Source organism: Bacillus sp. ISL-41 (assembly GCF_018613235.1).
In the GTDB taxonomy this organism is placed as follows: Bacteria; Bacillota; Bacilli; order Bacillales; family Cytobacillaceae; genus Mesobacillus.
On the sequence record NZ_JAGGQP010000001.1, the window covers coordinates 1 to 57,671 of the forward strand.

Below are 57,671 nucleotides of genomic sequence, written 5' to 3' on the forward strand. Positions count from 1 at the left end.
TACGATTAGCCCTTAATTGTACCCTTATAGGAAGCGATGCTGCTACATAAGGGTACTATTATCTCGCAAACATTAATAATTAAAAACTCCCGGCTGGAATGTTGAATTCCAGCCGGGAGTTTTTTTATTTTCCAATTTGGGTGATGAACCGGGTTGCCCTTTTAATAGGATAGAATCTTTGAATTAATATGGGTGATGACTTCCTCAGTATTTGAAGAACCGCCGATATCTCGCGTTTTTACTCCTTCAGAGATTGATTCTTCGATTGCACGCAGCAATACCGCACCGAGCTCTTTCAGTCCAAGGTGATCGAGCATCATTTTTGCGGTCCAGAGCTGCCCGATCGGATTTGCTATTCCGCGGCCTACAATATCCGGCGCAGAACCATGCACAGGTTCAAACATGGATGGATATTGTCCAGTCAGATTGATATTCGCTGCCGGTGCGATGCCTATGCTCCCCATGATTGCTGCTCCCAGATCAGTAAGGATATCGCCAAAAAGGTTGCTGGCAACGATGACATCAAAATGGTGGGCCTTTGATACTAAAAAGGCACATAAAGCATCAATATGATTGCTCTCTGTTTCAACCCCCGGGAATTCAGAGCTGATTTCTTTGAAGACTCCATCCCAGAATGGCATGCTGTGGACAATTCCATTTGATTTGGTTGCACTCGTGACCCTGCCCTTTCTTCCCTGCGCCAGCTCAAAGGCATAGCGAATTGTCCTTTCCGTCGCTTTACGGGTAAAAATGGCATTTTGGATCGCGATTTCATCTTGACCGCTATGAATTCTCCCTCCGGATTCACTATACTCTCCTTCACTATTTTCACGGACGACAATAAAGTCAAAATGATTAGGTTCTGCAAGCGGGGATTTGATTCCCTCAATATATTTCGCAGGCCTGAAATTGATCACCTGCTCGCATTCACGGCGGATTTTAATCAGCAGGCCCCATAAAGAAATATGGTCAGGAACAAGTTGGGGATTACCGACCGCGCCAAGATAAATGGCATTTGTTTGTTTAAGCTGCTCCATTCCGTCTTCGGACATCATCCGGCCATGTTCAAGATAATACTCACAGCTCCATGGATGTGTTTGGTAACGGAACTTCACCCCGCCATGAAGGTCGGCGAGTGTGTCTAAGACTTGCAGAGTCGCAGGAACGATTTCCTTGCCGATTCCATCACCTGGTATTACGGATATATCTAATTGGTTCATCTTATATCTCTCCCTGCTATTCTTAATATGTAACTGTTATTTTTAACATAGATGCTAAAGAGGCAGTGCAGCAGTTTTCGCTACAGAACCCTCGCTACCTGTTGGAAATATGATTAGTAAGAAAAAAAGGATCAAGGATTCCATCGGTCTCCTTGATCCCTCCTTCCCCAATTTGCTATAACACTTGGACTTAGACTGCCAGTGTTTTATCTGCCTCTTTTTTCACGATGATCAGCTGGACAGCAACAGCCGACGCAATGATCACAAGCGCGATTAAATCTGTCTTTAAGCCAGAATCAATTGATAGAAGGGAAGCAATGACTAGCAAAACCCTCGTGACCCAAATGGCACGCCGTCCCGCAAACCAGCCTTGGACACTGGCTGACAGCAGATAAATACCGATGGCTGCAGTGGTTACAGCAATGGAAATCTCCATAAAGCTTCCTACCATCAATAATTGCGGGCTGTAGATAAACATGAAAGGCACGATGAATGCTGCAATTCCTAGTCTGAATGCTTCCACTCCCGTTTTCATCGGATCAGTGCCTGCAATTCCAGCTGCCGCATAGGCTGCCAAAGCGACTGGCGGTGTGATGGCTGACATAACAGCATAGTAGAAGACGAACATATGCGCAAACAGTGGTTCAATTCCCAGGTTAACCAATCCAGGTGCAACAACGGAAGCACCCACGGCATAGGCTGCTGTTGTCGGCATGCCCATTCCGAGGAAAATCGCAATGAACATAGCGAACAAGAGAGCGAGGAATTCACTGTTTCCGGCCACTGAAAAGAGCATGGAGCTGAATCTTAGGCCAACACCTGTCAAGGCGATTACCCCGACGATAATACCGGCGGTTGCACAAACTGCTAAGAGTTGAATTGTGTTTTTCATCCCAAGTTCTAAAGCTTCCAGCACCTTCTTTATTCCCATTCTCGTTTCCTTGCCAACCCAGCTGATAGCGAGACATGCCAGAATGCTGTATGTTCCCGACATGATGACAGAGTATCCTTTTAGCAGCATTCCGATTAACAGGATGATTGGCACAAACAAGTAGGCCTTTTTCAAAATGCTTTTCAGACTTGGCAGATCTTTTCTTGCTATTCCCTTCATGCCCTTTTTGATTGCTTCAAAATCGACCATGAAATAGACAGACAGAAAGTATAATATCGCCGGAATGGTCGCTGCAATAACAATTTCGCTATAGCGGATCCCAGTAATTTCGGCCATCAGGAAAGCCCCCGCTCCCATGATTGGGATCATGATCTGACCCCCAGCCGAAGCAGTTGCCTCTGTTGCTGCAGCAAATCGGCCATTATAGCCTACTCGCTTCATCAAAGGTATCGTCAACGAACCGGTTGCAACCGCATTTCCTGCTGATGTACCATTCATCATTCCCATCAATCCGCTGGAAATGACGGCTACTTTAGCAGGGCCTCCGCGCATGCCTCCTGCAAGCGTAAAAGAAAAATCAATAAAGTAGCGTCCTACACCCGACATCTGTAAAAACGCTCCAAAAATAATAAAAAGCAAAATATATTTGGACGAAACGTCGAGCGTGACTCCGAATACACCGTCAAGACCATAAATATAGGTAGTAAAGCGTTCAATACTATAGCCGCTATGGTTAAGGATGCTTGGAAGGTACGGACCGACGAAGGCATAAAGAATAAATATGCCTGCCAGGATCGGAAGCGTCCACCCACTTGTCCTCCTTGTAAGCTCAAGGACCAGCAATATTCCTGCCAATGCCACAATAAAGTCCATTGTTGTCGGCAGGACACCAAATCGGAAAAGCAATAGTTTTAAATTCATATATATATAGATAAAGATACCGATGCTTGCCAGGATAAGCACCCAATCGACAATATGAATCTTTCCATTCGCTTTCTTCCACCCCGGGAAGAGCATAAAGCCAAGAACCGCTCCAAACAGTAAATGGGCGCTTCGGAATAGCCATGGATCAATCGGGTGAAAGTTTAAAATATACAAATGGAACAGCGCTCCGATTACAGCAATCGTGGTGAAAAGGATCTTAGTCCAGCCAGTGAACCTTCGTGCCTCGGTGGCACTTTCAACCTGTTCCTCCTCTTCAGCTTCTTCAAGCATCTCGAGGACAGGCTTATTGATCAATTCAGTTTGCTCTGTTTTTTCCTTGCTCATTTTTTATACCTACCTTCTTAAATACACCTATCCCCATAAAAGGGGATAGGCTAGTATTTTACTTTTTATTCATTTCTGGCGGATAGACTGATTCCGGCAGTTCAATTCCTTTTTCCTCGTAATACTTAATTGCCCCTGGATGAAGCGGAACATCTTTATTAATCTTTATCGCTTCTTCTACAGCTTCTTCCATTGATACATGGGTTTTTACCAGCATGTCATGATTTTCATGATAAGCTTTCACCAGGTCATAAACAAAGTCCTGATTTGCATCCTTACGCACAATTCCAAAGTTGAACATGGCAATTGTTTCGATGTCTTTATCCAGGGTCGTGTATGTGTCGGCAGGGATCGTGAACGGGAAGAAGTATGGGAACTTTTCGGTGACCTTATCCCTCATTTCCCCATCGATTCCAAAGAAATTGATTTTCCTTTGAACCTCGATTTCAGATACGGCAGAAATAGGAATACCTGCAGCATATCCGATGATGTCAAGCTGCCCATCCATCTGCTGGGAAGCCATGTCACTTGCGCCAGCCTGGACATTATCAGTATCTAATCCCAAAACTTCATGAATTAATGGAACGTAGGTACCAGAAGTTCCTCCTGCCGGTCCAACACCAACACGTTGGCCTTTAATATCTTCAAGTTTCTTAACCCCTGATTCTTCTAAAGCCCACCAATGAATCGGTGTCGTATACATTGGGAAAACAATTCGGACATCCTCCATCTTGTTTCCGCCAGTCCATTCGCCGGTTCCTGTATATCCTTCATAAGCGGGACCTAGTGTTACCATACCGATATCCTGTTCGCCCGCCTGGGTTAATTGCATATTATGGACAGGTCCCCCTGTTACTTCAACATTAGCTGTAATATCCAGCTTTTGTTCTAATAATGAGGCTAAACCTCCACCAACAATGAAATAAGTGCCTCCCTGTGAAGCAGTTCCAATCTTAACGGTTTTTGGATAATCCTGATATTTGATTTCAGCTGCTTCACCGCTCGTCTCGCTGCCTCCCCCATTTCCGCAGGCAGATGTCAAAACTATTGACAATCCAGCAACTGCAGCGATCGCTTTCTTTTTCCAATTGAAATTCATTGTATTTCCCCCTAAATTTTTTTAGCTATTTGGCTCTAAAGACATTTTGCTGGCAAAATCAGCATTACCCTAGCCTATAACAGAGCCTGGTGTTAGTGTTCTACCCCTTTGTTCCTCGGAAGCTGTTTTATAAATTCTGCTCCAAACCGATTGGTGAATCTCTGGTATATCGGCTTGAGAGCTTCTTCCCATACTTCTTTTTCTTCTTCTGATAAATAGTGGATTTCAACACATCCACAATTCTTCAACTCTTTTAAACTCTCATCATTCAACTTCCTGGCCATCTTCTTTTCCCAGGCAGTAACCTCCCTAATGGATTCCTGAAGGATTTGCTGCACATCTTCAGGCAACTGGTCCCAGAATTCTTTCTTTAACAATACGACATACCCGAGATAGCCATGATTGCTGACTGTCATATACTTCTGCTGGGAATGGATTCCTTTGCTGACGATGTTGGAGTATGTATTTTCCTGGCCATCGATCTCGTTTTTCTCCAGTAATTGATACACCTCATTGAAAGAATTGGTTTGCAATTCTGCTTTCAGTTCCAGAAATTGCTGCCTGATTATCTCACTTGGCATGATTCGGAACCTTAATCCCCGGAAATCTTCAGGCTGGACGAGCGGTTTTGATATATTGGTCATTTGCTTGAATCCATTTTCCCACATGCCCAATGGATAAAAACCTTCCCTCTCGAGCCCTTTCAATAGTTCGTCTCCGACATCCCCTTCAAGATAGTCATGTACCTCATCGGTGTCCTGGAATGCGAAAGGCAAGTCAAGGACTTGCAACTCAGGCACAGATGAGCTGATTTTTGCTGTGGCAGGAGCAATCATCTGGATGTCACCCCTCAGCAGCGCCTCGATTTCCTCTCCATCCTTATAAAGATAACCATTCGGGAATACTTGGACCTCGACAAACCCGTTTGACTTCTCTTTGACCAGGCTGGCAAACTTCCTGGCAGCCATTCCTTTTGGAGTTTTTTCTCCGACGATATGAGAAAATCGAATGACGATTCTCTCTTCCCTGCTAAGCTGCTCGTGATCAACCGCCACTTTCTGCGTTTGGCAAGAGGACAAAGTTAAAAAAAGCAGTGGGAATACCATAATTAAAATCATTCTTGACTTTGTCCGGAAAAGGTAATGAATCACTGGTTCAACTTGCCCCTTCCTGCATTCTTGGCAAAATATTGACATTTTGATGAAAACTTTTTGTCCATATTTTGATAATTCAAATTATAAAGCGCTTCCATTGCTTCAACAAGAAAAAGACCATAATGGTCTTTTTGGTCTTTTTGGTCTTAAAATATGAAAGATTTTAATTAAATAAAATAATAATGACTTGGCCGTCCGACACTTCCATATTGGATATGTACTCTGATTTTCTTCGATTGTACGAGATACTCCAAGTATCGCCTTACCGTTACCCGTGCCATCCCCAAAACGTTTGCAAGGCTTTCGGACGTAACGGGTTCGTTCTGTTCCATCAATGCTAATAAAATCTGCTTCAGTGTTTTTTCACTCAGACCTTTTGGCAAGTATTCTGCCTGTCCCTGCAATTGTTTGAATTCATCGATGTCTTCCTGCTTCAAGCTGGGTGAGGCATTTAATTTGTTCCACATTTTCTCGTATGCCTCAAGCGCCGATTTGAATCGGTCAAAACGGAAGGGCTTCACAAGATAATCTACCGCACCTAACCGAAAAAAATCGTGGATGGTCTGGGCATCCCTTGCTGCAGTGATCATGATGACATCCGTAGGGATATCCCGTTCTCTTATCGATTTCATTACTTCCATGCCGGATAAATCCGGCAAAAACATATCGAGCAGTACCAGATCCGGCTTTAGCTCTTGAATCTCTTTGACTGCTTCTGCTCCCAAGGCAGTTGAACCGCATAATTGGAATAAGGGTAGCCTTTTCAGGAATCCAATATTCACATCGAGAACCATTGGATCGTCTTCAACTATAAAAACTTTTATCATTCTCTCCCCTTCTTTCCACTTCAATGGTTATTTCTGTCCCTTTGTTGATTTCGGATACTATGTCGACCTTTCCACCCTGAGTCTCGACAATTTGCTTGACAAGCGCGAGACCAATCCCTCTGCCTTCCTTCGCCTTAGTGCTGAAACCATATGTGAATATATTGTTCCAGTCTTCAGGCCTGATGCCTCTCCCTTTGTCCCGTACCATAATCATCAAATGACTTTCATCACCCTGAAGAAAGCATTCGACGATTTTATTCTTTTCTTTTGGCGAATATGCCTCAAAGGCATTTTCAATCAAATTTCCCAGGACTGTGATTATATCGCCTGGACTGAAACCATCCAAAAGGTGATGCAGATAACTCTGCTTGTCAAAATGAAACTGGATTCCAAGCTCCCGTGCCCTTGCTCTTTTTCCTAAAAGCAAGCCCGAAATAGAATAGTCCGATATTGAATCCTTCAGAAATTGGATCATATCCTCTTCATCAGTTGTTTCGTCTATTATAATATTGAGGGCTTCTTCGGTCCTTTCCAATTGAATTAACCCCGCAATGCTATGCAGCTTATTCATATATTCGTGATTCTGCGCCCTTAAGGCATCCACCAGCGTTTTCACTCCTGTAAGCTCTTCAGCCAGAAGGTTGGCTTCAGTCTTGTCCACCATTGTAATGAACGAGCCAGCCGGCCGGCCCTTAACAGAAATTGGATAGAGAGATACAAGGTAAATTTTATTAAATATATTCATGCTCCTATTTACAATTTCCAGGGACTGAGTGTTATGAAGGGCCTTTGATATACTGTCATTTAAATTAGGAAGAAGCTCTGCCAGGCCATTGTCCCTGGTTATTTCTTTTTTTGAGTCATTGAACATGTATTCTTTAGCCAGACGATTCATAAAAGTAATTTTCCCGTTTTCATCAGCGGCGATAATCCCCATATCCATTGCCTGCATGACTGCAGAACGTTCCTCGACCAGCCTGGCAATTTCATAGGGTTCCAGATTAAAAGTTTGTTTCTTAATATTATTTGCCAGAAACAAAGAACCGAACAGTCCAATCATCATTCCCCATATGAGAGAAAGGAAGAGATCATTCTGATACTGGGCTACAAGAGATTGGAAAGTTGGAGTAAGGATCCCGACAACGGCTACCCCGACCTGGACAACTCCTTCCTCATCCATAATCGGGACAAAAGCCCTCACCGAATTGCCCAATGTCCCTTTCGCTTTTGACACATATTCATGTTCTGACAACGATGCCTTCTCATCCCCACCGACAAACTCCTTGCCAATAAGGCTTTCTGATGGATGTGAGTACCGGATGCGGTGCATATCCATAATCACAATATAGTCCACATTTGTAGCCAGCCTTGTCCGTTCCGCAAACGGCTGGATAATAGTTTCTCCTCCTGGTTTTCCGACATTATTTCGGATACTGGGCATTTGTGCAACTGTTCTAGCTATGGCTGTCGCCCGCTCACCAAGCTCTTTCTCGAAAGCATCCGAAATACTATAAACCATGATTAATCCGCTGGTAAAAATAGAGCCTGAAACCACAAGAAAAGACATAATTAACATTTTAGTCCTTAAACTCATTCTCATATAAAGCCATCCTTTAGATGAACTGAATTGATATACATCCTGGACGATGGGTGCAAATAAAGGCCACCTTGTCCATTACTTAGCTGGTAATCTTAATCTATATAAGTTGAACTAGAAAGTTTAGCTTTTCATTTCGCTCCAGGTGCTTCGCTTTCCGCGGGCGGCCTGGGAGCCTCCTCGGCGCTAGCGCCTGTGGGGTCTCCCACTGACCTTTCATCCCGCAGGACATTGAATTACATCCTCGAACCTGCCCACGCACGATGGAAATGCGTTAGCATTTTCAGAGGAGTCTACGCACCTTCCGCTTCATTCAATGTGTAATTATAAGTTCAACTTATATATTAACCTTAGAACATATCATTCTTATGATGACCCGGGCGATTTACCTGTTACTCAAAATGATGCCTTTATTTCTTCAGCTTGAGTTACAATATCTCTGAACAGCTCTTTAACGGTTTGGTTCTTTGCCAGTCCTAGGCTTTGCCCCGACCAAAGAGACATGAACCGGCTGTCATTCCGTGAGGCTGCCGCCTTCCTTATTTGAGTGGTCAGTTTATTTTGAACTGGATAATCAGGAATGTGAACCTGACTTTCCTCCATATCTTTGATGAATTGATTCTTGATTCCTCTGGCCCATTTCCCTGAAAAAGCGCGGGTCAGGACAGTATCTGAATCGGATGCCTGGAGAACCGCTTCTTTGTATACTTTATGGGCACCGCTCTCTTTGCAGGTCAGGAAAGCTGTTCCCATTTGCACTCCATCTGCCCCCAAACAGAGCGAGGCTATAACCCCTTTTCCATTCATGATCCCTCCTGCAGCAATAACTGGTATTGATACTCTCTCTGTTATCTGGGGAATCAGCGACATTACTCCTAATAAATGATCTCCGCCATTTTCTGAAAAAGTACCGCGATGCCCGCCCGCTTCACTTCCCTGTCCGACGACGATATCCATTCCGGCTTTTTCATTCATCTCCGCTTCATTTACACTTGTGGCAGTTCCAACGAGGATAACCCCCTCACTTTTTAACTTTGAGATGACTTCTTCCGCAGGAATGCCAAAGGTAAAGGAGCAGACAGTGACTTTTTCTCCGATGATGACGTCCAGCAGCTGAGCGAATTTGACATGATCCTCCAGGGGATCCGGAAGGACTGGGACTTCTTCCTTTATATACAACTCATCACGAAAAGGCTGGAGCCTGTTGTAGGCCAAGTCGAAATCAAATTTTGAAACTCGAAAATCGCCTGGAATAAACACATTCACTCCATATGGCTTGTCCGTCAGCTTCTTGATCTCCCTTATTTGACTCCTCAACTGTCCTGGTTCCATATATCCTGCACCGACCATGCCAAGACCGCCAGCGTTTGATACTGATGCCACCAGTTCCGGGGTTGTTACCCCTCCTGCCATTGGTGCTTGTATGATTGGGTATTCAATATTCAATAATTCCGTCACCCTGTTATCCCACATGTTAAAGAACCCTCCTTTTTTCTTGTTCTTCCATCCAGCCTTAAATCTATGTATTCCAATCCGTAAACGCTTTCACTATCATTTCACAAACAAATCCTATGGGCTCATCCCGCTCAGTTCCGCTGCAGCTATCTCTTTTATTTTACAGAATTTTTCGATACATAAAAGCTAATTTTATCGTTTTATAAAATAGATCATCATTTCATCTGGAAAAAGCCACATATCCGAACAGGGGACGGGCGCATCAGTCAGAGGCCTAAAAATATAAAAAATTCAAGCAAGCCCAATTTTCGGGCTTGCTTTTTTAGTCTGCTATATTGATATTGTAGTCCCTGAACCAGATATGAATTTGTGCTAACTGAGCCAACAGCTGCGGACCTGTCATCAGTTGGCCGAACCATGGCACTTTGAAGGATGCACCCTCGGACTCTATCATTTTTTGCAGTGTGGCCCTGTCGAAGAATTCATGCAGCGCGCTGTTCGAATCAGCCATAAAATCTGACAGCATCCCCTGCACTGCCTGCGTATATGCCGGGTGGTGAGTCTTCGGGTATGGACTCTTTTTCCGGTACAAAACTTCATCAGGCAATGTTCCCTCCAATGCTTTGCGCAGGATTCCTTTTTCCCTGTTGCCGTGCATCTTCATTTCCCATGGAATGTTCCAGACATATTCGACAAGGCGGTGGTCGGCGAAAGGCACCCTCACTTCCAGGCTCGCCCCCATGCTCATCCGGTCCTTGCGGTCAAGCAGCGTTGTCATGAACCAGATAATATTTAGATAGAATAATTGTCTCCGTTTAGCATCGCTATGATTCTCGCCATCAAGCACTGGAACCTCTGCAATTGTATCGTTGTATTTTGCCATCATATATTCTTCGAGACTCAATTTCTTCCGCCAGTGGTCCCTCAGCATGTTTTGACGCTCATTAATCGACCGCATCCACGGGAACCCTGGTCTATTCAAATCTTCCTCTCTGTGGAACCATGGATAGCCCCCAAAGATTTCGTCTGCACATTCTCCAGAAAGTCCTACTGTAAAATCCTGTTTGATTTCACGGCAGAACCAGAGGAGCGAGGAGTCGATGTCTGCCATTCCCGGCAGGTCCCGGACATGAACAGCTTCTGTCAGAAAGTCTGCCAGATCATGCTGTGAAATAATACTGTCATGATGAATGGTGCCATATGTTTCTGTCATTTTATTGATCCAGAAGGCATCTGCATTTGGCTGGAATTCATTTTCCTTGAAATACTTGTCATTGCCTTCGTAATCGATGGAATAGGTATGAAGGCTTCCTTTTCCCTCTGACTTGTAATGGTTAGCAGCAATTGCGGTAATGGCGCTTGAATCCAAGCCCCCTGAGAGAAATGTGCACAGCGGCACATCTGAAACGAGCTGTCTTGTGACAGCATCCGTGAACAAATCCCGGACCTTTTCAGCTGTTTCTTCAAGGCTATCAGTGTGTTCCTCGCTCTTCACATTCCAATATCTCCAGATTTTCAGCCCATTTTTTGAAAAAATCAGTCCGTGACCCGGCCGAAGCTCCTTCATGTTCTTAAAGATACCAGCCCCCGGAGAACGGGATGGCCCAAGCCCAAACACCTCACAAAGTCCTTCCCTGCCTACCTCAGTCTTCACATCTGGATGCGCTAGCAGCGCCTTTTGTTCAGAAGCAAACATAAGACCAGATGCTGTTTCAAGGAAAAATAACGGCTTCACGCCAAGCCTGTCGCGGCCGATGAACAGCTGTTCCTGCTGGTGATCCCATACAGCAAAGGCAAAAATCCCATTTAAATGTTCCAGGCAGTTTTCTTTCCATTCCATGAAAGAAGTAAGCAAAACCTCTGTATCAGAATGACCGCTAAAAGAATATCCTTTTAATAGCAGTGCTTTTCTGAGGTCTTCCGTATTATAAAGTTCTCCGTTATAACAAATGGTATAACGGTTATCTCCTTGTGTTCTGGTCATTGGCTGTTTGCCGCCCTCAGGATCGACAACTACCAGCCTTTTATGACCCAGCCCAGCATGCCCCGAAGTCCATATATTTGTATCGTCGGGACCTCTTTTACTTAAAGTTTCCGCCATCTTTGCCATGGTCTCACGTTCATGATCCAAATTTTTACGATAATCTACCCAGCCAGTTATTCCACACATTTTTTGATCATTCCTTTCAGCGGAACTTTTTGATGACAATAAGCACTTTCAGAATATTGACCATTGCTTAAGCATTACTCATCTTATGCAAATACATCTCAACTGGTTAATTGCCTATCTTTTAGATTATGTTATAAATTCGCCAAAATCTGTCTACAAAGAAGGTGAGCGATAATTAACGGAGGATCCAAATGAATCGACAACAACGAAGCAATCTAATTGAATTCCAGCCCCGGGCATTTAATGCCGGCTCAGTAGAATATATTAATTCACAATGGGTTTTCTTTGATGAAGAAACAGAAGAGGCTGCACTTATCGATGAATTCATCCATCAAGAGGTTGAAGTGCAGCGAAACAATAAATGGTGCAAGGGTTTTTTGCTGGATAACGGCAGCATTCAGACCGGCAACGAAAAAATCACTTTGCAGGATCAGGAAATGATCAGAATCAGGAAACAGCTGATCTATTCGTTCGAGCGTTTGCTTGATGAGCTTAATGATGAAGCGTTTGTCCAATTTATCAATACATTGAATTCGCTCAATTTTTCAATCTATGATTGCATTTATTGCTATAACCACCTGACCTTCCTTGATCACGAAAAAGGGGTTTCAGGAGTCAATTTTTTAATTCTTGATAATGAAGAATACATCTGCAGTGTCCAGCACCACTTTGATTACTTTGAAACTCAAAATGACAGATTCGAATTGACCTTGAACAACGGGAAACGGACCGTTATCGAGAGGATTTCATAAGAAAAGCGCAAGGGCCTTGGTAAGCCCCGACAAGCGTTGGAGGGCTTGACAGTGAAGTCGCTCTTTGACTTCATTGGCAGGACCGAAACGTCTCGAGGGGCTAGGCGCTGGAGCTAGACACTAATCTAAGTGAAAATTTTATACTTTCTCATCCAATAAGCAAAGAGCCCGCACAGTTGTGCAGGCTCTGATTTTTATCTTATCGTATATTCCACTTTCTCCATCGTCCTGAATCCTTTTTCAAAGGCCGCAATGTCCATGGGTTTTTGAATGTAATAGCCTTGTGCGTAATGGCAGTCCAAATCCCTCAAAAGATTCAGCTGTTCATATGTTTCTACGCCCTCTGCGACAATTTTAACGGAAAGACCCTGGCCCATAGTGATGATTGCCTTGACGATCGCAATATCAGATGGGTCGTCATGAAGGTTATTGATGAATGATTGATCGATTTTAAGCGTATCAATCGGCAAATTGCGCAAATAACTTAAAGAGGAATATCCTGTCCCGAAGTCATCAATCGAAACCTTTACCCCAAGTTCCTGTAACGATTTCATAACCGAAATGCTATAGGCTATATCCTTCAGCATTGCACTCTCTGTCAGTTCCAGGGAAAGGAATACCGGTTCAAGCTGTGAAGTCTCCAAAGCTTTAATCACCTGTCCAATAAAAGCATGCTGCTGGAACTGATAGGCGGATACATTTACCGAGATACCGAGATTCGGGAATCCATTCTGCTGCCATTCTTTCGTCTGGACACATGCTGTGGTCAGCACCCATTCCCCGATTTCCTCAATCAATCCGGTTTCCTCAGCAAGAGGAATGAACTGTGCCGGCGATACCAATCCAAGATGCGGATGCTGCCAGCGGATAAGTGCTTCTGTACAGGTAATCTCCCCGGATTTCAAGTCCATGAGCGGCTGGTAGCAAAGATGGAATTCATTTTTTTGAAGCGCTTTCCTTAAATAGCTTTCAAGCTCAAGCCGGACCATTGCCTGATCGTTCATTCCGGTTGAGAAGTAAGTAATTTTATTCCCGCCTTGATTTTTCGAACGGTTCATCGCAATATCAGCATTTTTCAGCAATACTTGCTCATCAAGGCCATCCCCCGGAAAGGAACTGATCCCAATGCTGGCCGTGACGATGAACTCTTGGTTCTCGTAAAACAAGGGCATTGATATAAGATTCTGCAATTCCCTAGCAGTTCTTGTCGTTTGATCGATGCTGACATTCTCTGTCAGCATCAGCGTAAACTTATCGCCGCTGAACCTGCCAAGATAAGCTCCTGCCGGTAGTCGATCCTGAATTCTTTCCGCCAGCTCTTTTAACACAATATCGCCGGCATAATGCCCCAGACTGTCATTAATGATTTTGAAGCGGTCAATATCAATGACAAGTACGGCAAGCAGTTCTTTTTTATGCCTGGCACGTTGAATCATTTCCTCGAGCTGTTCGGTGAACCTCATCCTGTTCGGCAATCCCGTATCCTGGTCATAATATGCAAGCTGGATAATCTTTTCCTCTGTTTTTTTCTGGATGGTAATATTCCGGCCAATTCCATACGTTCCGACACATGTACCATTTATCGTAATCGGAATATTTTTGATCTGAAAAATCTGGGTTTCTCCGCTCTTGATTGGAATTTCGATTGTATAAGTCTGACCGTCTCCTTTAAGCGCCTGAATGAAATGCATTTTGGCTCGGTGCACATCTTCCTTGTTGATAAAGTCGAGCGCGGACCTGCCGATAAGCTCCTTTTCGCTGTAGCCAAAGGTTTTCATGAATGCCTGATTAATACTTGTAAAATTGCCTGCCAAATCTGTCGAATAGACAAAATCTCCATTGTTGTCAAACAGCGAACGGTAGTATTGCTCGGAAACTTTGAGGCTTTCGTTAAGGTGAAGGATGTCTTGTTGTGAGGTCTCTACAAGGCTGTTCAATGTGTTGATGGTGTACTGATCTTGCAGAATAGGATTGAGTTCTTGTTTATCGAAAACAGTAAAAGATACGATACACTGTTTCTCTTCTGTAAAGCAGTCCCCTGCTTCACAATTCAACACAGCAGAAACGGGAAGCTGGTTTTTAAGCAGCTGCTCAAGGTGTTGAAGCCTTCTTTTTTCTTTATGACTGTAAAAAATCTGAACCAATAGATTGCGGTGGCCCTTGAATGAATTGCCCTCTATAAAGCTATTAAGTTGTCGGTCATTTTCGTAAACGCAGCTTTTTGTCGTAGCCATTGCATTCTCCAATTAATTATATTTCTCCAATATCCCTATCTCTTAAATTATCACATTTGATAGGGTTAAGATATGACAAAAAAAGAAAAAACTGCCTATAAAGACAGCTTTCTTTCGACAATTTCGATATTAAAACAAATACGTTCCAAGCGGAAGTGAAAAACCTAGATACAGTACAAGAAGAACTGCGACAATGAATTGAATCCACAATACAGACGCTTTTTCGTTCTTTTTTGTACGGATTAAGATCATTTCCAGCATTGCGATTACCCACAAGCCTACTGCTGCTTTCAGCACATACATCAGGCCGATATTGATGCTGAAAAGAAGCCAGAAGCCAGTCAATAGAATCAGCACGTAAAACAATCTAAGGACCATCTGGACAATTTTCGCGCCCTTTTCCTTACCGCTTTTATGTAGACCAAGTGCTACAAAGAATAAAACCAAAGCCAAAAACCAGGCTGTCATATGGGCATGGATCATGTACCCGTCCTCCTAATAGTAAATTCTAAAATATCATATCATAACGGCGCCAAAAAAACTAAAATAATCTGGCCAGGCTATGATTAACTCTCCACTTTGTTACGCAATTTTCCAATCCCTTCAACAGTAATTTCAATTGTATCTCCAGCCTTTAGGAACCTTGGCGGCTTGAAGCCTTTGCCTACGCCTGCTGGTGTTCCGGTAGCAATGATATCTCCTGGCTCTAGGGTCATTCCCTGGGAGAGTACTGCAATGATTTCTTCTATCGGGAAAATAAAGTTTTCCGTATTCGAATCCTGCCGCACTTCTCCATTTACTGCTGTTTTTATATCCAGTTTGTTCGGATTTTCGATTGCGGATTTGTGGACAATCCACGGTCCCATCGGGCATGTGGTATCAAGGCTTTTGCCGATGAAAAACTGTTTATGCTTTGCCTGGAGGTCTCGGGCAGTCACATCATTCAGAACTGTATAGCCAAACACATAATCCAATGCCTCTTCCCTTTTGATTGCCTTGCCTTTCCTGCCAATGATGACTGCCAGCTCGCCTTCATAGTCCAATTGCTCTGTCACTTCGCTATGCGTAAGGATAGTCTGATCGTGGGCAATGACGGTTGTAGGTGCCTTCGTAAATACCATGATATGCTCAGGAATGTCATCCTTGCTTCCCATTTCAATTGCATGCTCAGCGTAATTTTTGCCAACACAGAAAATATTTTTGGACGGGCGTGGAATCGGCGCGAGCAGTTCCACTGATTCAAGCGGGATATAAATTTCGCTGTCCAGATTGTTCTCGCTTACCCATTGAACAGTTTTTTCTGCTTCTTGATAAAAAATTTCGCCCTGGGTAATGGCTTCAATCATGTCAGATGGGAAAGCTGATTTACCGCCCATATTTTCATAGGCATCCGCAAGTGGCAGAAGATGACTCCCTTCTGCATTAACTACCCCGATAGATTGACCCGATCCATTTTTAAAAGTAACAAATTTCATTTGATTATCCCCCTTTTATTGATCAAACCCTCCAGGAATGCTTCTGTTTCACGAGGATTTGTTAAATGGTAAATCTCTTTACCCTGAAACTTGAATTCTTCTAATTTAGCCATAATGCCAGGCGCATTTTTGCGCTTGTATTGAGCCACCCACTTGATAAAATCCCAATCAAGACTCTCCGGACAGCCTTCATTTATATCCGGCCTTGTCCTGCCGTGGTACATGATTCTTCTTTTGAAAACACCATACAGGCATCTTGCACTAGAATAATCAAGGAAGATGATGGTGTCAGCTGCTAGTGCCCGCAGATCCATCGTGCTGCCGTAGTTGCCATCCATAATCCATGAATCTTTTTCGATCACTTCCTTGATAAGTGTTTCCCACTCATCTTTTGCAGTCATTTCCCAGCCTGGTTTCCAGTACAATGCATCAAGATGATACACCTTTATGTTGAGTATTTTTCCCAGCTTCCGGGCAAGTGTAGATTTCCCTGCACCTCCGCAACCGATGATGATGATTTTCTCCATCAGGCCTCACACTTTTTAAAAGGCTGCTTTTTCAGGTAAGTGCCATTTCGCCATAGCCATTCTACCGGACCATAGTAAAACCTTTTGACCCACCAGCTGCTAAATGCCAATTGTATGATGTAAATGATCAGTGCCAGCATTGATCCATAGAAAATGGACAATTCCCCATAGAATCCTAGTCCATAACTATAAAAAATCAATGTCGAAACGATGGACTGGATCAGATAATTACTGATTGAGAGCCTGCCGGCAGCCTCCATTGGGTAGAAGAACCTGTCAAATTGTCTTACCTCAGAAACGAGCGCAATAATTAATGCATAAGCCATCGCGACCATAGCACCGCCAAAAACATCCTGCAAATAATCCGTCATCATTGTTTTTTCATACAGGTACGGAATTGCTTTTATCAACAGGCCAAGAGCTGCGAGTACAGCCGCAGCGACTGCAATCTTACCTCTTTTGCCTCGTACATTTTCAAACAATTTCAGCTTTGCCGCTCCAGCACCAATCATGAACAAAGGAAGGATTGTGATCAAATATAAGAACAATCCCACCAGGTTATTATTTTGATACCATTCAGTTATTCTATGATGTGTCACTTCTGCAAAGCTGCCCGTTTGATAGATGGTGATCGACTGCTCTGCAGCTTGTGCGTCATACATCGAAAATCCCTCTCCGCCGTCAACGGCTGATGCTGCACCGAGCATCAACAAGAGAAGGACGTTTGGAACTATGTATAAAGTCAATCCGCCAATAAAAAGCCTCTTCGCACTCCAGCCAATAAACAGAAGGAAAACAAAACCGCAGACTGCATATGTTACGAGTATATCGCCTGGCCAGATCAAGAATGCATGGATGATCCCAATCAACAACAGGATCGTGAGTCTCCTTAAAACAAGAGGATGGAAGCTTAACCCTTTTTCAAGACTGCGTTCTCTTAAAATAACCAGACCATATCCGAATAGCATCGAAAATAGCGGGTAAAAGCTGGCCTGGATAAATAAATCAATGAACCGGTATGTAAATAAATTTTCAGTTCCACCCCACCATGTCTCTGGATCGATATAAAAATACGGTGAATGGAATGAAATCATATTTACGAGAAAAATCCCCAATAATGAAAAGCCCCGCATCCGGTCAATTGAAATAACCCTATTTCCGGATACCTGTCCGTTAATCCCCATATTCCCCCTCTTTCCATCCAATAGTTAACATCTAATCTATGTATATCACACAATAAACCAACATGCCAAAGGTAACTGATGAGCAGGATAAAAAGATAAAAGGATGCCAATAGCAAGGCATCCCCATAGGCTATTAATTTACAAATCTGCCAGTCTTGCCATTCGCTTCCCAATATTCGTTACGCAAATGAACCTTCTGGATTTTTCCGGAAGCCGTTTTCGGCAGTTCTTTTACAAAAGTCACTCCTGTAATTGCTTTGAAATGGGCAAGTTTTTCTCTCGAAAAAGCAATGAGCTCCTGCTCTGTCACCTGCTCATTTTCACGAAGCACAATATAGGCATGCGGAGTCTCACCCCATTTTTCGTGAGGAACAGCAATGACTGCCGCTTCAAGGACCGACGGATGATCATAGAGTACTCCCTCGACTTCGATGGATGAAATATTTTCGCCGCCGCTGATGATAACATCCTTTTTGCGGTCAACGATATCAATATTACCGTACTCATCGACCGTTGCCATGTCCCCGGTATGAAGCCAGCCATTGCGGATCGTTTCCATCGTCGCCTCTTCATTTTTCCAGTAGCCTTTCATGACTCCATTGCTTCGAGTTATAACCTCACCAATTTCCTTGCCATCATGGGCAACCTCATCTCCGTGGTCATTCACGACCTTTACCTGGCTGCCAATCATGGATATACCTGCTTTTGCTTTCATTCGGTATTGTTCATTCAAAGGAAGCTGCTTCAAATGCGACCTGACAGTAGAGATTGTGCTCAAAGGAGAAGATTCTGTCATGCCGTACACCTGGATGAACTCCCAGCCAAGTTCCTTTTCCACCCGGGTTACAAATGCCGGTGGCGGTGCAGAACCGGCTATAACCACCCGTACCTGCTGTTCAATACTCGGGACATTCTTTTCATAATACTGCAGCAGCGCATTCAAAACAGTTGGAGCCATATGCATGACGCTGACTTTATGCTTTTCCAGTGCGTTAAAAATTGTCTCAGGCGTTGTTTTTCGCAGACATACCTGCGAAGCACCGTTCGCAGTGTAATAAAATGGCGAGCCCCAGCCATTAACATGGAACATCGGCAGGACATGCAACAGCACATCTTCATCGCAGACGCGTAAATGGTGCATCGTGCTCAATGCGTGGAGGTAATTATTCCGATGCGTGAGCATGACACCTTTTGGATTCCCGGTCGTCCCGCTTGTATACAGAAGACTGCAGACATCGTTTTCATCTAGCTCTTCTCGTTTAAAAGTTTCGGCAGATTGCTGTGAAAGCCATTCGTCATAACTGATTTCATCCAGGCTATCTTCCTTGTAGTGGACAATAATATGCTGAACGCTTTCGAGCTGATCCTTGATTGGCTGGATCAAATGATATAAATCCTGGTCCACGAACAAAACTTTGGATTCACTGTGGTTAAGGATGAACAAATAATCATCCGGCTTCAGGCGAATGTTCAATGGAACCATTACGCCGCCTACCTGGAATACACCGTAAAAACCTTCAAGCATTTCGATTGAATTCGGGGCAAGGTAAGCAATCCGGTCACCCTTCCCCGCTCCCATCTTCCTTAATCCATCAGAAAGCCTGTTCACCCTATCATTCAACTCAGAATATGTAAGTGCCCGATCTTCCGAAAAAATGGCTTTCTTATCGCCGTAAAGCGACACTGCACGATCTAGAAACTGGTTCAAAAGCAATGGAACGTTCATAATCTGCCTCCTGTAGAATAATTTTATAATTCTAAATATATAAATATATTAACATATTACCCTTCCTGTTATATAACTTTTTAACTGTTATATAACATGTATTTTCTCTAAGACTTCACTGCTAACCTCTTGTATCATGAATTTTGTGAAAAGGGCCTTCTAACCGAATAGGCATTTTAATCACATTCTGCTTCTGGGCACATAGGATAATAAAGAAATCTTATTAAAGGGTGTTGCAAATGCCAGCAATCGTTGGAGTCGCTCAGGTCATTTCCCTTGGGAACAGCTCCGTTTTCCACATAGGCGATGTTTACAGAATAAGCCCGGTTTCCAATGCAAAAACATTTTCTGGAGCTGGCTCATTCAATACCGGAGATGGACTGACCGTGTACAATAACCAAAGCTCTACAAATACGTATGATCCAGATGCCGTCGATCAAGGAAATTATCTGAATGTATAATGCGGGTGAATACAATGAATTTTTATATACAACAATCCATCAATATTAACCTTCTGAGGATTGATGGAATCACGAACTCTTCTGTACTGCAAATTGGCAGTGCAGGAATGATCAAGCCAGTTTCATACCTTTATAACACTGGTGGATTCACAGCACCTGCACCAGAAGCTGTCCACCCTACGGAAATTTCAACTGGCATGGGGGATATGCCAGGCGGTACACTTGAAGCTCCTGCCGTCCCTTTGCAGGCCCCTGTTCCACGAAATTAGGGATGTTTTAAAAATCGGCCGATTCGAGGTGATTCATTTTGGATGCGGAATTTTATCAATATATAAAGAAACTGCATTTATATGTGGAGCACCAGAGCAGAAAGACTGCAAGATTGGAGAAAATGATTTCCGAACTGCAGCAGGAAATTGCTGCACTGAAGGAGCGGCCTCCGGTTCAAATCGGAAATATCGAGTATAAGTTCGACCAGTTGAAAGTGGAAACCCTTGAGGGAACTTTGAATATCGGGTTAAACCCAACGGACTTGGATGGAATCGACGATTTTACCGTAGATCAAAAGGCTGTGAATGTTCCGATTCCGCCAAAGCAGTTATTTAAAAGGACAATCGAGATTGAAACAGCCATAGACCAATATCTAGAATCGGAACTGGAGAACATTTACCAAGGCGCCCAGGCGGAGCTGGGAATCAGTGTAGATGATTCCTATTTCGAGTTTATAAAAAATGATATCAAAAAACAGTTATCTGGCAGAGTGGCTCATCATTTAAAAGAACAATCCTCGAATGAGAGAGGTACGGAACTTAGTCCTCAGTTGAATGAACGTGTGATTGATTTGATTAAGCAGGAAATCCAGAATGGTGTATTCCTGTTCCTGAAAAACCTGCCGGATAATGTAAAGGAAGGACGCTCTTAATGAATTTCCAAGTTTATAACCGTGATATTTGTGTCGGCGACATCAGGATCATAGGTGTATCAAGTTCCTCGCTGCTTATGGTTGGGGATGCTGATACAATCCAGCTTGCAGCAACTTTTGATACGCCTGCAGAATCGTTGATTGTCGGCCCATTTGTCCCACTGTCGCCGGATATATCGTGATTGCTATGCTACAGAGAACAACATGTGTTGACCATATAAAAATTGATTCGGTATCCTTCTCCTCGATTTTCCAGATTGGTGATTCGCAACAAATACAGGCACTTTCCAGGGCTTTGGCCGTACAAAGAGAGGCTGAGATATTTTTTGATAATGAAGGTAACTATGACGCCTTTCCAGTTTTTTCAGAAGCAATCCCATTTCAACCAGCCGAAGAAGAAAGTGTGAACTTCTCTTCCCAGAACCTAAACCCTGTATTGAAGGTTCGGAACATTGATATCCTGGGAACCTCTTCCTCGTCTGTAGTCCATCTTGGAAACAGCCACAATATTTCCATGGAAGCCCGGGTAAAGCATATACGTCAGCTATTGCCCCGTAATAACACATCAAATGGGGAAGGCATATAGATTTAGTATGAAGCTTTTGGTCTATTTCAGGTTTACGACGGCAATGAGCATAAAAAACAAAAGCAGAAAAGGATGTTTTCAATGCCAGCAATAATAGGTCCTGTGCAAATATTGAATGTAGGCGGCGGGACAGTGCAGTTTGGCGACACGCTGTTCATCTCGCCAAAAAGCAATTCAAAAACAGTCGCTGGGCAGGGTGGGTTCAATACTGGAGGATTCATCGTCACAAATAATGGATTAAGCGCCAGCAATGTACTTGATGCCAACTTGATTGACCAGCCGACTGTGGGAAATAACTAGCGTTTATTTCTTTTTCGCTCATTAGATTTTGAAATTTTCGGCAGCCTTGTAGAAGGCTGCTTTTTTATCCATTTCAAAAATTTCTCCAATTCAGGATGAGAGCGGAGGCGCTCAATCGTGTTCAAATCTGTTGCAAGCTCTTCATTAGTGAATAGAGCATGAATCTGTTTATGGCAAGGGATGCACAGATTGGCTGTTGGCATGAAAGTGCCCCCCAGTTCTTTCGGAGTCAGATGGTGAATGGTCACCTCAACATCTTCCCTCCCGCATAATTCACATGTGCCTGATTGTTTTTTCTTTGCCACTCGGTGATCCCTCCTATCTGAATGAATTTTTAGCATAAAGTGCTTCTATCGGACACTTTTCTCTTTCTTCGCCTTCCGTTTGTCCGATATAGCCTTCAACCGGACATTTCATCTAAACATACAAAAAAACCGGCAGGATTATTATTCACATCCCGCCGGTTTTTAACATTTCTTTATAGTTGGTCCAGTTCCAGCAGATGGCCGCCGTCGAAGAAATATAAGTATTTCTCCTCTACCGGCTGCTTCCACACCTGTTCGATTGCTTTGGCATACAAGCTGATTTGGATTCGATAGCGTTCTTCCAAAATTGGCTTTGCCTGCTCGAAACCACCTTTGTAGCGATCGTGAATGCCATCCGTTTTAAAATCAAGCAGGACTGTCCCTTTTTCATCCTGGAATATGCAGTCGACTACACCCTGGATAAAGATCGGCTCGTTTTCTCCCTGCCAATCTGGATATACTTCTTTTGAAGGCAATGATAGGTAGAAGGGAACTTCACGGCTGACTTTTTCAGCAGTTACCAGTCGCTTGCCGATATCCGTTTCAAAAAAGGCAAGAATCCATCTTTTATCAACAGCATCCCGTTGTTCAGGGAAAAGCAGCTCCTTCTCTACCATCCAGTCCAGCTGCAGCTCCAGAGAGGCTTCCGTTACAGGCTGGTTCAGATCGATATGCTGCATGACCATATGCATTGCGGTTCCGCGTTCTGCAGGTGTAAGCTTCTTCTCCTGCATGAATCTCGGCCTGTTGAGGATTGGTTTTGAAAACCTCCGGACAATCTGCGTTCCGCTTTCTTCATCCCTGGTTTCATGATTGCGCTTCAGCTCGGTAACTGACTGCTTGGAACGGTGATTCGCTGCTTCCTTGAAATGATAGTTCCAAGAAAGCTGCTTTTTCACTGTCTCGGCCATTCCTGATTCCAAGTTTACAGGTTTCCCTGCTGCTACAAGGTCCATCAAGCTTTCTTGCTCTTCGGTTTTTTCCTCACCATATGAAGCAATTTCCTCTGCTTTAATGCTTTCGATTTTCCAGCGGGAAGGATGGCATGAAATGTCCTCACCCAGTGCCGGATGAAGGGCACCATCCCTGATATCAACACAATCTTGATGGCGGATCACTGCAGGTCCGATCCAATCGATATAGCCTGAAGCTGACGCTCTTAAATATTCATCCAGCAGCCACTCCGGATGGCTTGCCTCGTCCTGCCATTTGCTGATCGTTTTTTCGGCATCCTTGACCGAGCCGATCAAATAGAGCTTTTCCTTTGCCCGTGTCAAGGCAACATATAATACCCGCATTTCCTCTGCCAGCATCTCCATCTTTTTCTTGCGCTTGAAGGCTAACTGCGGCAGAGATGGGAGGGAGATCCGCTTTTCAGGATTGATATATTTTGCTGCGAAGCCAAACTCTTTGTCGAGCATGTAAAATTTCTTCAGGTCCATCGTATTGAAATTCCGAGCAAGCCCGGCAACGAAAACGACCGGGAACTCTAGACCCTTGCTGCTGTGGATCGTCATGATCCGGACCACATCTTCCTGCTCTCCAAGTGCTCTGGCAGCCCCAAGGTCATCGCCGCGTTCCCTCATCCGCTCAATAAAGCGCAAAAAGCGGAACAGGCCGCGGAAACTTGTGGCTTCGTATTGTCTCGCGCGATCATAAAGTGCACGCAGGTTTGCCTGGCGCTGCTTGCCTCCTGGCATTCCGCCGGCAAAATCGAAGAATCGGGTTTCCCTGTACAATTGCCAGATCAAATCCGAAACGGAACCCTGCCTTGCAGAGGTTCTCCATCTCTTTAAGCTTTCAAAAAAGCGACTTGTCTTCTCGTGCAAACCTTCATTTTCCGCTGCTGGCTTTTGCAGACAAAATGCTGTCAATGCCTCATAAAAGGAACCGCGTTTCTGGCTGACCCTGATGATGGCAAGCTCTTCTTCATCCAGCCCGACAATCGGTGACCTGAGGACAGCCGCCAGCGGAATATCCTGATAAGGGTTGTCGATTACTTTCAACAAAGAGAGCATAATAGCTACCTCAGTTGCCTGGAAATATCCAGTAGACAGATTCGCATAAATCGGGATTCCCTGCTGCTTGAATTCCTCCATGATTTGCGGCGCCCATGTCATCGAGCGGAGAAGAATGACGATATCCCGGTAGTTGACCGGTTTTGATGTCTTTGTCTTTGGATTGTATACACCTCGGCGTTCTTCTACCATATCCTTAATATGCTTGGCCATCAGCCTTGCTTCGAGCTGGGATTGTTCCAGGTCGTCTGCGTCGAATTCACCTGCTGCCGTTTCATTATCTTCACCAGACTCTGTTTCTGCAGATTCACCCTCACTTTTATCAATCAAGAGCAGCTCCACTGGGAACTCGTCATCCTCAGGATACGGCGCACCTTTTTTCAGCTCGGCATTTTCATCATAATGAATTTCGCCAACCTTGATCCCCATGATTTGCTTGAATAAATAATTTGTTCCGTCAAGCACCTCTTTTCGGCTCCGGAAGTTCTTGGCCAAATCTATTTTCAACCCGGTTCCTTCTCCACTTGATGTGAATCTGTTGTACTTTCCAAGGAACAGATTAGGCTCTGCAAGACGGAATTTGTATATGGATTGCTTAACGTCCCCTACCATGAACAGATTGCCTGCTTCTTCCCCTTCAGCTGTCACAAGCTGGAGGATCGCTTCCTGCACCATGTTTGTATCCTGGTATTCGTCCACAAGGACTTCTTTGAATTTAACTCTATATGCGAGAGCTGCTTCAGAAGGATTGGCTTCCCCTTCCTCCGCTTCCGGTTCGGCCGTCAGGATATCGAGAGTATAATGCTCAAGGTCCGAGAAATCGACGAGTCCGCGCTCCTGCTTTACTTCTCCAAACCGGAGCGAGAATTCTTTTACAAGATCGATCAGCACAGCGATTAAAGGTTTCATTTCCTGCATATCCTTCAGTAAGCTTTCAGGTTTCCGCGAAAAGAGTTCGCCCCGCAAATCCTGGACAACCTTCTTTGCCCGGTCCCTTAGCTTGGCTGCCTTGTCTACAAGATCCTTGTTGAAATCATCCCCCCGGCATGTTTTCGCCCTGCCAAAACTGGCGAGCTGGATTGCCTCATAAAGCTCTGCCCAAGATCTGTCCTTTGCAGCAAGCAAGGTCTCCATAACATGCAGGTCTTCTGTAAAATTAACCGTCCTTGGCGCAGGCCCACCAGGCATTCTGGCAATCTCCATCCCTTTTTCCAGAAGCTGTTTCGCTCCCTGGAGCTGCAGCTCAATATCAGCGAGAAGTACATTCATAAAGGGCAAGCCCTCGATTGCAGTACTGCTTGCTGCGTCATACATTGAAACGATTGAATCAAGATATGCGTCAGGTGAAGGATTTGATCTGGCGAAATCGAACAGGTCAGCAATGATATCTTTCAAGCCTTCATCGCTGCGGTCATTCGTGAACGCATCTACCAGGTTGAAAAAGTGCTGGTTGTCTGCCTTTCCGTATTCTTCTTCGAACAGATCCTCCATCACTTCGTCCCTAAGCAGCTGCCCTTCTGTTTCATCTGCAATCCTGAAACCAGGGTCGACATCTATCATGTAATAATATTTTCTAATCACTTCAAGACAGAAGGAGTGAAGTGTTGAAATCGACGCTCTGTTCAAAAGGCTAAGCTGCTTTTTCAAATGAGGTGAAACCGGATTGCTGTCGATCGCTTTTTCCAGTGCTTCCCCAATCCTGTGACGCATTTCAGCCGCTGAAGCATTCGTGAATGTCACGACGAGCAGTTCATCGACATCAATCGGATCGCTTTCGGAAGTGATTTTCTTGATTATCCGCTCAACAAGCACAGCAGTTTTTCCGGAACCTGCTGCCGCAGCGACTAGGATGTCCTGCCCCGAGGCCATGATTGCCTTCCACTGATCTTCCGTCCAGGTTGCCCCTTCCGGTACTGGCGGTATATTCGTTTTAGCCAAGATCCTCTTCCTCCTCCTCAATTGATGCAAGAATATCCAGTTTCCGTATTTCTTCTAATCGATCATTAACTCCTGGCAAGCCATCGTTTGCCTTCATATTTTGATCCTGCCGGAGCGACTCCAGCAAATCTTCCTTTTTAATGACCGGAAGCTTCCTGAAATCATTCGATTCCACAGCCTGGTCGAACTGGCAGACTGGCTTGAAAGAACAGAATGTACAGGGTGCCCTGTCCTTAAGCTTATACGGTGCCACATCGACGATTCCGCTGACGATTCTGTTTCCAGTCTCTACATACTTATGGCGGACGAATTGCCGCAAATGGTCAAAGTCTTCCTTGCTGGCCACTTTCGAGCTTTTCAGCAGGCTTCCATCCTTTTTAAAACCTGCGGAAATAATCTGGGAACTCCCTGTACCCAGTCCCTTGTCCATCATTCTGATGACATTCTCATCGCCTAGCAGCAAGCCATTCATTTTAAAGCGCTTGAGGATTTCCTCTTCAATTTCATCAAGAGTCAGCATTTTTGATGCGTTGACGATAGGGTTATGGACATGGAAATACAGAACGCCCGCCGGGTCAGCTGCCTTTCCGACCAGCAATGGCGAATGAGTGATGATAATGTCCAGATAGGTGAGCATCTGAAGGGCCACACCATAATATACCTCTGTCAAATTGACATCCTTCACGCTGGATTTATAGTCGACGACCCTCAGGTACACTCCCTGGTCATCCTCTGCTTTATCGACGCGGTCAATCCGGCCCATCAGCTCCATCCTCGTGCCATTTTTTAGTGAAAAAGCAAGCGGCGGCAGTTTTCCCTGGCGTCCGAAGCCGAGCTCCAGGCCAACTGGTGAAAATCCGCTGACCTTTGCATGTTCACTTAATACAAGTGACGCGCGGCTGATGATATTCTGCAGTTTCTGCCTGATATAATGGTGCCTGTTCGAGCTCAGCAGGATCTCATTCTGCAATTTAGGAGCCAGCTTTTGGACAGCATCCCTTGCAAGCTCTTCAGCCTGGGCTCTTGTTAGCTGAGCCCAGCTGAGGTTTTGCTGCATGACAGTCTCGGCAATCTCCTTAAGCGCAGCGTGGAACAGATCCCCAATATCCGGCGCTTCAAGGCGGAAAATCTGGCGGTCACGCAGCTTCAGGCCATGCTGGACATAATGCGAGAATGGACAGCTGTTGAACAGCTCCATCCTTGAAACACTCGCCTGGATTTCGTCACCATAAAGCTCCTTCGTGAGTGATTCGGACAATTGTTTCGTCCTGTTTTCGTAAAATAAGCTTGATAGAACCTTGCGTGCTGTATCTCCCCATTGATGACTCTTTATATAATAATCGTACACATCCCACCAAAAATCATAGACAGGATAATTGCGCTTCTTCAATTGAAGCTGGGAAGTCAGATAAGACAAGGCTACATTTTCGCCAGCTGCGTACTCTATTTGCTCTTCTTCCGTCAATTCCGATGGATCTGGCAGGAAGAAATGCGTTTGATGTTCAGAGAATAGGTCAGCGATCCTCTTGATGAAGGAGGATGGCATCAAAGCCTTCCCTTCTTCATTGGCGATTGGATAACTGATATACAGTTGTTCAGACGGCGTAACGAATGCTTTATAAGCAATGAAGTTTTCGTCCAGAAGCTTCGTACGGCTGCTTGGAGCAAGCTTTATTCCTTTTGACTGCAAAAGCTCCCGGTCATCATCTGCAAAAATTCCTTCTTCCGTCATCTTCGCCGGCAGGACACCTTCGTTGACGCCGATGACAAATGCGACTTTAACATCGGCAAGCCTTGTCTTTTCAAGGTCGGCAATCAATATTTGGTCAATCGCCGGCGGAATCAGCGAGAATCTGAGTGATTCAAAACCAGCATCCAGAATCGACACAAACTGTTTTGGCGCAACTTTCGTGTCACCAAGCATCTCGACAAACTGGTCAAGAAGGTTGATCACTGCATTCCAGGCTTGCTCATGCTCCCTAGCCTCTACCAGCCTTCCTTCCTGTTCTGCCGACATTCTCCATGCTTCAAGCTTCGCCGGAATATCAAGCTCTTCCATGAATAGATAGACTGCTTCCGAAAGCTTCCTTCCAGTGTCAGCACGCTTTAGACGGCGAGCCATCCTCAGCAGCGGAGAAGTAATCAGCAAACGCAGGTCATTCAGTTCCTTCTCTGTCTGTTTTTCTGCATCCGTCTGAGCCAAACCGTCATATTCCAAACCGCGAATCCTGCGGTATTTCCAGCGCTCTTTTTTCGTCCATTTATCTCCCTGGATGCCATAAGCCAAAACATAATTCTCCAGCACATCCATCTGTTCTCGCATCTTGTTCAGATTCACGCCATCAGGGAAAAGCAGGTCTGTTTTTACAGCCCGGAAAATCGGCTCATACCGCCAGTTCCCCAAAACTGTTTCAAGGCTGGAACGCACTAGCTCAATCAATGGATGATGGAGCATATTCCGCTTCTGGTCAATAAAGTAAGGCAGTCCATAATCGTCAAATATCGTTTCAAGTACTTCGCGGTATTCGCTGCCTCTCATCAGTACAGCAATATCGCGGTAACGATAACCATTATCCCTTGCCAGACCGAGGATCTTGCGGGCAACCCCTTCAAGTTCCGCCCTTCTGTTGGCAGCCTGGGCAATATGAATTGCAGCCTCCCCGTTATATCTGACGGCAGGCCTGGAATCGAATTCTCTCTCAAGATGCTTCAGGGATTCATCCTGCCAGCGTCTCTGTTCCGTCAGCACAATCTCTTCTTCTAGCGCATAGCCTTTTGCTTTTATCATGTCATACAGTGTTGAACAGGTTTCTCCTGTTAGCCTGAATAAATGCAGTTCATCAGGCTGAGTATCTTTGAACCCCTTGTCGACGGGCATAGCGATGGTAACCCTTTTACAATTGCCAATCAGCTGGTCAATGATCATCAATTCAAGGGGCGTGAAACTGTAAAAGCCATCGATGTATACTTCTGCATTTTTTAAATATTGTGAGGCCGGGATTTTCTCGGCCAGCAATTTGAAGTAATCCTCTGAATCGATATATTTGCCGAATAACTCATCCTCAAATTGTCGATAGACCAGCTCAAGATCATGGATTTTATCCTTCAGCGCTTTATTGCCCGCTGAGCCTTCCTCCATTTTTCCGGCGAGCTCATCAGGATTGATCGCATAGCGTTTGAATTCGATCAGCATCTGCTCCATCTGCTGGACAAAGCCATTCTTATCCGCTGCCTTTTGGAAAATTTTCAACTCGTCCTTTTTGTCTTCAATGATTTTGCGGATCATCATGCTGATCCCGACGCTGTCCAAATGCTGGCGAGTATATCCGCCTGTTTCCTGCAGGATTCTCCATGCTAGGCGAGGAAAGCTGAAAACCTGCGCTCTGATCATGCCCCCAAGTTCAGGGTCAGTGGACAATCTGTATTCGGAGAGGAATGACATTTGTTCAGGGACAAGATAAACAATCGGGTCCCCCTGCGGGTCCGAGATGAGCCTGTCCTTAATTTCTTCAATGATCATCTCGGTCTTGCCACTCCCCGAGCGCCCCAATACTAAACGCACAGACATTTTACTACCCCTTTCTCTATTAAAATATCTATCTCTCTATCACTTTTAAAAATGAAAAAGGCGCTTCATATTCATGCGCCTCTACCTACCAAACGATTGTTCTATATATCATTCATTATACCTTTTTTTCAGGACATTTTGGAAGCAGGAAGCCCGTTAATTTTTCCCAAAACAAACTGCAAAATCAGCGGTGCCTGCATATGTTAGTGGTGGCAGGTGATATACATGAAATCCATGTCCTTTTTTCAGAAGGCTTCCATCCTTCTGACAATCTGCGCCATCATGGTCGCAAGCAATATTTATACATTGATTCCTATTTACTCCGTTCTTGCGGAAGACCTAATAATCGCCGAATCTCACGTTGTCCTCGCAGGAGGGCTGTTTACTTTTTTCTACGCCTGCGGTCTGCTGTCATTCGGGCCGGTTTCCGATTTCACAGGCAGAAAGAAAATCCTTGTATTCGGGCTTTTGGCCTCTGCATTAACGACACTGGCAGTCGGCTTCTCTGTCGGATCCCTCAGTTTGTGGATTGCCCGATCGCTGCAGGGAATCACCCTTGCTACTTTTGCTTCAGTTGCTTTCGCCTACTCCTATGATATTTTCAATTTTAGGCAGAGGACGATTCTGGTCGTGCTGATCAACACAGGATTTTTAATCGCGGGGATTTTCGGGCAGGTTGCCAGCGCCTTTCTGGCTGATGTTTTCTCCTGGAATAGCGTCTTCTTTTTCTTCTCAGCACTTTATTTCATTCTATTTGCTGCTGCTTTTTTCCTGCTGAAAGAATCACCACCGCCTGCGACAGAAAGCAAGCCTTTATGGAAGATCTTTTTTCAATTGCTAAATGAGCCGCGCCTGATGAAATGCTATGTGATTACGTTCTCGCTGTTGTTCGCGATTATCGCCTTCTATGATAGTATTGGACGTTTTTTTGACGGCCCTGCCTCAGACCTGCTGATGATCCGGCTGGTTGGATTGATTGGGGCATCTCTTTCCCTTTTCACAGGGAAGCTGATCGATCGCTGGGGAGAGTTGCGAACTTTGATGTTCGGTTTGGCCATCGGGTCAACAAGCGCTTTTATGCTGCTTTTCTTCCATTCCACCGGTGCTTTGATATTCTTTTCCATTTTTTTCGTTTCATCCATTTCACTCGTCATCCCGACCGTCATTACCTTGATCGGCTTTTACGGCAGCAGTCAGCGCGCCAAAGCACTGTCGCTCTATTCATTCATCCTGCTGACCGGGGCCAGTCTCGCCCCGCCGGTTGCGGCACTGTTGCCATTCATCAGTGTCATGATTTTGCTCTCTTCACTATTCATTTTTAATATTGTTCTTTGCATTTTGATTCAAAAAAAGGCATTCCAGACAGCAAAAGCTGGCTGAAATGCCTTTCTTTTATTTTAGCTGACAGGCTTATGCCCCGATGCAGAAAGCGCATCTTCTTTCAGTTTCTTTTTATCGATTTTGCCTACATGCGTCTTCGGCATCTGGCCAATGGTATGGATTACTTTCGGCACTTTATAGCCGCCAAGCTTATGCCTGCAATGCATTTTGGCTTCCTGCTCTCCCAAAGCGGCTCCCTCTTCAAGAACAATGAATGCAGTCACGACTTCTCCCCATTTTTCATCCGGCATTCCGACCACCGCAGCCTCGCGAATCGAAGGATGGGAACAGAGCCAGTGCTCAATCTCGAGGGGATACACATTTTCACCGCCCGTGATGATCATCTCTTTTTTCCTGCCGACAATATAGTAATAACCATCCTTATCTCTCTTAGCCAGGTCGCCTGTGTAGAGCCAGCCGTCCTTCAATGTGTCTTTGGTCGCGTTTTTATTTTTCCAGTAAAAAGAAAATGTATGTTTTCCCTGGATGGCAAGTTCACCGACCTCATCTGCTCCAGCCTCTTGTCCGTCTTCATCCAGAATCCTGATACTATGGAATAACATTGGCTTGCCGACCGATCCCCTTTTTACATCTGCCTCTGAAGGATCTATGTAAAAATTATTTGGGCCAGCCTCTGTCAGTCCATAGCCCTCCTTGAAGCTCAGGCCTTTCTGTTTATAAGCTTCATAGATTTCGAGCGGGCACGGTGCACCCCCTGATAAAAATAGCTTTAGATTCTTGAATTCCGCCTTCTGAAAGAAATCTGATTTTACAAGCATATGGTGCATTGTAGGCACCAAAAGCACAATACTGGATTTAAACCTTATCATATTTTCGATAGCTTTATCGGGGGTAAAGTCGTTTGCCAGTACGACTTTTCCTCCTGCCATCAGGATAGGGATTGAAAGAGCGTTCAAACCGCCTGTATGGAATAGAGGCAAATACGTTACCGTCGTGTCCTCGTTCGTCAGATTCCAGCTGGCGATTGTGGAAAGGCTGTTCCAGACGATTGCCCGATGTGACAGAACCGCTCCTTTGGGCTTTCCTGTGGTTCCGCCTGTATAAATCATCGCAAGTGGATCTTCCTCCTCCACATTTGTCTCTGCAGTATCCAACTGTCCAAGTTTTGCTTCAAATAGCTGATCGTATCGTGAACCATTGATTTGAATACAACGGTCTTCTTCATCCCAAATCATTGTCACTTCTTTTGTAAAATTGGAATGGAACGCCAGCAGTCTAGGCTCACAGTCCTTTATAATATATGCCAGCTCATCGAGGGACAGCCTCCAGTTCAGCGGCACAAAAATGGCGCCGATCTTTCCGCAGGCAAACAGCAAATCAAAGTAGCTGATCCCGTTCGGCGCAAGCAGTGCAACCCTGTCGCCTTTTTTGACACCCTTTTCACCCAGCCACGCTGCGATTGCTTTAGCCCGATCATTGACTTCCCTAAAAGACCAATCCTGATCTGTCCCTGCATCGGCAATCGCAGCTGCATCCGGTGTCAATCCCGCTCTAGATTCAAGCCAGTCGAGCTCCCACCTCACCGCAATCTCTCCTTCTCTCGTCTTGATGGATTCATTTTAGAAGATGGGAGTTACAGGATAGTTACATAAGTAAAAGACACCACAGCATTAGCTGATAGTTACATAAGTAAAAGGCACCACAGCATTAGCTATGGTGCCAAAAGTTTTATATGCCCCTCAACTCATCTTCTGTAAATAACCCCATGCTTTTCACGTGATTCCTTGCTTCAGCATCACCCAGTTTGTAGACCATCGCATAAATTTCCTTCATCGCAAAGTCATATTCAGCATGTTCACGGTCCGGGTCCTTGAAAGGATGCAGATGGGAATTTCCGTATGTTGCCCAATCTGCTTTATAGTTTATTTCCAGGTATTCGCGCAGATCCTTGATTTCTTCTCCTGTGGCAATCAACGTGAATAAATGGCCCTCCGGCTCAGCCGCCGTGTCCAGCACTTCGCCGCTTTCTATATTAAAGTAGTATTTTTGCTTTGTTTCTTCCATGTACAGCACCTCATCCTTTTTTAATACCATTTACCACTTTTGGTTGGGAGTTAACCCCTAAAGTGATAATCGGCGGACTGAAAAGGTTGAAAGTGTAATGCATTTTTGGTATTTTAAAGCACCTTTTGGCCGATAACAGTGGGAACAATTAGTTTTAATACCAGTTGGAGGAGATTTAATATCAGTTGACGCAATTTTAATACCAGTTAGAGGAGATTCAATATCAGTTGACGCAATTTTAATACCAGTTAGGAGGTTTTTCACGGTTTGAAGATTTATTTAAACGGTTGGGACGATTTATTTAACGGTTAGCTCGAATTTTTATACGGTTGGGATGATTTATTTAACGGTTGCACCCTATATTCCTCGCTGGCCAACTTTTATTTCCGGTTGGAAGGGATTTATTCCCGGTTGGGGCAGTTTTATTCCCGGTTAAAAAATTAACTCTCAGAAAAAAATCATTCCCCCTTTCCCCACACTACCCAAAATAAAAAAGCGCAGCAAGTGTGCGCTTTTCAAAATCACATCATAATCCCGCCATCTACATGGAGGGTGGTACCGTTTACATATTTGGACTCGTCTGAGGCGAGGAACAAATAAGCATTGGCAATGTCCTCTGGCATACCGAGCCTGCCAAGGGGAACGAGCATCTTCATTTGTTCAATCACTTTGTCCGGCACTGCGGCGGTCATTCCCGTTTCAATGAATCCAGGTGCGACGGCATTAACATTGATGCCTTTGCGGCCGAGTTCCTTTGCCCATGTTTTCGTCATCCCGACGACTCCCGCTTTGGTCGCTGCGTAGTTTGTCTGGCCTACATTGCCGTATATCCCGGAAACGGAAGATGTATTAATGATTCTTCCTGATCCTTGCTGGACCATCGCCGGCACAACTGCCTGTGCGCAATTGAATACGCCAGTCAGGTTAACATCAACGACTTTTTGAAAGTCCTCAGCCGCAAGCTTGTGAAGCATCCCATCCCTTGTGATGCCTGCATTATTTATTAAAATATCAATTTTACCAAAATGGCCAAGAACGTTTTGGACCAACGTTTCAACACTGGACCTGTCAGCAACGTTCACCTGAAAAAAAGCGACGTCATAGCCCTCAGCAGACAATTCAGCTGCGCGCTGCGAACCTGTTTCCTCATCAAAGTCCCCCATGGCAACCCTGGCGCCTTCACGGGCAAAAGTCTTTGCTGCAGCAAGCCCGATTCCGTTCGCTGCACCTGTAATAATCGCTACTTTATCTTTCAATCTCATAAAAACACCTTCCTACTCTGCTAAAAATCCTTCAATATGCCTCAATAGCTGATCCAGGTCATCCACTAATGGCGAGTGGCCGCAATCCTTCAATTCCACAAACCTTGCACGCCCCCCAAAGTCCTCGACAATTTCATCTGCCATCCTCTCTGTAACAACGAGATCCCGGTCACCCCGGAGCACAAGCACAGGAATCTGAATGTCCTTCACCTGGTCTGTTCCATCCTTCAACCCATTATTGACGGGACTGATATTAAACGTATTAAGAGAATGGTAGACTTCAGCCAGATTGCGCTGTGTCAGCATATCATCAACATATTCGTCATAATGCCGTTCTTCCGGCTGACGATTGGTATAAATCAACATATTCCACATTGCCTTTAGAAATCCTCTATTTAGCTGGTCATAGGCTGTCTGGACGGCAATCGTTTTACCAGCATCTCCTTTAACATCTTCATAAGTAACCAGCCGGTTGTTAACATCCGGCAGACCTTCTTCACTCGTCCCGAAGAACGGATATCCTCTTGTTGATGCTGAGGCGAGCAGCACGAGTTTCTCGCAATATCCCGGATAATCAGCAGCGAACTGCATGCCTACCGCTCCTCCCGTCGACCATCCGACAAGTGCAAAATCGTTCAATCCAATTACATCGACAAACATTTTTAGATCATCAGAAAAATCCTTGATTGACATGATTGGCCTATGATAGCTGGATTCACCGAATCCCCGCAGGTCAAGCGCGAAAATTTTATACTCGGGGTGAATCTGATCAATCAGCAAGTCCCAATGCTTGGACGATGTCATGTTACCATGGATCAATAACACATTTTTGGTTCCGCCATCCCGCTCCCTATAAGCGATTGTCTCCCCATTTGGCAAGCCAACCTTCTTCATTTCCACTGCCGTTTTTTCCATTACAGCACACCCTTTCCCCAAACAATAGTCGTTGCTCCCCAGGCATAGCCGATCCCGGCACTGACTAGAACGACAACATCTCCGTCTTTTAACTTTCCTGCCTTTTCTGCCAATTCCAGAGACAGGATCTGGTCAATCTGTCCGATGTGCCCATAGTCTTCGAGGTAGATGGAGTTTTCTTCCGATAAACCCAGCTCCCCCAATACATAATCATGTGCAGACCTCTTCATGTGAAGCATTCCGATGTAGGAAATGTCCTTTTCGGAAAATCCGCTATTCTCCACGGACCGCCGGATGACCTTTAAAAAATTGCCCATCGACTTTTGCTCGAGCCGCTCCTTCATTCCCTTCGGATCAAGAACATCAAGCTGGTACAGGCCTTGTGCCAGATTTTCCGCAGAAATCGGATTTTTTGTTCCTCCGGCAACAACGACGACATCCTCTGAAAAAGATCCATCCGTAATCATTTCTGTTTCCAGCAACACGTTCTTGCCATGGCCCTTTTGCAGGATAATCGCACCTCCGCCTGCCCCAAGATTGTACATGAACCGTGTTCTCGGATTCTGGTAATCTATAAAATCTCCATTGCGATAGCCCCCGGCAAGGAGAACGGTATTGATTCCCGAATCAGAGAGCATCATCCCTTTCGCCAACTTCAGTGCCATCACAGTCGTTCCGCATCTTAAGGCCGTATCGAAGGCCCAGGCATTCTTGGCGCCAATTTCCTCCTGCAGCTTGATGCCGGCTGTCCATAATGGATACTCCTTGTACTCCTCGCCTATATAGATGACCAGGTCAATGTCCAGCGGATCCAGGTTTGCTTTTTCCAATGCCATTCTTGCAGCTTTTATTCCCATCTCACATGTATGGTCTTCCGGGCCGGGCACCGGCTTTTTCCTGATACCCATTTTTTCTTCCACAACTTGTTCGGGAATTCCTGCCAACCGGGCAATTTCCGCTCCGGTGACATAGGTTTCGGGAAGATAGACTCCCGTACTAACAATGCCAATCTGCATCTTCATCCCCCCTCAAAAAACGGTCTATGATTCACCAACAATTTCCTTAATAAATTTCATTGCCGACTCCAAGGAATCAAACACTGCTTCTTTTTCTTCCTGCACATGCGTTACCTTGACTCTCCAGTATTTTCTGCTGCTGTCCATTTCGATGTCCGTGAGCTGGAAGCGGAGGACGAATGAAGTAACTTGCTTTGTTTCCATCACGAATCTCCCTGACTTATAGTCTCTGAGTCTACTGGAACCGCAGTTGTCTTTTTCTTTCTGAATTTCAGCTTCTGTAAAGAACCGACAATCCCCTGAGGGAAGAACATGACAGCAAGGATATAAATGATTCCGAAAAAGATAATCCATCTTTCGAAAATCCAGTGCACCTTAGCCAGCTCTGTCAGCCAGTGATGGGAAAACTCGATGATTCCCGCGCCGATGATCGCCCCTACAAGCGTCCCGACTCCGCCAATGATTGTCATCAGCAAGGCATCAAGTGTGATGTCCATCGTAAAAACACTCGTGTTAACGAATCTTAAGGACACAGCATATAAAATCCCTGCAATTCCAGCGATGACTCCTGACACGACACTGGCAATGACTTTATATTGAAGAACGCTATATCCGAGCGATTCTGTCCGCTGTTCATTTTCCCGAATCGCCTGAAGGACTCTTCCTAGCGGTGAGTTGGTGAACCTTTTTAACAAAATGAAGACAATGACCATCGAAGCGAGGCAAATTAGGTAAAAATCAGTCCGGTCCTTCAGGAAGTCCGGGACCCGGAAAGTAAAGCCGTCATTTCCGTAAGTAACAGTCCGCCATTTTTCAGCGAGCACCAAAAACAATCCCGCGAACGCCATCGTCAGCATCGCGTAAAAATGGCTTTTCAGCCGCAGTGTCAGCAGTCCGACAACATAACTGACCACAGCAGTCAGCAAAATCGTGACCAGGACAGCGAGCAGAAAGTAGCTTGTTTCCGGCTCAAACCTTTTCATGAAGACACCAACTGTATATGCCCCGATTCCGAAAAACATCGCATGTCCGAACGAGACGATTCCGGTGTATCCGAGCAGGATGTCATAACTCATCGCCAATACCGCAAAAATAAACACCTGAGAGAGAAGGATGAGCGTGCTTCTGGAGTCATAGACAAACGGAAGTACTGCCAGGAACCCGGCGACAAGCAAATATAAGATGTTCATGCGATTTGAAAACATTCTTGTCATCCTTTTCTCACCCCTTTGCCCCGAATAAGCCCTGCGGCCTGAAGATCAGCACGACTGCCATCAGCAGCATGTTTGCTGCCAGCGCCAGGTCCGGAACATAGTAGGCCATGAATGAACCTGACAATCCAACCAGAATTGCAGCCATTACCGAGCCCGTAAAGCTGCCCATTCCGCCAATGACCACTACGATGAATGCAAGGATCGCGAACTCCATGCCCATATCCGCATAAATCACGCCAGAATATGGCCCTAAAAGCATTCCGCCAAGAGCAGCCATGCCGGCCCCAATCATGAACACGAACATGAATACTCTCTGGATGTTGACGCCGAGTGATTGGACCATTTCCTTGTTCATCACACCTGCGCGAACGACAAGGCCGATTTTTGTCTTTTTTAACAGGTATTGAACAGCAAGGAATACGGCAAATCCTACGGCAATGATGAAAACGCGGTATTTAATGATGATGATCCCGCCGAACTCCCAGCTGCCAGAAAGGTAATCAGGAGTTGTTGCTGAAATCTGGTTAGGCCCCCAGACCACCTTTAGCATCTCTGATAAAACAAGCATCAGGCCGAGAGTGATCAAGATTTGCTGCACATAGTTGCCGTAAACAGGCTTGATGATCCAACGCTCGGTTATAATTCCAAGAATCATGCCGGTAAGGACCGCACCGATGATCCCCGCAAAAAAGCTTCCTGTTGATGAATATATCCAAATGCCGCTGTATGCACCCCAGGCAAACAATCCGCCATGGGCAAAATTAAGCACATCCATCAAGCCAAAAATCAAAGTAAGGCCGGCTGCCAGGAGAAAGATCAGCATTCCTGTGGCAAGGCCGTTAAGGCTTAAGTTAATCAAAACATCCACTCTTGCTTCCCCCTTTCCTACGCAATGCCGAGATATTTCCGTCTCATTTCTTCGTCCTCACGGAGGAGGTTCATCGAGCCATTCGAAACCGTCCTGCCATCATCGATAATGTAAAAGCTGTCGCCAATACTGCTGGCCATCATGAAATTTTGTTCAACAAGGATGATTGTTGTCTTATCCTTCATTTGCTGAATGGACTCCATTACTTTCTCAACGATGATCGGAGCAAGGCCTTTGCTTGGTTCATCGATCAAGAGCAGTTCATTGTCATTGACATACGCTCTTGCGATGGAAAGCATCTGCTTCTGGCCGCCGCTCAAAAGCCCGCCCGGTTTTTTCCAGAATTTTTTCAAGTCAGGAAAAAGCTCCAGAATCCAGTCCAGCCGCTGCCGGGTTTCATCATTTTCTTTTTTCATCGCCACTTTGATATTCTCTTCGACGGTAAGGCCGGCAAAAATCCCCTGGTCTTCAGGCACATAACCAATCCCATTATTTGCAATCGTATAGGTTGGCAGGCTCTTGATTTCTTCACCTTTAAATTGAACCGAGCCTTTAGCAGCCGGGTTCAGCCCCATGATTGTTCTCAGTGTCGTTGTTTTCCCGGCTCCATTCCGCCCCAGCAGTACGGTAACCTCCCCCTTTGGCACTTCAAATGAGATACCTTGAAGGATGTGATACTGGCCGATGAATGTCTCGACCTGGTCAAGCTTTAGCAGCGTGTTCACTATGCAAACCTCCCAAATAGGCAGACTGTACCGTTTCATTTTTCATGATTTCCTCAGGCGTCCCGTCGGCGAGCAGAGCACCATTGAACAAAACCATGATCGAATCCGAAAGATCCATGATCATATCCATTTTGTGTTCAATCAAAACGATCGTCCGGTCGCCGCGTTCCTTGATTTTCCTGATTACCTCAAGGATTGCCGGGACCTCTTCCAGTGACATGCCTGCTGTCGGTTCATCGAGCAGCAGCACCTCTGTGTTCAAAGCCAGCAGCATCGCAATTTCCAGCTTCCTTTTCTCTCCATGGGCAAGATTACTCGCGAGCGCGTCCTTCTTGCTATCAAGCAAGACAAGCTTCAGCCACTCTTCTGCCTGCTCTTCGAACTTTTTAAAAGAACGGAAATGCCTCAGCATCTGAAAACGCACTCCTTCATGGGACTGGACTGCAAGCCGGACGTTCTCCATAACCGTCAAATTGGGGAAGACATTGGTGATCTGGAAGGACCGCCCGATTCCGGCCCTGGTCCTTTTGGTCGGAGAAAGCTTTGTGATGTCATTGCCTTTATACATGACCTGTCCGTTCGTCGGCATGAGCTGCCCGCTTAACAGGTTGAAGAATGTCGTTTTTCCGGCACCGTTCGGACCGATAATGGATTTGAAATGATTGTGCGGCACAGAGATGCTGACTGAATCTACCGCAGTATGGCCACCAAATGTAATGCTAAGGTCTTTCGTCTCGATAATTGCCGTCATGTACTTCACCACCCTTGATAAAATTACGTCTGCGCACCGATTCAGTAAAAGCATAATGAACTTCGGCTGAGTTACCGAAGTTCATTATAGACCTGTTTGTTAATTGCGGATCGGCGGGGCTGTTTCTTCTGGAGAGAGCTCACGAATCAGGACTGGAACTGGATAGTCGACCCCATCCTTTTTCTCCAATTTGATAGCGTATAATGCCTGGAGTGCCTGATGGTCTTCTTCCCGGAAGGTCATTTTGCCTTTTGGAGAATCAAAGCTCATTCCCTCCATCGTTTCGATCAATTTCTTGGAATCCGTGTCACCCTCGGTTTTCTTCAACGCTTCGACAATCGCCATCGCGGCTGTCATGCCTCCTGGTGTAAATAAATCCGGCAGCTCACCGTTGAAGCGTTTTTTATGTTCGTCAACAAGCCATTTATTGATGTCATTTTGCGGAAGGTCATGATAATAGACGGTAAAGCCTTCCATGCCGACAAGCGGCTCCATCGTTGCCAGCGCTGCGATATCAGGAGCACCTGTGGAGATTTTGATTCCTTTTTCCTGGACCTTCATATCTGAAATCTGGTTCCATGGAGAATTCGCTCCAGCCCAGACAACAAATAAGTAATCTGGCTTCTGGTCGATGATTTTCTGGATGTTGGAAGTGAAGTCAGTTGCAGCTGGATCTGCATATTCTTCATGGACGATTTCAGCGCCAAGTTTTTCTGCTGCTTCTTTGAACGCTGCGACGCCATCACGGCCAAACGAATAATCCGGAGCCAGAGTCGCGATTTTTACACCATCCTTGGCAATGGCCGCGGCACCCGCAACAGCATCCTGCGAAGAGTTACGCGCCGTGCGGAAAATATATTCATTGAATTCAGAGCCCGTAATGCTGTCCGCTACAGCCGGCTCGACGATCATGATTTTTTCATATTCCTCAGCTAATGGCAGGACTGCTAGCGTGTCACCTGAGCTTGAAGATCCGACCAGGAAGTCTACTTCATCTTCTTCAAGCAGCTTCGTTGCTTTTTGGACTGCTACCTCAGGTTTGGTTTCCGTATCTTCAACGATGAATTCGATTTTTCGGCCCGCTACTTCATTCGTTCCGTCAGTTGCGTATTCTAGTCCTAGCTCGAACCCGCGTAGTGTCTGCTTTCCATATGCTTCAAGTCCGCCTGTTTGCGAAGCCAGCACACCAATCTTAATTGGTTCCGTGTTCTTCGGTTCATCTTTTCCTTCTTTTCCTTCCGTACCGCCTGACTTCTCTGTCCCCGATCCACCGCAGGCACTTGTAAACAACAGGACCAAAATGAGCATAAAAGATAAAACAAAATTCCGCTGACCAGCTTTCATTTCCTTTCCCCCTTTAAAATAGTGATTCCAAAGCCCACAAGCTTTGACATCATCTTAAAAAATGGAAGTTACAAATGAGTTACAGCAAATTGGGTATGTCATGGAGGGCATTGTTGAAGGTGAAAAACAGAGGAGTAGTTAAGAAATTAATAGTGAAATAAATAAAAGGGAACAAGTTCATGAATGCCGTATTTTGTTGTTCATTCCGGCAAATATACTGCAGGCATGATTTATAATTTCCGCCAACCGTAAAATTCCACTTTTATATTTCCGAATAAAATAGTATCCCCTCCTATTTTTATGGCAATAACTTTACTAAATTGCCTAGAACATGGAGGGGATTTCTATGAAGGGAATCTATTTGATCAATGAAAAGATTCATATAAATGGGCACTTGCAGGATGAGAGCGTTGAAATACAGCAAGCGGCCCTGCTGGACTTAATGGATAAAGAAAGTGTAGTTCCTGTAAAATTAAACCCTTATCAATTAAACCAGCATTATACAATCCCGCACGCCCTCTTCTATGATTTAAAGCTGCACAAAAAGCAGATTGATTGTCTGCTGATGTATTCAAATGAGACAATAGCTGATTTTGGTGCAACCTATCCGGCAAGATGGCTGATCCTAAAAAGTTATTTTGACCGCATCCTTACAGTGGCTTAAACGTGACTAACACATGCATCAGCATAGTCAAAAGCCGTCCGTCCCGCCAAATGCAATGCAGTAGCCATCAGGGTCTTTGATGGCAAACTCCTTCCAGGGGCCATTATTCTCATCAACCCATGGCTCAATGGCCATTTGCGCCCCCTTTTCTTTGAATTCATGGTATAACTCATCAAGCGAATTCCAGTCTTCAACATAGCAATATAGGTCGAACCCCTGCTTTTCACTTGCTGCCGGCGGATTAGGCCTCACATCTTTCGGTTCGCTGGCTTGCAGCAGTTTTATTGCCAGTCCAGAAAACCCATCACGAATGGCCCACCAGTCCGTCACCTCGCAGCCTAATACATCAGAGTAAAAATTCCGCGATTTTTCCAGGTCCGATACCAATAAAACCTTTAATGAACTGTGAATCTGTCTTTTGTGCTCCATTCCATTTCCTCCTGTAAGTCTATTGATTATGTCCTTCAATAATCATCTCATACATATGCCTAGTCGGTTCCAGCGGAGTGACTCCCAGTTCCTCCTCCAGCACTTCACTGCATTTTTTATACCATCGTATTGCCTGCGGGCGATTGTTCTTCCGATAATAGCAAAACATCAGCAATCGGTAGGCTTCCTCCCATGTCCTGTCTCTATGGAGGATTTTTTGGCACCAATGAATGGCAGAATCATAGTTTTCACGCCTTACATTCAGCTGAGCGAGCTTTTCGGCACTGCGCAAAAAATATACAAGCAGCCGTTCACGTTCATTGAGGCACCAATCCTCATACCGTCGTTCAGGAAGATAATCCCCGTTATATAAATTCAAGGCACGTTCTAATTCTTCCATAGACTTTTCGGTGTTCTTTTCTTCAAGGCCGGCTTCTGCCCATTCTTCAAAAATACGGGAATCCAGTTCAATTGCTGCCTGAGGGTTAATTCCGTAGCCTGTTCCCTCCCTGATAATGAAAAACGGGGTGGATCTCGCCTTGCGGGCAGGCTCCAGTACATTATTCAAGGCATTCAGAGCAACTTTAAAGTCCCTGTCTGCACTTTTTTCCTCATGGACTGGCCATAGAATCTGGAAAATGTCCTCCTTCATCAGGAACTGGCTTCTCTTCGTCAAGAAAAGCTGGAAAAGCTCTTTTGCTTTCCCCCTCTGCCAATCCCTGTCCTCCACTTCCCGGTCTCCAAGCCAGAGCCTGAATTGACCAAGCGTTTGTACTCTTAATGTATAGCCAGGGTGGGCATTCAAGCGCGGAATTTTCAAATCCTCCAGCAGCTTCTCTGCATATCCGGGCATTATCGAGTGCTTTACTGCTTGAATGAGCATCGGGGCGAAAATTTGCAAGTCCCGGGGACCAAATGTCGTCCGCTTTTTCAGGAAAAATTCATATCCTCCTGTCTTCATCCATTTTAAAAAGCTTGAAAATGCTGTTCTGAACTCCTGCTCGTCATTTAAAGAGAAATAATAATAGGACGTCCAAAACGCTAGCAGCATCCTGCCATATTCATCGCCGCACTGACTGATCAGTCCCTCTGCTTTGCGAAGGTTCTCGAATGCTTCCTTGTGCCTTTCGTTGTAGATTGACGCAATGGCCAGGCATAAGGTAATGAGGGCTGACAGCCAAACATCCTTCACCTGTTCTGTTTCCAGCAGCGCCTTTCTTCCAGCCTCAGCTGCCCTTTCATATTCACGCCTTGATCCATAGAGGATACACAGGCCCATCAGCGGTTCGGCCTTCCCTCTTTCGATGCTCAGACGCCCCATGATATCGAGTGCCGTTTCATAGCATTTTTCTGCCAGAGCCAGGTCATATTGTTCAATCAGCTGGACTGCATGGCCCATCCTGATCCATCCGCAAGCCTCCACAAATGGAGCCTGGATGTCAATCCCATACTGTATCCCTGATTGAGACAAGGTCTTCGCCTGCATGCCATTGCCTGTAAAAGCTTCAATCAATGCCAGCAGCAAATCCGTTTCCCTATGTGATTGCGGCAAATGCTGCTTTTCATCCAGATGCCCATTTGTTTTAACATCATTTAGAATCCTTCTCGTTTCTTCAAATCGGCCGGTCCTTAAAGTTAGCCGGGCTTCCAGGTTTCCATCCTCAATATGGACACCCATCGACCTTGCCCGTTCTATCCATTTTTCTGCCTTCAGAGCCTGCCCGGAATTGATCAGGTTTTCAGCAAGAAGGCGATAGAGCCTTCCCGTTTCCTCTGCAGCAGCATCAAGCATCGCCTCTTCCCGAAGCTCAATAGCCTGAGCTAAAATGCGTTCAGCCTTAAGCGGCTGGATTGTATCAAGATAAATTTTCGCTTTGCCTTCGAGTGCCTTGCTTTTCCATTCCGCATTTCCCATTCTGTCAGCTGTCTGAATTGCCTGTTCATAACATGCTTCGGCTTGCTTGTACAATGAGCGGTAACGGTACACTTCGCCTTCAAGAAATAAAAGTGACCAATAGCGGTTTTTATCTTCCAGCGGGATTCTTGCCAGCCGCTCCTGCAGATTCTCGAGCTTTCCCATTTCGAGAAGCTCCATCCCCTGTTCATCCATAATCGCCGCAGCTGCCTGATATTGGCCAATTTTTTCATAGCAGTATAAAGCCTCTTCCCACTGTCCTTTTTTTTCAAAATAATAGGCACTGTTCATCATTAAAACTCTGTATTGTTCAGGCTGGCTTGTGATCAGCCTGTTCTCGAGGAATTCGCGGAAAAGGGCATGATACCTGAACTGGCTCTCGCCAATCTCTTGAATGAACAGGTTTTTCACAGTCAGCTGCTGCAGCATCTGGATGGAACCGTTCATACCGAGGATATGGTCACATACATCCGTGCTTATTTCTTCAAAGATGCTTGTCTGTTCAAGAAACTGCTGGATCATTGGGGGCTGTTTCGAAAACACTTCATAAACCAAGTATTGAAAAAGATCCTCAAGCGACTTTGCAGGCTCTGCCAGGAGCTCGTCAAGGCTATGAAGATGCGGCAGCTGCTGAGCGATCATTCCAATTGCGATGACCCACCCTTCTGTAATGTGATACAGCTGGTCAATCTGTTCGTCGCTAATAGTCATCTGATAATGATCAGAAAGGAGCAGCTCAATTTCTTCTTTGCCGAAAATCAAATCTGCCTTCGAAATTTCATTTAACTCATTTTTCGCCCTTATCTTAGCAAGTACTTTCCAGCCCGGCTTTGTTCTGGCCGAAATCACAAGATGGAGATGGCCCGGCATATGCTCCAGCAGTTTTTCCATCCAGACATTGATATGGTAGGAATGTTCGATCGCGTGGAAATCATCAAGGATGACAATGATCTGTTCCGGTATCTGAAGGATCTCATTGATGAAAAGTGAAGAGAGCATACCTAGTTCCTCTTCCCTTATATAACGGTCCATTTTTTTCATATATGGTATTAACTCGTGGCCAAAGTCCGGGAACAAGGTTTGAATCGATGCTGTCAAATAGGAAAGAAACGGAAGAATATCGTCATCGGAAGAAGTGATTGTATACCAGCAGCATGACTGTTTCTGGTCTTTGACATGCAATGCCAGAGCCGTGCTCTTGCCATAACCGGCGCCCGCCTGGATAATGGTCAGCGGCTTTTCGGAAATCGCTTTCATTTTCCTCGATAATTTTGCCCGCCTTATCCATTGTTCCTGTAAGCCAGGAACAATTAATTTTGTTTTGATCAATGGCAATGTTCCCTGCATATAATCTCCGCCCTGTTATCATGATAATGTTTTCAGTCTAACATGGACGAAATAAAAAAAGACTCGAAAATTGACGAGTCCTTCCACTTCTCTATATGTATTGTCAGAACGATATATCCATTTCTTCGAGCGGCCAGTATCTAAGATTAACCTTGCCAACGACCTGATCCTCTGAAATGAAGCCAAATTGCCGGCTGTCCCAGCTTCCAAGGCGGTTATCGCCAAGTACAAACAACTTTCCTTCAGGCACTCTTTCAACCCCAGTCAAGTCTTCAATAGTAAAATCGCCTGTCAAGTAGCCTCCGGGGGATTGTTCGCGGTACTGCTTCAAAAAAGGTTCATTCACTTTTTTGCCATTGATGAATAACATATCCTCCCGATATTCTACTTTTTCTCCTGGCAAGCCGATGACCCGCTTCACATAATCCTCTTCCTCATTCGCATGGAATACGATCACGTCAAACCTTTCAAGATCTTCCGTCTCATATCCCAGCTTATTGACTACGACTTTATTTCCGTCCTCCAGAGTCGGAAGCATGGATTCCCCTTCAACTACATAATTGGAAAAAAAGAAAATCCTGATAAAGACAAATATGATCATTCCGAGAGCAAAAGCCTTGATCCATTCAAGACCTTCCCTTTTCATGACTTGTATCATCGACTACCTTCACCACCTGTTATCCTGTTCCTGCTATTTGTCATTATCGTCTTTTCCAACACTCATATTCATCTTTACTTCAATTCTTTTGCCGATATACCAAAGAATGGCGATTACAGCCAGAACGATGGCAGTTCGCGCAGGATTGGTAATCAATGAACGAATATCATATCCTACGAAACTGATCGTAAATATCATCACCATTTTCCCGGTTATTACTGCAAGCATATACTGAGCCATACTGATTTTAGAAAGCCCTGCCACAATATTGACGAGGGCAGATGGAGTGAAAGGGAAGCACAGCATCAGGAAGATTGGCCCAAAACCGTGGCGTTCTATCCAATTCATCCCCTTTTGGACTTTAGGATGACGCTGCAAGAACCTAAGTATTCTTCCCTGGCCGTACCTGCGAAAAATCAAGAAAACGAGCAATGCTCCGAGAACGGCTCCAGTCCAGGAAAAGAGAAACCCAAGCCACAGCCCAAACGCGTTCGCATTCGCCATGACAAATAAAAACAAAGGCAGGAACGGCAAAAACGCCTCAAGCATGGGCAGAAGAATGCCGGGAATCGGCCCAAAAGAGCGGTATTGGCTGAGCAAATCCATAATGTTTTCAATTGTAAACCATTCTTTCATCAGTTCTACATCCATTGAAATCTCCTTGTCCAAACAACTCGGTAATCAGAAACCTGAAATCTTAATAGGCTTCTGACTACCTTATCCTTTTACCTCTTAAAAATAATTGTACACCTCTAATTCTTAATTGGGGAATTTTTAACAACAGCCTATCCTATTTAGATAGAAATTCCTGCAGCGCGGCCCTGTTCTCTTCAAAGTTTATTACTAAAACTGCTCCTGCACCGCTCACCCTCTGATTTTCGAATGAACCCTCTACAGGGATCCTCATTGTTTCGATATTCCGATTGTCTTTTGAAATCAGGCCTTTTCCCATAAATATGATATCGCCTGTATCCATATTGGTATTGACAAACGGTGTCAGGACTCCCACCAATTTAGGGAGTTTCGGCAATGTCTGGATGCTGGCGAACTGCTTGCCGACTTCCTTTATGACATTTTGCTGGCGTTCAACACGGCCAAAGTCACCAACTGCATCCTGGCGAAATCGGACATATCCAAGCAGATGCTTCCCATCCAGTCTCTGTACACCTGGTTCCAGTGTGACACCAATTCCCTCGGACATTCTCTTTTCAACATTGACTTCAACACCTTCAGGGAATGCTTCATCAACCAGACGGACAAACCCCTCAAAATCAACTATTGAATAATATTGAAGGCTGACATCGAAGTTCTCTTTTATGGTCTGCCGCAATAATTCCGGCCCGCCAAGCGCAAAAGCAGAGTTGATTTTATTCTTTCCGTGACCCGGGATCTCCACATACGTATCCCTCATGATTGAGGTCAATTTATAAGATTCTGTATCTGGATTATAGCTGGCGATCATAATTGTATCTGCACGCGAAGTTTCCTTCCCTCTTGCATCACTGCCAATCAGCAGGATATTCGTCAAGCCATTGCTGTCGCTCTCGCCATTGAAATGATACTCCTGTTTGTTTTCTTCCGCTGCCTTTTCTGAATCATTCACCCCGGAACGGTACTGCATATAGGAATACAGCGCTGCTGCTCCGACCAGAAGGAATAACAGCAGAAAAATGCCTGACCACCTGACTCTCTTTTTTCTTTTCTTGTGTTGATGCCTATCAGATCTCATACGAAAAACCCTTCCGATTTATAGGTATTGTTGTAACAGGACTTTTATTAAGTCCTTTTTGTTAACTTGTTGCTTTTGCAATGTTTTGATTCACAGCCGGACTAGTTGATTAGCAACATTAATTCGAAAGCAACACTTTATTACTATTTTCCTTCTTTACCTATAACCTTAAACTTATCTGGAGAATTTTTCAAAAATTAACCCGCGGCATAGAGCATGCCGCGGGTAGTGATTCGTTCATTTTATAGATGGCTATTGAACCAATCAACAATAGACGCCAGCCTGCTCAGGCGCAGATTAGGCTTTCCGCTTCTCGAAAGCTCATGGTTGGATTCAGGGAAGCGGATGAACTTTGTTTCCTTCCCTTGTCTTTTCAAGGCGATGAATAGCTGCTCTGCTTGTTCAATTGGACAGCGATAGTCCTTTTCACTGTGAAGAATCAATAATGGTGTCTTGATTTTATCCACATAGGCGATAGGTGAATGCTTCCATAATGTTTCCAAATCACTGAGGTCAGCCTGTATCTGCCACTCTGTAAAATAGTAACCGATATCGCTGACGCCGTAAAAACTGATCCAGTTTGAAATCGAACGCTGAGTAACGGCTGCCTTGAATCTGTCCGTATGTCCGACAATCCAGTTTGTCATGAATCCGCCATAGCTCCCGCCTGTCACTCCCAATCGATCGTTGTCAATGAAATCGTAATTTTCCAGCGCGTAATCAACAGCATCCATTACATCCTGGTAGTCTCCTCCGCCATAATCCCCGCGCACAGCATTGACGAATTGCTGTCCGTAACCATGGCTGCCGCGTGGATTGATATAGAGGACTCCGTAGCCTTCAGCCGCCAGGACCTGGAATTCATTAAAGTATGAGTTCGCATACATAGCGTGCGGTCCCCCGTGGACTTCAAGAATCAGCGGATATTTCTTTCCTTCTTCGCACCCGGCAGGCTTCATGATCCAGCCGTGCAGCGGGGTGCCGTCACTTGCTTCGAAAGAAATTGGCTCTGACTTCGATAAAGTGACCGACTCCAGGACCTTTTCATTTACGGACGTCAGCTGTTTCATCTCACCAGTGGTTACTTCAAGCTGGAACAATTCTCCCGGCAGCACCGGATTGCTGATGGCTGCAATGATTCTCTGGTTTTTGCGGTCAAGAGTGTACCCATAAACATGCTGCTGGTCAAGAAGTGCCGGATACACTTCGCCCTCAAGGTTCGCAAAATATAAAACGGTGTTTCCCTGGTCGCTCGCAAGGAAATAAAAACTCCCGCTATCTTCGCCCCAGATCAACCCCGGGCTGTGCGCTCCCTGGTGGAAGTCAGCGGCAACAGCGTCACCAACAAGGATATCCATGTTTTCCGTCACGCATTGGATGTTACCCGTCTCGATATCCCGAACCCACAACTGGGTTAGTGTTGCATTTTCAAACCCTCGCTCATGCCCCGTGTAGCCAAGATACTTTCCGTCAGGAGAAAAGACAGCATTCCCGAAGTAGCCCGTGCCATTTGTCAGTTTCGTTTTATTACCTGTCTCGATGTCCATCAGCCATAAATCACTTTTGAAAGAGAAATCGCGTTCAGGTGACTCATCTGCCGACAATACAAGGCTTCTGGCATCAGGAGACCAGCATTGCACATGATAATCCACTTCACCTTTTGCCACAAGCTCTGCCTTGCCATCTTCAAGATTCACGATGACTGTCTGCTTGTACTTTCCGTCCCAGAAACCAGCTGCATCTGATTTATATTTCATTTCCACAGCAACGAACGGTTCAAGCTTCTTGTCATCCTTCTTTTCTTCTGCTTTTTCAAGCAAATCTTCATCAGGCTTCAAGGATACGGAACAGGCGATTCGATCACCATACGGAGACCAGACTGGTCCATTTGCACCATTCCTGAAATCAGTTGCCTGCTTCGCTTCCCCGCCTGCGGAATCCATAACGAATATCTGGTTTTTGCCGCTGCGGTTTGAAACAAAAGCCAGCTTCGTTCCGTCCGGTGCCCACCTTGGGGAATGGTTGCGGTATTCACCGTAAGTCCATTGCTTCGGCTCTCCGCCTTCTTCCATGTCAATTATGTATAAATTAGAGGCATAATCATTTTTACTCTCCAGCATCTCTGTCTGTACAAACACACACTTCTTGCCATCAGGTGAAAACTGAGGGTCAGTAACGGACTTTAATTCAAATAAATCCTCTGCTTTGATAAATCTCTTTTCCATCTCGGTAGCCATCCTTCCAAAGTTAAAATTATTCACTTTATTTATTTCGATAACAGAAATAAATCTCCTGCTTTTATTTTCGAAAAAAGGTCCTTAAGTGCCTCACTTCCCCAACTCTGCAAGTTTCCTTTTGTTTTGGAGAAGATGATAGTGATGAGTAAATTTTTTTACCCTCTTGAAATCCTCTTCAAAATCCAGTACGATAATTACGAACAAATGTTCTTATTTTATACAGAAGGGACAGAGTAAAATGACAAGGATTCCTGAGAAAGACCGTGATATTATGGAGCAGGCTATCTATTTGCCGATGGTATTGGTCGTGCTCAACCGGGATCTTTCTGTCGTTGAAAATAGTCCATTCAAATTAAAGAAGCCTTATTTGGAACTAATTGAAGAAACAATGAAAGCAGTCCAGAAAGAACTCTTCATCGTGAAAAGCTACCTCAAAAAGAATAACCTTAAAGTTGAAGAAGTAAAGCGGGATGACGCCTTCACCATGTTCCTCTTCATCTACAAAGGCTACGAAGAACAGCATAACTATTTCAATCCCCGAATACGCAACAAAGTCCAGGAGCTGATGGTCCACTACCTTTTCAAACGGTTTAAATCCATTGCAGCAGAACAAAAAGAATCCGGCTGAAAAACCGGATTCTTCATTCAGTCTTTATATACCTCACTGACGAGGCTGGCATGAGGATACCCTTGCGTTTCACTGAATTTTGGCCCATGAAGAAGATATAGCGCTTTACGTTCAGTTTCTTTCATCCGCTGCATGAATTTGGTGCGCAGCAGGGATGTCCGCAGCAGCTGGTTTTCAAATGAATGATGGGATACCGGAAGAATCAGGGTTTTCTTATTCCTGAAGGTAACCTGTGTACTGTGAGCATCCACCTTCTTATGGAATAATACATGCTCATGTGAAACCCATATGCAATCCGGTTTTGTAGGTGAGCTTGTAGGCATGAAATAAATGGAGCTTATAGGGTCGATGATGATAGGGGTTTTGTGGGTGATCCCGGTAAGCTGTTTCGTTCCCTCTTTCCTGCCATCGTAACTGCTGCCAAAATATTTGCAGCTTTTCTTAACGATATCTATTGGTCTGAACGGGGATAAATACTCCTCCTCCAGCTCGATCACCCTGGAGTAAATCCTGCTGCCGTATTCTTCAGGAATAATTATCATGGTAAAAGGATTTATTTCGTACTCTTCAACTAAGTTCTTTGTATTACTTGTCATTCCTTCACCTCCTAAAATACCTTATACCCTATTTTACCATAAGTGTTTAAATTTTATTTAATTACAGAAAAAGTTCTATTTTTAGCCACAATTAGTGTCCTAATATAAATTTTCTAAAAATTATAAAAATTTAGTTGATTATCTTTTACATAATCCATATAATATAAAAAAGGTCTAAGAGGTGAGGTCAGTGAAAGAAAAATCGTATTCTGAAACCATGAAGGCCAGTGTGATGAAACGCATTAAAGCCAAGGAATCTTTTGTTCTGGACCTGTATGTTGACATGCTTATTTCCGAAATTCAGCTAAACACCAGAAAAGAAAAGTTGATGTCGAAAATTGATAAAGCAATCGATGAAAGAGACAAAATCCTGTTCTTAACATTGACGGAAGAATTGAAGGATCTCAACAAACAATTTGGCACTTAGATGAGTGATATCCCCTATATAGGGGATATTTTATTATTTTGGAATAAGGCTGATTGCTTTGTTAAATTAGATCCGACCAAAAAAGAAAGCCCTCATTTTGCGAGGGCTTTCTTGGTTAATATTCATCTTCCTGCTCATTCCTCTTTTCCACTTCATAATCCTCGAGTCGGGAAATCCGTTCCAGCATTGTCGGATGTCCATACCGGAAGATTTTCACCAGCCATGGAGGATTTACCTGGCTGCGCCCCGCCTTCGTCAGTTCCTGGAAGGCAGAAATCGCTGCATCTGTGTTGTCCGTCATTTCAATCGCATACCGGTCAGCTCTTGTTTCCTGATAACGTGACACAAGATTGGAAACCGGGCTTGCGGCAAACATGATCATTGAAAGGAACATCAGGAACAGCGGGAATGACCTCAAGTCCCCGGGGTGCTCTAGTTTGAACTCTTTTCCCCATCGCTTGATCGCCCAGTTCATTAGTCTTGAAACAAAGTACAGGCCGAACAAAGAAAGTACCAGATAGCCGGCGATCCCGATATATAAATGCTTCTCCACATAGTGAGCCATTTCATGGGCCATGATGAACAAAATTTGGTCATCGTTCAGCCGGTTTAATGTCGTATCCCAAAGAACGATCCTTGAATTAGATCCAATTCCCGTAACATACGCATTCAGCGCATTTGTCTTTTCAGCCATATCGACTTCGAATACATGATCCGCTGGAATATTAGCCTGCTCCGCAATATCAAGGATTTTTGTCTCCAGCTCTTTATTTTTCAGAGGAGAAAAATCATTGTACAGCGGGTCAATCACAACAGGCTGAAGGAACATGATGAATAATGTGAACGGAACGGACAGCATCCACGCAAACAGCCACCAGAACCTTTTGAACTTGTTCATCAGCCAGTACAGGACAATGACAATGACGAACATCATTGCATAGTTGACCCAGAAATCAATCAACTCATCCTTCATCCAGGAAGCGAAGGTTTGCGTCGATATATTATAGGTCTTGGAAAGCGTATAACTGATGTAACTTAGTGGGAAGGTCGCGATATAAGCAAAGAACGAAAGCCATATTAAATAAATCGCTGTCTGGCCATACTTATTCTTCGCCGTCTCTTCTCCCCATTTCTTAAAAGCTTTTGAAAGTCCCAGCAGAAGAATCAAAAAGTAAAACAGCCACTCGAAGGGTGTAGACAGAAAGAATAATAAATTCCTGATTTTCGAGTATTCCTCACTCAGCATTAATTCTCGTCCATTCAAGAATGTTGCCGGGTCAGCCCTCGAACCTTCGAACTCAAATGGTAGATTACTATCTGCAAAGTAAAATAAATACCAGTACACCGCGAAACCATAGAGCACATAGGCGACCACACCATAAAAACCCATCTTTCTCGCCATAGCTTCTCCCCCTTTACGTACAACCATATCTATAACTATTTTAATCCTTTGTCCAAAAAATAGAACAAGTTATTGCTGGCAGGGGAAATGCTCATCAACTTTTTCTAAATCTTCGACTCCTTCGCCTTTAGGGCACATGTCCAGTCAGCATGTTACCCAATTCTTTGACTCCTCCGCTTTTCGGGCACATGTTCCTTCAACTTGTTACCGAAATCTCCGACTCCTCTACTTTTCGGGCACATGTTCCTCCAACTTGTTACCGAAATCTCCGACTCCTCCACTTTTCGGGCACATGTTCCTCCAACTTGTTACCGAAATCTCCGACTCCTCTACTTTTCGGGCACATGTTCCTATTTTATACGACGGAAATCTCCATAACAGCGATTCAGTTGTCGTAATTCCTAAATTCTACATTTCTTCGTCTATTCTGCCACTTGCTTTTAACAGCAAAAAGGTACCAGGAAAACTCCTGATACCTTTTTCTTTATGCAAGCTTCTTAATTTTTTAGAAAGCTATCGTCAATCAATGTTTTAAAATCTGGTTTATCTTTCAGGAACTTCAATGCGTATGATGAATCCGAGAAGTCCTGGATTGCCTGCGCATCGACTTCATGGGTGAAACCAATTCGTTCCCACGCCAGCTCAACTACATCTTTTTCAAGCTCCTGCCCTGTTGTTTCTTTAATGTCTTTAATTGTTATTTCCTGTGCTTCAGCTGGATTTTCATTAATGAATTTCACAGCATCTTTATGAGCGTTAATAATTTTTTGTACGGTTTCTGGTTTTTCCTCGATCATTTTACCGGAAGTGACCATTACGGATGCAGGAAGCGTTTCGCCGAAGGATACTTCATCCCAACCGATGACGACTTCTGCTCCTGTTTCTTTTTCAATTACCGCTGCCCATGGCTCTGGAGCTACAGCGATATCCACCTTGCCTGCCTTAAGCATTGCCGCGTATTGTGCCGGCTGGCCAGTAAGATGCTTCATTGTTCCGCCGATTCGTTGTGATGTGATTCCCTCTGCTTCAAGGTATGTTTCGTACTGAACATCATGTGTGCAGCCTACTCCAGGGGTGATGAATGTCTTGCCTGCGAAGTCTTCAGCTGAGTTGATCTCGACTCCCTTTCTTGCCAATACCACTGTACCCCCAGTGGAAGCCCCTGCAATGATTTTAACATCTGCACCAGTAGAGTAATTGTTCATCGCCGGTCCAGGTCCCACAAGCCCCGCATCGATTTCTCCTGTTTTCAGCGCAGTCATGAATGACCCGCCCTCAGCAAATGTCTTATACTCGATTGTGGTTCCATCGCCAAGCTGCTGCTCAAAGAAGCCCTTATCTTTTGCCACCATCGCTGGAACGTGGTTGATGTTCGGAAAGTAGCCGATGACGATTTTTTCCTTGCCTGCTGAGGTTGTCGATGAACCGCTTGAACCGCAGCCGGCGAGTACCATCGCAGCTGTAAACAACATTGTTAACATTAAAATAGCTTTTTTCATTAATCTTTCCTCCTTATTTTATGAATCAAGTCCCCAGCGATTAAGCACCGATTTTTCGATGCGCTGGAAGATAAGCTGATCTACGATTGTTCCAATGACACCAATAATGATCATGACGCCAATCACGAGTCCCATATTGCCGAAATCCGAGGCGTAACGGAGCGTATATCCGAGACCTGGGCCTGTGCTTAAAAGTTCCCCTGCCATCAGAGCCCTCCAGGCAAACGCCCATGCCAGTCTTGAGCCGGTTACCACATAAGGGATCGCTGCCGGAAAAATAACCCTTTTATATAAATTCCAGCCTGTCACTCCCATCGTTTTCGCGGCCTTTATAAATAAAGGGGAAACATTTTTGATGCCCACCCTGATATTAAGTGTCATGACAAATGTTCCTCCGAGAACGACTACAAAAATTACGGCCTTTTCATTCATGCCGAACCACATAATTGCGAGCGGAAGCCATACGATGCTCGGGACACTTTGAAATGCGAGGACGATAGTTCCCAGTGTCTCATCCGCCGTTTTGGATTTTGCGAGCAGTACTCCAAGCGCAGTCCCGATTACAAGGGAGAGACCGAGACCAATCGCGAGACGTTTGAAGCTGGCGATCAGATCATAGATCAAAGTTTTATCCTTGAATCCTGTGACCAGTGCCTCAAGGACTTTTTCCGGAGATGGAAGGATGATGGGCATCCACCATTCAAGCTTGCTTCCTGTGTACCAGAATGCAATTATGGCTGCGAAAAATATGATTCTCTTAATGTGCGGATTCATCTGCAAGCTCCTCCCTGATGACTTTGTCGATCTCCTTCTTCAAATAACTCATAATATATTCTTCCAGTTCCACCATCTCTTTTTTATGCTCATGGCGGGGCCTTGGAATCTCTACTTTAATGTCCTTAAGGATCACCCCTGGCTTCGTTCCCATCACAATGATCCGGTCTGATAGTTTAATGGATTCAGAGATGCTGTGAGTGACGAACAAGATCGTTTTCTGAGTTTCTGCCCAGATCGTCTCCAGCTGTTCATGGAGCCGCGAACGAGTTTGTTCATCTAGCGCGCCGAATGGTTCATCCATCAAAAGGATTTCCGGATTCATCGCCAGCGCCCTTGCTATCGCCACCCTCTGCTGCATTCCTCCTGATAGCTCGTGGGGATAGTGGGAAAGGTATTTGCTAAGCTGTACCTTTTGTAATTGTTTTTTTGCTTCCGCTTCGGCCTGTTTCTTTGGCATTTCCTGTTTAAGCGGGAAAAGAACATTCTCCAGGACATTCAGCCACGGGAACAGCGCCGCCTGCTGGAAAACCATCCCTCTGTCCTTTCCTGGTTTATCTATCTTTTTGCCAGAGACAATAATTTCACCGCTCGTTGCCGGAGTCAGTCCAGCCACTATAGAAAGAAGTGTCGATTTACCGCAGCCAGATGGCCCAAGGATCGATACGAATTCCCCTTTATTCACTTCTAGATTAATATCTTTTAGAATATCAACCTGGTGATTATTTTTGTCCGCGTATTGTTTGTGTACATTGCTGATTTCAATAAACAATTTAACCACCCTATTCTAATAAAACTTATTGTTTTAGTCGGAATTAATAAAGTTAATTATAATCTATTCATCCATCTTGTCAACATTTCATTTATTTTTGCGATCAGTCAGCCCGTTTTTATTCAGGTAATCATTTATACATAAAAAATAGACCTGCACATCTGCAGATCTAAAAGAAATAAGAATATAAAGTCAAAACGGAGATCGAACCAATTACGACCACAATGACGTTCGCTCCCATAAAGGCAACGATGAAGGCGGCGGTTGCACCGATTAGTCCGTACCAGATGTCTTCCTGAATGAACAGGATGGCCGGGAAAATCAGCGCTCCCAGTGTGGCATAAGGGACATTTTTGAGGACGCCCTGCAGGAATGGAGGCAGTTCTTTTCCGCGGAACATTACAAACGGAAGCATTCTCGGTATATAGGTAACGATAGCCATACCTATGATCATGATGACGATTTCTTTACTCATCGGTTTCTGCCCTCCTGCCCTTCTTGAATGTTTCAACTACTTCTACAAGAATAGCTGATAGCAAGGTTGCCAGCACGATGGCCCAGCCTGTGGACATTAGTTCAGCCATCGTAAAAATCGAATTGAACGCAGCTGCGAGTACGGCCAGATATACAACTTTCACATTCCCTTTCATCGATGGGACCAACAAGCCCACAAACATGGCATATAACGCGACTGACATGCTCTCCTGGAGTGTCTGCGGCAATCCTGCCCCAATGATGAAGCCTAACCCCGAGAAAACGACCCAGCTTGAGTAAGCAGTTAGGTTCAAACCAAACATATAACGGGCATTGATTGTACCCTCGCGTGTCGCTGCGACTGAAAACGTCTCATCCGTAATCCCGAATGAATAGCCCATTCTCTCTGCTACGGTGTCCTCTTCTGCTTTTTCATTCAAGGACGCAGACATGAGAAAATGGCGGATATTCACGATAAAGGTCGTCAGGATGACTTCAAAGATCCCAATACCCTGGGCGAGGAGGCTTAATGAAATATATTGTGCGGCTCCCGCAAACACGAGCAAGCTCATCATGATGGTCTCGCTAAGGGCTAGCCCCGTTGTCTTGGCAATCAGGCCAAAGGTAAGCGCAACCGGCATATAGCCTATTGCAATACTGATGCCTGATTGAATCCCTCTTTTAAAATCTGTTGCCTGCTTAGCAACCAATGTACTTTCCACTCGCTTCCCGCCTTTCTATTACTATGTATAAATACAAATCCTTTAATCAATTAAAATATATTATACATACTTCCAGTGGCTTGGAAAAGTGTTTCTTTTATCGAAATAATTTATTGCGAAAAATCCCCATGACTGGGAGGCTGCTAAACAAGCATTTGGTCGATATAATTAAAAATGTGGTCGATATATTCGGAAATCCGCCGATATATCACAAACTGA

The 57,671-nt window shown here is 44.8% G+C and carries 52 protein-coding genes; 11 read left to right on the top strand and 41 right to left on the bottom strand.

Going from position 1 to position 57,671, the window contains the following annotated elements:
- Positions 1–161: 161 nt before the first annotated feature.
- From J7I80_RS00005 to asnB, 8 genes are all read right to left on the bottom strand, one after another.
- Positions 162–1,220, bottom strand: coding sequence for a tartrate dehydrogenase (locus J7I80_RS00005; RefSeq protein ID WP_214735374.1), 1,059 nt, complete (start codon positions 1,218–1,220; stop codon positions 162–164).
- A gap of 190 nt (positions 1,221–1,410) precedes the next feature.
- On the bottom strand, positions 1,411–3,381 hold the full coding sequence (locus J7I80_RS00010) for a TRAP transporter permease (protein WP_214735376.1): 1,971 nt from the start codon (positions 3,379–3,381) through the stop codon (positions 1,411–1,413).
- A gap of 58 nt (positions 3,382–3,439) precedes the next feature.
- Positions 3,440–4,480, bottom strand: coding sequence for a TAXI family TRAP transporter solute-binding subunit (locus J7I80_RS00015; protein WP_214735378.1), 1,041 nt, complete (start codon positions 4,478–4,480; stop codon positions 3,440–3,442).
- A gap of 92 nt (positions 4,481–4,572) precedes the next feature.
- On the bottom strand, positions 4,573–5,631 hold the full coding sequence (locus tag J7I80_RS00020) for a DctP family TRAP transporter solute-binding subunit (RefSeq protein WP_353050066.1): 1,059 nt from the start codon (positions 5,629–5,631) through the stop codon (positions 4,573–4,575).
- A gap of 170 nt (positions 5,632–5,801) precedes the next feature.
- Complete coding sequence (locus J7I80_RS00025; protein WP_214735382.1) at positions 5,802–6,461, bottom strand: response regulator; 660 nt, start codon at positions 6,459–6,461, stop codon at positions 5,802–5,804.
- Positions 6,439–8,061 carry an ATP-binding protein gene (locus J7I80_RS00030; RefSeq protein WP_251027505.1) on the bottom strand — a complete coding sequence of 541 codons (1,623 nt, stop codon included), beginning with the start codon at positions 8,059–8,061 and terminating at the stop codon, positions 6,439–6,441. Before J7I80_RS00030 ends, J7I80_RS00025 begins: the two co-directional genes overlap by 23 nt.
- Before the next feature lie 393 nt (positions 8,062–8,454).
- A complete protein-coding gene (locus J7I80_RS00035) occupies positions 8,455–9,531 on the bottom strand; it encodes an NAD(P)H-dependent flavin oxidoreductase (protein WP_214735385.1) in 1,077 nt (358 codons plus the stop codon).
- A gap of 304 nt (positions 9,532–9,835) precedes the next feature.
- Positions 9,836–11,683 (bottom strand): asparagine synthase (glutamine-hydrolyzing), encoded by a 1,848-nt coding sequence (asnB, locus tag J7I80_RS00040; protein ID WP_214735387.1) that lies wholly within the window; start codon positions 11,681–11,683, stop codon positions 9,836–9,838.
- Between the two features lie 191 nt (positions 11,684–11,874).
- Here asnB and J7I80_RS00045 point away from each other — a divergent pair, with 191 nt between their 5' ends.
- On the top strand, positions 11,875–12,435 hold the full coding sequence (locus J7I80_RS00045) for a DUF2777 domain-containing protein (protein ID WP_214735390.1): 561 nt from the start codon (positions 11,875–11,877) through the stop codon (positions 12,433–12,435).
- A gap of 194 nt (positions 12,436–12,629) precedes the next feature.
- On the opposite strand, the gene J7I80_RS00050 is transcribed toward J7I80_RS00045, so the two are convergent.
- The 6 genes from J7I80_RS00050 to J7I80_RS00075 form a co-directional block, all read right to left on the bottom strand.
- Positions 12,630–14,669, bottom strand: coding sequence for a sensor domain-containing protein (locus J7I80_RS00050; protein WP_214735392.1), 2,040 nt, complete (start codon positions 14,667–14,669; stop codon positions 12,630–12,632).
- A gap of 129 nt (positions 14,670–14,798) precedes the next feature.
- Complete coding sequence (locus tag J7I80_RS00055) at positions 14,799–15,152, bottom strand: YisL family protein (protein WP_214735394.1); 354 nt, start codon at positions 15,150–15,152, stop codon at positions 14,799–14,801.
- Between the two features lie 83 nt (positions 15,153–15,235).
- Positions 15,236–16,144: a fumarylacetoacetate hydrolase family protein gene (locus J7I80_RS00060; RefSeq protein ID WP_214735396.1), complete on the bottom strand. Its 909-nt coding sequence runs from the start codon at positions 16,142–16,144 to the stop codon at positions 15,236–15,238.
- Positions 16,141–16,671 carry a DNA topology modulation protein gene (locus J7I80_RS00065; protein ID WP_214735398.1) on the bottom strand — a complete coding sequence of 177 codons (531 nt, stop codon included), beginning with the start codon at positions 16,669–16,671 and terminating at the stop codon, positions 16,141–16,143. The genes J7I80_RS00060 and J7I80_RS00065 overlap by 4 nt, the downstream gene beginning before the upstream one ends.
- The gene (locus J7I80_RS00070; protein WP_214735400.1) at positions 16,671–17,855 is read right to left on the bottom strand and encodes a DUF418 domain-containing protein; all 1,185 of its coding nucleotides are present in this window, start codon (positions 17,853–17,855) and stop codon (positions 16,671–16,673) included. Before J7I80_RS00070 ends, J7I80_RS00065 begins: the two co-directional genes overlap by 1 nt.
- Positions 17,856–17,988: 133 nt before the next feature.
- Positions 17,989–19,581 (bottom strand): long-chain-fatty-acid--CoA ligase, encoded by a 1,593-nt coding sequence (locus J7I80_RS00075; RefSeq protein ID WP_214735402.1) that lies wholly within the window; start codon positions 19,579–19,581, stop codon positions 17,989–17,991.
- A gap of 239 nt (positions 19,582–19,820) precedes the next feature.
- Here J7I80_RS00075 and J7I80_RS00080 point away from each other — a divergent pair, with 239 nt between their 5' ends.
- From J7I80_RS00080 to J7I80_RS00105, 6 genes are all read left to right on the top strand, one after another.
- A complete protein-coding gene (locus J7I80_RS00080; protein WP_192473070.1) occupies positions 19,821–20,042 on the top strand; it encodes a spore germination protein in 222 nt (73 codons plus the stop codon).
- A gap of 14 nt (positions 20,043–20,056) precedes the next feature.
- On the top strand, positions 20,057–20,311 hold the full coding sequence (locus J7I80_RS00085; RefSeq protein ID WP_214735404.1) for a spore germination protein GerPB: 255 nt from the start codon (positions 20,057–20,059) through the stop codon (positions 20,309–20,311).
- Positions 20,312–20,349: 38 nt separating this feature from the next.
- Positions 20,350–20,964: a spore germination protein GerPC gene (gene gerPC / locus J7I80_RS00090; RefSeq protein WP_251027506.1), complete on the top strand. Its 615-nt coding sequence runs from the start codon at positions 20,350–20,352 to the stop codon at positions 20,962–20,964.
- Entirely contained in the window at positions 20,964–21,146 is a 183-nt protein-coding gene (locus J7I80_RS00095) for a spore gernimation protein GerPD (protein WP_214735407.1), read from the top strand. Before gerPC ends, J7I80_RS00095 begins: the two co-directional genes overlap by 1 nt.
- Positions 21,147–21,151: 5 nt before the next feature.
- A complete protein-coding gene (locus J7I80_RS00100; protein ID WP_214735409.1) occupies positions 21,152–21,550 on the top strand; it encodes a spore germination protein GerPE in 399 nt (132 codons plus the stop codon).
- Positions 21,551–21,631: 81 nt separating this feature from the next.
- Complete coding sequence (locus J7I80_RS00105; RefSeq protein WP_023615349.1) at positions 21,632–21,850, top strand: spore germination protein; 219 nt, start codon at positions 21,632–21,634, stop codon at positions 21,848–21,850.
- Here the strand turns inward: J7I80_RS00105 and J7I80_RS00110 are convergent.
- From J7I80_RS00110 to addB, 3 genes are all read right to left on the bottom strand, one after another.
- Positions 21,847–22,155 (bottom strand): HNH endonuclease, encoded by a 309-nt coding sequence (locus tag J7I80_RS00110; protein ID WP_353050067.1) that lies wholly within the window; start codon positions 22,153–22,155, stop codon positions 21,847–21,849. The two genes, J7I80_RS00105 and J7I80_RS00110, sit on opposite strands and share 4 nt — an antisense overlap.
- Before the next feature lie 173 nt (positions 22,156–22,328).
- Entirely contained in the window at positions 22,329–26,111 is a 3,783-nt protein-coding gene (gene addA, locus J7I80_RS00115) for a helicase-exonuclease AddAB subunit AddA (protein ID WP_214735415.1), read from the bottom strand.
- Positions 26,104–29,679 carry a helicase-exonuclease AddAB subunit AddB gene (gene addB / locus J7I80_RS00120; RefSeq protein WP_214735418.1) on the bottom strand — a complete coding sequence of 1,192 codons (3,576 nt, stop codon included), beginning with the start codon at positions 29,677–29,679 and terminating at the stop codon, positions 26,104–26,106. The genes addA and addB overlap by 8 nt, the downstream gene beginning before the upstream one ends.
- Positions 29,680–29,904: 225 nt before the next feature.
- Between addB and J7I80_RS00125 the strand changes: the two genes are divergently transcribed.
- Complete coding sequence (locus J7I80_RS00125) at positions 29,905–31,059, top strand: MFS transporter (protein ID WP_251027507.1); 1,155 nt, start codon at positions 29,905–29,907, stop codon at positions 31,057–31,059.
- Between the two features lie 17 nt (positions 31,060–31,076).
- Here the strand turns inward: J7I80_RS00125 and J7I80_RS00130 are convergent, their stop codons facing one another.
- The 11 genes from J7I80_RS00130 to J7I80_RS00180 all read right to left on the bottom strand — a co-directional run bounded on the left by J7I80_RS00130 (position 31,077) and on the right by J7I80_RS00180 (position 41,143).
- Positions 31,077–32,603: a class I adenylate-forming enzyme family protein gene (locus J7I80_RS00130; protein ID WP_214735420.1), complete on the bottom strand. Its 1,527-nt coding sequence runs from the start codon at positions 32,601–32,603 to the stop codon at positions 31,077–31,079.
- A gap of 145 nt (positions 32,604–32,748) precedes the next feature.
- Positions 32,749–33,084, bottom strand: coding sequence for a hydrolase (locus J7I80_RS00135; RefSeq protein WP_214735421.1), 336 nt, complete (start codon positions 33,082–33,084; stop codon positions 32,749–32,751).
- 521 nt (positions 33,085–33,605) lie between these two features.
- Entirely contained in the window at positions 33,606–34,346 is a 741-nt protein-coding gene (gene fabG / locus J7I80_RS00140) for a 3-oxoacyl-ACP reductase FabG (protein ID WP_214735422.1), read from the bottom strand.
- Between the two features lie 12 nt (positions 34,347–34,358).
- Positions 34,359–35,261 (bottom strand): intracellular short-chain-length polyhydroxyalkanoate depolymerase, encoded by a 903-nt coding sequence (gene phaZ, locus J7I80_RS00145; RefSeq protein WP_214735423.1) that lies wholly within the window; start codon positions 35,259–35,261, stop codon positions 34,359–34,361.
- On the bottom strand, positions 35,261–36,277 hold the full coding sequence (locus tag J7I80_RS00150; protein ID WP_214735424.1) for a 3-oxoacyl-ACP synthase: 1,017 nt from the start codon (positions 36,275–36,277) through the stop codon (positions 35,261–35,263). Before J7I80_RS00150 ends, phaZ begins: the two co-directional genes overlap by 1 nt.
- A 24-nt stretch (positions 36,278–36,301) precedes the next feature.
- Positions 36,302–36,481, bottom strand: coding sequence for a hypothetical protein (locus tag J7I80_RS00155; protein ID WP_214735425.1), 180 nt, complete (start codon positions 36,479–36,481; stop codon positions 36,302–36,304).
- Entirely contained in the window at positions 36,481–37,491 is a 1,011-nt protein-coding gene (locus J7I80_RS00160; RefSeq protein ID WP_483297676.1) for a branched-chain amino acid ABC transporter permease, read from the bottom strand. Before J7I80_RS00160 ends, J7I80_RS00155 begins: the two co-directional genes overlap by 1 nt.
- A gap of 7 nt (positions 37,492–37,498) precedes the next feature.
- Positions 37,499–38,359 carry a branched-chain amino acid ABC transporter permease gene (locus J7I80_RS00165; protein ID WP_214735427.1) on the bottom strand — a complete coding sequence of 287 codons (861 nt, stop codon included), beginning with the start codon at positions 38,357–38,359 and terminating at the stop codon, positions 37,499–37,501.
- 17 nt (positions 38,360–38,376) lie between these two features.
- Positions 38,377–39,084 (bottom strand): ABC transporter ATP-binding protein, encoded by a 708-nt coding sequence (locus J7I80_RS00170; RefSeq protein ID WP_214735428.1) that lies wholly within the window; start codon positions 39,082–39,084, stop codon positions 38,377–38,379.
- The gene (locus J7I80_RS00175; RefSeq protein ID WP_214735429.1) at positions 39,062–39,835 is read right to left on the bottom strand and encodes an ABC transporter ATP-binding protein; all 774 of its coding nucleotides are present in this window, start codon (positions 39,833–39,835) and stop codon (positions 39,062–39,064) included. Before J7I80_RS00175 ends, J7I80_RS00170 begins: the two co-directional genes overlap by 23 nt.
- A 99-nt stretch (positions 39,836–39,934) precedes the next feature.
- Positions 39,935–41,143 (bottom strand): substrate-binding domain-containing protein, encoded by a 1,209-nt coding sequence (locus tag J7I80_RS00180; RefSeq protein ID WP_483297677.1) that lies wholly within the window; start codon positions 41,141–41,143, stop codon positions 39,935–39,937.
- A gap of 382 nt (positions 41,144–41,525) precedes the next feature.
- On the opposite strand from J7I80_RS00180, the gene J7I80_RS00185 reads away from it, so the two are divergent.
- Positions 41,526–41,843 (top strand): hypothetical protein, encoded by a 318-nt coding sequence (locus J7I80_RS00185; protein ID WP_214735431.1) that lies wholly within the window; start codon positions 41,526–41,528, stop codon positions 41,841–41,843.
- Between the two features lie 27 nt (positions 41,844–41,870).
- Here the strand turns inward: J7I80_RS00185 and J7I80_RS00190 are convergent, their stop codons facing one another.
- From J7I80_RS00190 to J7I80_RS00215, 6 genes are all read right to left on the bottom strand, one after another.
- Complete coding sequence (locus J7I80_RS00190) at positions 41,871–42,272, bottom strand: VOC family protein (RefSeq protein WP_214735432.1); 402 nt, start codon at positions 42,270–42,272, stop codon at positions 41,871–41,873.
- A gap of 19 nt (positions 42,273–42,291) precedes the next feature.
- On the bottom strand, positions 42,292–45,534 hold the full coding sequence (locus J7I80_RS00195) for an ATP-binding protein (RefSeq protein ID WP_214735433.1): 3,243 nt from the start codon (positions 45,532–45,534) through the stop codon (positions 42,292–42,294).
- 103 nt (positions 45,535–45,637) lie between these two features.
- Positions 45,638–46,192, bottom strand: a complete 555-nt coding sequence (gene lepB / locus J7I80_RS00200; RefSeq protein WP_214735434.1) for a signal peptidase I — start codon at positions 46,190–46,192, stop codon at positions 45,638–45,640.
- Between the two features lie 33 nt (positions 46,193–46,225).
- A complete protein-coding gene (locus J7I80_RS00205; RefSeq protein ID WP_214735435.1) occupies positions 46,226–46,843 on the bottom strand; it encodes a TVP38/TMEM64 family protein in 618 nt (205 codons plus the stop codon).
- A 139-nt stretch (positions 46,844–46,982) separates the two neighbouring features.
- Positions 46,983–47,921 carry an LCP family protein gene (locus tag J7I80_RS00210; protein WP_214735436.1) on the bottom strand — a complete coding sequence of 313 codons (939 nt, stop codon included), beginning with the start codon at positions 47,919–47,921 and terminating at the stop codon, positions 46,983–46,985.
- A 242-nt stretch (positions 47,922–48,163) separates the two neighbouring features.
- Positions 48,164–50,146, bottom strand: coding sequence for a S9 family peptidase (locus tag J7I80_RS00215; protein WP_251027509.1), 1,983 nt, complete (start codon positions 50,144–50,146; stop codon positions 48,164–48,166).
- A gap of 250 nt (positions 50,147–50,396) precedes the next feature.
- On the opposite strand from J7I80_RS00215, the gene J7I80_RS00220 reads away from it, so the two are divergent.
- Complete coding sequence (locus J7I80_RS00220) at positions 50,397–50,786, top strand: YhjD family protein (RefSeq protein WP_214735438.1); 390 nt, start codon at positions 50,397–50,399, stop codon at positions 50,784–50,786.
- A gap of 17 nt (positions 50,787–50,803) precedes the next feature.
- Here J7I80_RS00220 and J7I80_RS00225 read toward each other — a convergent pair whose 3' ends face one another.
- Positions 50,804–51,382: a competence protein ComK gene (locus tag J7I80_RS00225; protein WP_214735439.1), complete on the bottom strand. Its 579-nt coding sequence runs from the start codon at positions 51,380–51,382 to the stop codon at positions 50,804–50,806.
- Between the two features lie 232 nt (positions 51,383–51,614).
- Between J7I80_RS00225 and J7I80_RS00230 the strand changes: the two genes are divergently transcribed.
- Positions 51,615–51,809: an IDEAL domain-containing protein gene (locus J7I80_RS00230; RefSeq protein ID WP_225650507.1), complete on the top strand. Its 195-nt coding sequence runs from the start codon at positions 51,615–51,617 to the stop codon at positions 51,807–51,809.
- Between the two features lie 115 nt (positions 51,810–51,924).
- Here the strand turns inward: J7I80_RS00230 and J7I80_RS00235 are convergent, their stop codons facing one another.
- The 6 genes from J7I80_RS00235 to J7I80_RS00260 all read right to left on the bottom strand — a co-directional run bounded on the left by J7I80_RS00235 (position 51,925) and on the right by J7I80_RS00260 (position 57,452).
- Positions 51,925–53,211, bottom strand: coding sequence for a M48 family metallopeptidase (locus J7I80_RS00235; RefSeq protein WP_214735440.1), 1,287 nt, complete (start codon positions 53,209–53,211; stop codon positions 51,925–51,927).
- 497 nt (positions 53,212–53,708) lie between these two features.
- Positions 53,709–54,710, bottom strand: coding sequence for an aliphatic sulfonate ABC transporter substrate-binding protein (locus J7I80_RS00240; protein WP_214735441.1), 1,002 nt, complete (start codon positions 54,708–54,710; stop codon positions 53,709–53,711).
- An 18-nt stretch (positions 54,711–54,728) separates the two neighbouring features.
- Positions 54,729–55,484, bottom strand: coding sequence for an ABC transporter permease (locus J7I80_RS00245; protein ID WP_214735442.1), 756 nt, complete (start codon positions 55,482–55,484; stop codon positions 54,729–54,731).
- Positions 55,468–56,256 (bottom strand): ABC transporter ATP-binding protein, encoded by a 789-nt coding sequence (locus J7I80_RS00250; RefSeq protein ID WP_214735443.1) that lies wholly within the window; start codon positions 56,254–56,256, stop codon positions 55,468–55,470. Before J7I80_RS00250 ends, J7I80_RS00245 begins: the two co-directional genes overlap by 17 nt.
- Before the next feature lie 169 nt (positions 56,257–56,425).
- Positions 56,426–56,731: an AzlD domain-containing protein gene (locus J7I80_RS00255; protein WP_214735444.1), complete on the bottom strand. Its 306-nt coding sequence runs from the start codon at positions 56,729–56,731 to the stop codon at positions 56,426–56,428.
- Positions 56,724–57,452 (bottom strand): AzlC family ABC transporter permease, encoded by a 729-nt coding sequence (locus J7I80_RS00260; protein WP_214735445.1) that lies wholly within the window; start codon positions 57,450–57,452, stop codon positions 56,724–56,726. The genes J7I80_RS00255 and J7I80_RS00260 overlap by 8 nt, the downstream gene beginning before the upstream one ends.
- Positions 57,453–57,671 lie beyond the last annotated feature (219 nt).

Excerpts from the sequence above, each read along its gene's own strand:
- J7I80_RS00230 (WP_225650507.1), top strand. The coding sequence starts at position 51,615 with ATGAAACGCATTAAAGCCAAGGAATCTTTTGTTCTGGACCTGTATGTT.
- J7I80_RS00215 (WP_251027509.1), bottom strand. The coding sequence starts at position 50,146 with ATGGAAAAGAGATTTATCAAAGCAGAGGATTTATTTGAATTAAAGTCC.
- J7I80_RS00035 (WP_214735385.1), bottom strand. The coding sequence starts at position 9,531 with ATGTGGGATAACAGGGTGACGGAATTATTGAATATTGAATACCCAATC.
- J7I80_RS00095 (WP_214735407.1), top strand. The coding sequence starts at position 20,964 with ATGAATTTCCAAGTTTATAACCGTGATATTTGTGTCGGCGACATCAGG.
- J7I80_RS00175 (WP_214735429.1), bottom strand. The coding sequence starts at position 39,835 with ATGACGGCAATTATCGAGACGAAAGACCTTAGCATTACATTTGGTGGC.
- lepB (WP_214735434.1), bottom strand. The coding sequence starts at position 46,192 with ATGATACAAGTCATGAAAAGGGAAGGTCTTGAATGGATCAAGGCTTTT.
- fabG (WP_214735422.1), bottom strand. The coding sequence starts at position 34,346 with ATGAGATTGAAAGATAAAGTAGCGATTATTACAGGTGCAGCGAACGGA.
- J7I80_RS00070 (WP_214735400.1), bottom strand. The coding sequence starts at position 17,855 with ATGGGGATTAACGGACAGGTATCCGGAAATAGGGTTATTTCAATTGAC.
- J7I80_RS00180 (WP_483297677.1), bottom strand. The coding sequence starts at position 41,143 with ATGCTCATTTTGGTCCTGTTGTTTACAAGTGCCTGCGGTGGATCGGGG.
- J7I80_RS00190 (WP_214735432.1), bottom strand. The coding sequence starts at position 42,272 with ATGGAGCACAAAAGACAGATTCACAGTTCATTAAAGGTTTTATTGGTA.
- addB (WP_214735418.1), bottom strand. The coding sequence starts at position 29,679 with ATGTCTGTGCGTTTAGTATTGGGGCGCTCGGGGAGTGGCAAGACCGAG.
- J7I80_RS00245 (WP_214735442.1), bottom strand. The coding sequence starts at position 55,484 with ATGAATCCGCACATTAAGAGAATCATATTTTTCGCAGCCATAATTGCA.
- J7I80_RS00065 (WP_214735398.1), bottom strand. The coding sequence starts at position 16,671 with ATGGAGAAAATCATCATCATCGGTTGCGGAGGTGCAGGGAAATCTACA.
- J7I80_RS00005 (WP_214735374.1), bottom strand. The coding sequence starts at position 1,220 with ATGAACCAATTAGATATATCCGTAATACCAGGTGATGGAATCGGCAAG.
- J7I80_RS00210 (WP_214735436.1), bottom strand. The coding sequence starts at position 47,921 with ATGAGATCTGATAGGCATCAACACAAGAAAAGAAAAAAGAGAGTCAGG.
- J7I80_RS00205 (WP_214735435.1), bottom strand. The coding sequence starts at position 46,843 with ATGGATGTAGAACTGATGAAAGAATGGTTTACAATTGAAAACATTATG.
- J7I80_RS00125 (WP_251027507.1), top strand. The coding sequence starts at position 29,905 with ATGAAATCCATGTCCTTTTTTCAGAAGGCTTCCATCCTTCTGACAATC.
- J7I80_RS00255 (WP_214735444.1), bottom strand. The coding sequence starts at position 56,731 with ATGAGTAAAGAAATCGTCATCATGATCATAGGTATGGCTATCGTTACC.
- J7I80_RS00105 (WP_023615349.1), top strand. The coding sequence starts at position 21,632 with ATGCCAGCAATAATAGGTCCTGTGCAAATATTGAATGTAGGCGGCGGG.
- asnB (WP_214735387.1), bottom strand. The coding sequence starts at position 11,683 with ATGTGTGGAATAACTGGCTGGGTAGATTATCGTAAAAATTTGGATCAT.
- J7I80_RS00160 (WP_483297676.1), bottom strand. The coding sequence starts at position 37,491 with ATGACAAGAATGTTTTCAAATCGCATGAACATCTTATATTTGCTTGTC.
- J7I80_RS00150 (WP_214735424.1), bottom strand. The coding sequence starts at position 36,277 with ATGCAGATTGGCATTGTTAGTACGGGAGTCTATCTTCCCGAAACCTAT.
- J7I80_RS00220 (WP_214735438.1), top strand. The coding sequence starts at position 50,397 with ATGACAAGGATTCCTGAGAAAGACCGTGATATTATGGAGCAGGCTATC.
- J7I80_RS00060 (WP_214735396.1), bottom strand. The coding sequence starts at position 16,144 with ATGAAATTTGTTACTTTTAAAAATGGATCGGGTCAATCTATCGGGGTA.
- J7I80_RS00010 (WP_214735376.1), bottom strand. The coding sequence starts at position 3,381 with ATGAGCAAGGAAAAAACAGAGCAAACTGAATTGATCAATAAGCCTGTC.
- J7I80_RS00015 (WP_214735378.1), bottom strand. The coding sequence starts at position 4,480 with ATGAATTTCAATTGGAAAAAGAAAGCGATCGCTGCAGTTGCTGGATTG.
- J7I80_RS00235 (WP_214735440.1), bottom strand. The coding sequence starts at position 53,211 with ATGGCGAGAAAGATGGGTTTTTATGGTGTGGTCGCCTATGTGCTCTAT.
- J7I80_RS00085 (WP_214735404.1), top strand. The coding sequence starts at position 20,057 with ATGAATTTTTATATACAACAATCCATCAATATTAACCTTCTGAGGATT.
- J7I80_RS00080 (WP_192473070.1), top strand. The coding sequence starts at position 19,821 with ATGCCAGCAATCGTTGGAGTCGCTCAGGTCATTTCCCTTGGGAACAGC.
- J7I80_RS00240 (WP_214735441.1), bottom strand. The coding sequence starts at position 54,710 with ATGAAAAAAGCTATTTTAATGTTAACAATGTTGTTTACAGCTGCGATG.
- J7I80_RS00075 (WP_214735402.1), bottom strand. The coding sequence starts at position 19,581 with ATGAACGTTCCATTGCTTTTGAACCAGTTTCTAGATCGTGCAGTGTCG.
- J7I80_RS00055 (WP_214735394.1), bottom strand. The coding sequence starts at position 15,152 with ATGATCCATGCCCATATGACAGCCTGGTTTTTGGCTTTGGTTTTATTC.
- J7I80_RS00195 (WP_214735433.1), bottom strand. The coding sequence starts at position 45,534 with ATGCAGGGAACATTGCCATTGATCAAAACAAAATTAATTGTTCCTGGC.
- J7I80_RS00185 (WP_214735431.1), top strand. The coding sequence starts at position 41,526 with ATGAAGGGAATCTATTTGATCAATGAAAAGATTCATATAAATGGGCAC.
- J7I80_RS00100 (WP_214735409.1), top strand. The coding sequence starts at position 21,152 with ATGCTACAGAGAACAACATGTGTTGACCATATAAAAATTGATTCGGTA.
- J7I80_RS00030 (WP_251027505.1), bottom strand. The coding sequence starts at position 8,061 with ATGAGAATGAGTTTAAGGACTAAAATGTTAATTATGTCTTTTCTTGTG.
- J7I80_RS00050 (WP_214735392.1), bottom strand. The coding sequence starts at position 14,669 with ATGGCTACGACAAAAAGCTGCGTTTACGAAAATGACCGACAACTTAAT.
- J7I80_RS00155 (WP_214735425.1), bottom strand. The coding sequence starts at position 36,481 with ATGGAAACAAAGCAAGTTACTTCATTCGTCCTCCGCTTCCAGCTCACG.
- J7I80_RS00135 (WP_214735421.1), bottom strand. The coding sequence starts at position 33,084 with ATGGAAGAAACAAAGCAAAAATACTACTTTAATATAGAAAGCGGCGAA.
- J7I80_RS00045 (WP_214735390.1), top strand. The coding sequence starts at position 11,875 with ATGAATCGACAACAACGAAGCAATCTAATTGAATTCCAGCCCCGGGCA.
- J7I80_RS00025 (WP_214735382.1), bottom strand. The coding sequence starts at position 6,461 with ATGATAAAAGTTTTTATAGTTGAAGACGATCCAATGGTTCTCGATGTG.
- phaZ (WP_214735423.1), bottom strand. The coding sequence starts at position 35,261 with ATGGAAAAAACGGCAGTGGAAATGAAGAAGGTTGGCTTGCCAAATGGG.
- J7I80_RS00225 (WP_214735439.1), bottom strand. The coding sequence starts at position 51,382 with ATGACAAGTAATACAAAGAACTTAGTTGAAGAGTACGAAATAAATCCT.